44 protein-coding genes (2 of these 44 only partly in view) are annotated in these 57,671 nt (G+C 50.1%); 22 read left to right on the top strand and 22 right to left on the bottom strand.

Annotation, left to right across the window (positions count from 1 at the left end; translation table 11 throughout):
• Window positions 1-1,155 carry the beginning of a SusC/RagA family TonB-linked outer membrane protein gene (locus tag BLX24_RS15380; protein ID WP_071504039.1) on the bottom strand. Its footprint begins 2,130 nt before the window's first position, so 1,155 of the gene's 3,285 nt are visible here — the first part of the coding sequence; it begins with the start codon at window positions 1,153-1,155; the stop codon falls past the left edge of the window.
• A 338-nt stretch (window positions 1,156-1,493) separates the two neighbouring features.
• Here BLX24_RS15380 and BLX24_RS15375 point away from each other — a divergent pair, with 338 nt between their 5' ends.
• Together BLX24_RS15375 and BLX24_RS15370 are read left to right on the top strand one after the other, a co-directional pair.
• Window positions 1,494-5,165: a VCBS repeat-containing protein gene (locus tag BLX24_RS15375; protein WP_071504038.1), complete on the top strand. Its 3,672-nt coding sequence runs from the start codon at window positions 1,494-1,496 to the stop codon at window positions 5,163-5,165.
• 24 nt (window positions 5,166-5,189) lie between these two features.
• A complete protein-coding gene (locus tag BLX24_RS15370) occupies window positions 5,190-6,233 on the top strand; it encodes a glycoside hydrolase family 113 (protein ID WP_071504037.1) in 1,044 nt (347 codons plus the stop codon).
• Here BLX24_RS15370 and BLX24_RS15365 read toward each other — a convergent pair.
• Complete coding sequence (locus tag BLX24_RS15365) at window positions 6,205-7,050, bottom strand: helix-turn-helix domain-containing protein (protein ID WP_071504036.1); 846 nt, start codon at window positions 7,048-7,050, stop codon at window positions 6,205-6,207. The two genes, BLX24_RS15370 and BLX24_RS15365, sit on opposite strands and share 29 nt — an antisense overlap.
• Before the next feature lie 130 nt (window positions 7,051-7,180).
• On the opposite strand from BLX24_RS15365, the gene BLX24_RS15360 reads away from it, so the two are divergent.
• Genes BLX24_RS15360 through BLX24_RS15350 form a run of 3 tightly spaced genes read left to right on the top strand, consistent with a single transcriptional unit; the run spans window position 7,181 to window position 9,892 of the window.
• Window positions 7,181-8,380: an MFS transporter gene (locus BLX24_RS15360; protein ID WP_071504035.1), complete on the top strand. Its 1,200-nt coding sequence runs from the start codon at window positions 7,181-7,183 to the stop codon at window positions 8,378-8,380.
• A gap of 12 nt (window positions 8,381-8,392) precedes the next feature.
• The gene (locus tag BLX24_RS15355; RefSeq protein ID WP_071504034.1) at window positions 8,393-9,061 is read left to right on the top strand and encodes an HAD family hydrolase; all 669 of its coding nucleotides are present in this window, start codon (window positions 8,393-8,395) and stop codon (window positions 9,059-9,061) included.
• Window positions 9,062-9,118: 57 nt separating this feature from the next.
• On the top strand, window positions 9,119-9,892 hold the full coding sequence (locus tag BLX24_RS15350) for a hypothetical protein (RefSeq protein ID WP_071504033.1): 774 nt from the start codon (window positions 9,119-9,121) through the stop codon (window positions 9,890-9,892).
• On the opposite strand, the gene BLX24_RS15345 is transcribed toward BLX24_RS15350, so the two are convergent.
• The 3 genes from BLX24_RS15345 to BLX24_RS15335 are packed head-to-tail and all read right to left on the bottom strand — an operon-like array spanning window position 9,889 to window position 12,422.
• Complete coding sequence (locus BLX24_RS15345; protein ID WP_071504032.1) at window positions 9,889-10,371, bottom strand: MOSC domain-containing protein; 483 nt, start codon at window positions 10,369-10,371, stop codon at window positions 9,889-9,891. The genes BLX24_RS15350 and BLX24_RS15345 overlap by 4 nt on opposite strands.
• Before the next feature lie 57 nt (window positions 10,372-10,428).
• Entirely contained in the window at window positions 10,429-11,196 is a 768-nt protein-coding gene (locus BLX24_RS15340; protein ID WP_071504031.1) for an exodeoxyribonuclease III, read from the bottom strand.
• Window positions 11,197-11,198: 2 nt separating this feature from the next.
• Window positions 11,199-12,422: a nucleoside permease gene (locus BLX24_RS15335; RefSeq protein ID WP_071504030.1), complete on the bottom strand. Its 1,224-nt coding sequence runs from the start codon at window positions 12,420-12,422 to the stop codon at window positions 11,199-11,201.
• Between the two features lie 275 nt (window positions 12,423-12,697).
• Here BLX24_RS15335 and BLX24_RS15330 point away from each other — a divergent pair, with 275 nt between their 5' ends.
• The 13 genes from BLX24_RS15330 (at window position 12,698) to BLX24_RS15270 (ending at window position 31,752) form a co-directional block, all read left to right on the top strand.
• Window positions 12,698-14,674 carry an OmpA family protein gene (locus BLX24_RS15330; protein WP_229201815.1) on the top strand — a complete coding sequence of 659 codons (1,977 nt, stop codon included), beginning with the start codon at window positions 12,698-12,700 and terminating at the stop codon, window positions 14,672-14,674.
• Between the two features lie 137 nt (window positions 14,675-14,811).
• On the top strand, window positions 14,812-16,584 hold the full coding sequence (locus BLX24_RS15325) for a glycosyltransferase family 39 protein (protein WP_071504028.1): 1,773 nt from the start codon (window positions 14,812-14,814) through the stop codon (window positions 16,582-16,584).
• 63 nt (window positions 16,585-16,647) lie between these two features.
• Entirely contained in the window at window positions 16,648-17,451 is an 804-nt protein-coding gene (locus BLX24_RS15320) for a transketolase (RefSeq protein ID WP_071504027.1), read from the top strand.
• A gap of 54 nt (window positions 17,452-17,505) precedes the next feature.
• Window positions 17,506-17,892 carry a hypothetical protein gene (locus BLX24_RS32175; protein ID WP_143092694.1) on the top strand — a complete coding sequence of 129 codons (387 nt, stop codon included), beginning with the start codon at window positions 17,506-17,508 and terminating at the stop codon, window positions 17,890-17,892.
• Window positions 17,893-17,973: 81 nt separating this feature from the next.
• Window positions 17,974-19,989, top strand: a complete 2,016-nt coding sequence (locus BLX24_RS15310; protein WP_071504025.1) for an NAD-dependent epimerase/dehydratase family protein — start codon at window positions 17,974-17,976, stop codon at window positions 19,987-19,989.
• Window positions 19,990-20,039: 50 nt separating this feature from the next.
• Entirely contained in the window at window positions 20,040-20,948 is a 909-nt protein-coding gene (locus tag BLX24_RS15305; protein ID WP_071504024.1) for a transketolase family protein, read from the top strand.
• 53 nt (window positions 20,949-21,001) lie between these two features.
• Complete coding sequence (locus tag BLX24_RS15300; protein ID WP_071504023.1) at window positions 21,002-22,672, top strand: hypothetical protein; 1,671 nt, start codon at window positions 21,002-21,004, stop codon at window positions 22,670-22,672.
• A gap of 37 nt (window positions 22,673-22,709) precedes the next feature.
• The gene (locus tag BLX24_RS15295) at window positions 22,710-24,371 is read left to right on the top strand and encodes a hypothetical protein (protein WP_071504022.1); all 1,662 of its coding nucleotides are present in this window, start codon (window positions 22,710-22,712) and stop codon (window positions 24,369-24,371) included.
• A 9-nt stretch (window positions 24,372-24,380) separates the two neighbouring features.
• Window positions 24,381-25,532, top strand: coding sequence for an acyltransferase family protein (locus BLX24_RS15290; RefSeq protein WP_071504021.1), 1,152 nt, complete (start codon window positions 24,381-24,383; stop codon window positions 25,530-25,532).
• Between the two features lie 188 nt (window positions 25,533-25,720).
• Window positions 25,721-26,485 (top strand): glycosyltransferase family 2 protein, encoded by a 765-nt coding sequence (locus tag BLX24_RS15285; RefSeq protein WP_071504020.1) that lies wholly within the window; start codon window positions 25,721-25,723, stop codon window positions 26,483-26,485.
• A gap of 2 nt (window positions 26,486-26,487) precedes the next feature.
• Entirely contained in the window at window positions 26,488-27,879 is a 1,392-nt protein-coding gene (locus tag BLX24_RS15280; protein ID WP_071504019.1) for a protoporphyrinogen/coproporphyrinogen oxidase, read from the top strand.
• Window positions 27,880-28,012: 133 nt separating this feature from the next.
• Window positions 28,013-30,718 carry a hypothetical protein gene (locus BLX24_RS15275; protein ID WP_071504018.1) on the top strand — a complete coding sequence of 902 codons (2,706 nt, stop codon included), beginning with the start codon at window positions 28,013-28,015 and terminating at the stop codon, window positions 30,716-30,718.
• Complete coding sequence (locus tag BLX24_RS15270; protein ID WP_071504017.1) at window positions 30,718-31,752, top strand: alginate O-acetyltransferase AlgX-related protein; 1,035 nt, start codon at window positions 30,718-30,720, stop codon at window positions 31,750-31,752. The genes BLX24_RS15275 and BLX24_RS15270 overlap by 1 nt, the downstream gene beginning before the upstream one ends.
• Here BLX24_RS15270 and BLX24_RS15265 read toward each other — a convergent pair.
• Both BLX24_RS15265 and hisB read right to left on the bottom strand, forming a co-directional pair.
• Window positions 31,749-32,318, bottom strand: a complete 570-nt coding sequence (locus BLX24_RS15265; RefSeq protein ID WP_071504016.1) for a 1-acyl-sn-glycerol-3-phosphate acyltransferase — start codon at window positions 32,316-32,318, stop codon at window positions 31,749-31,751. The two genes, BLX24_RS15270 and BLX24_RS15265, sit on opposite strands and share 4 nt — an antisense overlap.
• Before the next feature lie 275 nt (window positions 32,319-32,593).
• Complete coding sequence (gene hisB / locus BLX24_RS15260; protein WP_071504015.1) at window positions 32,594-33,742, bottom strand: bifunctional histidinol-phosphatase/imidazoleglycerol-phosphate dehydratase HisB; 1,149 nt, start codon at window positions 33,740-33,742, stop codon at window positions 32,594-32,596.
• A 275-nt stretch (window positions 33,743-34,017) separates the two neighbouring features.
• Here hisB and BLX24_RS15255 point away from each other — a divergent pair, with 275 nt between their 5' ends.
• The gene (locus tag BLX24_RS15255; protein WP_071504014.1) at window positions 34,018-34,992 is read left to right on the top strand and encodes an NYN domain-containing protein; all 975 of its coding nucleotides are present in this window, start codon (window positions 34,018-34,020) and stop codon (window positions 34,990-34,992) included.
• Window positions 34,993-35,492: 500 nt separating this feature from the next.
• On the top strand, window positions 35,493-37,400 hold the full coding sequence (locus tag BLX24_RS15250) for a DEAD/DEAH box helicase (protein WP_083422002.1): 1,908 nt from the start codon (window positions 35,493-35,495) through the stop codon (window positions 37,398-37,400).
• A gap of 116 nt (window positions 37,401-37,516) precedes the next feature.
• Here BLX24_RS15250 and BLX24_RS15245 read toward each other — a convergent pair whose 3' ends face one another.
• Genes BLX24_RS15245 through apaG form a run of 3 tightly spaced genes read right to left on the bottom strand, consistent with a single transcriptional unit; the run spans window position 37,517 to window position 40,074 of the window.
• Window positions 37,517-38,878 (bottom strand): monooxygenase, encoded by a 1,362-nt coding sequence (locus BLX24_RS15245; protein ID WP_071504013.1) that lies wholly within the window; start codon window positions 38,876-38,878, stop codon window positions 37,517-37,519.
• Between the two features lie 12 nt (window positions 38,879-38,890).
• Window positions 38,891-39,676 (bottom strand): O-methyltransferase, encoded by a 786-nt coding sequence (locus BLX24_RS15240; protein ID WP_071504012.1) that lies wholly within the window; start codon window positions 39,674-39,676, stop codon window positions 38,891-38,893.
• Window positions 39,677-39,687: 11 nt separating this feature from the next.
• Window positions 39,688-40,074: a Co2+/Mg2+ efflux facilitator ApaG/CorD gene (gene apaG / locus BLX24_RS15235; RefSeq protein WP_071504011.1), complete on the bottom strand. Its 387-nt coding sequence runs from the start codon at window positions 40,072-40,074 to the stop codon at window positions 39,688-39,690.
• 91 nt (window positions 40,075-40,165) lie between these two features.
• Between apaG and ung the strand changes: the two genes are divergently transcribed.
• Window positions 40,166-40,831 carry a uracil-DNA glycosylase gene (gene ung / locus BLX24_RS15230; protein ID WP_071504010.1) on the top strand — a complete coding sequence of 222 codons (666 nt, stop codon included), beginning with the start codon at window positions 40,166-40,168 and terminating at the stop codon, window positions 40,829-40,831.
• 74 nt (window positions 40,832-40,905) lie between these two features.
• On the opposite strand, the gene lepB is transcribed toward ung, so the two are convergent.
• The 6 genes from lepB to BLX24_RS15200 form a co-directional block, all read right to left on the bottom strand.
• Window positions 40,906-42,072, bottom strand: coding sequence for a signal peptidase I (gene lepB, locus BLX24_RS15225; protein WP_071504009.1), 1,167 nt, complete (start codon window positions 42,070-42,072; stop codon window positions 40,906-40,908).
• Window positions 42,073-42,106: 34 nt separating this feature from the next.
• On the bottom strand, window positions 42,107-42,829 hold the full coding sequence (gene dapB, locus BLX24_RS15220; RefSeq protein ID WP_071504008.1) for a 4-hydroxy-tetrahydrodipicolinate reductase: 723 nt from the start codon (window positions 42,827-42,829) through the stop codon (window positions 42,107-42,109).
• A gap of 45 nt (window positions 42,830-42,874) precedes the next feature.
• A complete protein-coding gene (locus BLX24_RS15215; protein ID WP_143092693.1) occupies window positions 42,875-43,555 on the bottom strand; it encodes a DUF5683 domain-containing protein in 681 nt (226 codons plus the stop codon).
• Between the two features lie 22 nt (window positions 43,556-43,577).
• On the bottom strand, window positions 43,578-44,498 hold the full coding sequence (locus BLX24_RS15210) for a ParB/RepB/Spo0J family partition protein (RefSeq protein WP_071504006.1): 921 nt from the start codon (window positions 44,496-44,498) through the stop codon (window positions 43,578-43,580).
• A gap of 108 nt (window positions 44,499-44,606) precedes the next feature.
• The gene (locus BLX24_RS15205) at window positions 44,607-45,395 is read right to left on the bottom strand and encodes a ParA family protein (protein ID WP_071504005.1); all 789 of its coding nucleotides are present in this window, start codon (window positions 45,393-45,395) and stop codon (window positions 44,607-44,609) included.
• 287 nt (window positions 45,396-45,682) lie between these two features.
• Window positions 45,683-46,135, bottom strand: a complete 453-nt coding sequence (locus BLX24_RS15200; RefSeq protein WP_071504004.1) for a DoxX family protein — start codon at window positions 46,133-46,135, stop codon at window positions 45,683-45,685.
• A gap of 228 nt (window positions 46,136-46,363) precedes the next feature.
• Here BLX24_RS15200 and BLX24_RS33640 point away from each other — a divergent pair, with 228 nt between their 5' ends.
• Window positions 46,364-48,175: a fasciclin domain-containing protein gene (locus tag BLX24_RS33640; RefSeq protein ID WP_071504003.1), complete on the top strand. Its 1,812-nt coding sequence runs from the start codon at window positions 46,364-46,366 to the stop codon at window positions 48,173-48,175.
• 158 nt (window positions 48,176-48,333) lie between these two features.
• Here BLX24_RS33640 and BLX24_RS15190 read toward each other — a convergent pair whose 3' ends face one another.
• The 6 genes from BLX24_RS15190 to BLX24_RS15165 all read right to left on the bottom strand — a co-directional run.
• A complete protein-coding gene (locus BLX24_RS15190; protein ID WP_218160700.1) occupies window positions 48,334-50,793 on the bottom strand; it encodes a TonB-dependent receptor in 2,460 nt (819 codons plus the stop codon).
• 187 nt (window positions 50,794-50,980) lie between these two features.
• Window positions 50,981-51,979 carry a FecR family protein gene (locus BLX24_RS15185; protein ID WP_071504002.1) on the bottom strand — a complete coding sequence of 333 codons (999 nt, stop codon included), beginning with the start codon at window positions 51,977-51,979 and terminating at the stop codon, window positions 50,981-50,983.
• A gap of 98 nt (window positions 51,980-52,077) precedes the next feature.
• The gene (locus BLX24_RS15180) at window positions 52,078-52,671 is read right to left on the bottom strand and encodes an RNA polymerase sigma factor (RefSeq protein ID WP_177225847.1); all 594 of its coding nucleotides are present in this window, start codon (window positions 52,669-52,671) and stop codon (window positions 52,078-52,080) included.
• 350 nt (window positions 52,672-53,021) lie between these two features.
• Window positions 53,022-53,780: a hypothetical protein gene (locus tag BLX24_RS15175; protein WP_071504000.1), complete on the bottom strand. Its 759-nt coding sequence runs from the start codon at window positions 53,778-53,780 to the stop codon at window positions 53,022-53,024.
• 60 nt (window positions 53,781-53,840) lie between these two features.
• The gene (locus tag BLX24_RS15170; protein ID WP_071503999.1) at window positions 53,841-54,965 is read right to left on the bottom strand and encodes an efflux RND transporter periplasmic adaptor subunit; all 1,125 of its coding nucleotides are present in this window, start codon (window positions 54,963-54,965) and stop codon (window positions 53,841-53,843) included.
• A protein-coding gene (locus BLX24_RS15165; protein WP_071503998.1) for an efflux RND transporter permease subunit crosses the window boundary here: on the bottom strand, window positions 54,949-57,671 show its 3' portion. The gene runs 571 nt beyond the window's last position; 2,723 of the gene's 3,294 nt are visible here — the last part of the coding sequence; its start codon lies off the right edge, out of view; its stop codon occupies window positions 54,949-54,951. The genes BLX24_RS15170 and BLX24_RS15165 overlap by 17 nt, the downstream gene beginning before the upstream one ends.

Below are 57,671 nucleotides of genomic sequence, written 5' to 3'. Positions count from 1 at the left end.
ATTGTATAACAGGATACCCGACTGGCGCTGCGCACCGAAGCCGATGTAATACCGGCTGCTTTCCGTGCCACCGGAGAATCCGAGGCCATGCCGCTGAATGGGGGCAACCCGTGTTACAGCGTCATACCAGTCAGTACCCTGCTTGTTTGCTTTTACAACCTGATAAATCGGCCCTGCATTCTGATCTACGTTATATTTTGCCCGTTCGGCGGCCAGATCAATTGACCCCGTCACGCCATAACGATTACCGACAATCAGATAATCCGGAATAACAGGTGTTGCCCCGCTACCAAATTGCTGATGTGTCCACTCCGGATCACCTGGCTTATAGCCGGAATTCCGGAAAGCACGCCACGTCCAGTCGGCAAATTCGGTCGGATTCAGCATGTCCTGGCCTTTACCAGGCAGAGTAGCCCCGTATTGCCCATCGTAGGTAACCGACAATTTACGGGCGGTCTTAGACCCCTTCTTTGTGGTATAGACAATTACCCCGCTGGCAGCACGGGCACCATAAATGGATGCCGTAGCGGCATCTTTCAATACGGTTGTGGTTTCAATATCGTCCGGCGACAGGAAGTCTGTTGATGTTACCGGCACCCCGTCAACAATGTACAGAGGCTGGTTACCGCCAAAGGCACCAAAACCGCGTACACGCACCTGACTCGTTGTGCCAGGCTGCCCGTTGGTAATAACTGTTACCCCCGAAACACGGCCCTGTAACTGCTGTTCCACGTTTCCGGATGGCGTTGCCTGCAGTGCACGGGCCTTCACGGTAGAAACGGCACCGGTCGTTTCGCGTTTACTGTCCGTTGAATACCCTGTAACCACAACTTCGCTCAGTGCCGTTACATCATCGTCTAACGAAACATTGACCGTTGTCTGATTTCCGATTGCAACTTCCTTTGTTTTAAAACCGATTGCAGAGATAACCAGAGTTGCATCGCCGGTACGGACATTGAGGGAATAATTGCCTTCTGCATCGGTGGCGGTTCCTGTTGATGTACCTTTTACAACAACATTGGCACCGGGTACGGCTCCATCGGTACCGGTTATACGCCCGGTAATGCGTCGGTCCTGTGCAAGTGTATGTAAGCTGATTAGCATACATACGCAGAACATGACCCTTTGCAGCAACTTGTATACAGTTACCTTCATAGGATGTTAGGGAGATTATTTAGTTAAATTATTTTTAATTAATGTATATTATTTTGTAACAATTTTAGGAAAAATATTTATAATCAAAAATTAACAAGGAAATATACAAGGAGCCAATACGGTGCATTTTATGTACTTTTTTATCAATTCATTTACTATTAGTATCATTATTAGACTGACAATCAACATTCAGAAAATTGTATACTTTTTTTTATTTTTTGTATAAATTTATTGAGCGGTCTGAAATTGTATTTGCAGCTCTGCTTACTAAAACATCAATCATGGCACCATTCCAACTGTTTTTTGTATTTTAGCCATTCTAATTTACCTACTGAACAATGCTCCAACGCGTTCTACTTGTTGCTACCGCAGTTGCCATGGTTGGCTGGCTAAGTACGGCATGCCAACAACAGTCAGATACTTTGTTTACACTCGTTTCGGCCGATAAAACCGGGATTACCTTTTCTAACCGGATTACCGACAACGACTCCATGAACATCCTCGATTTTGAATACATCTATAATGGGGGCGGAACCGCCATCGGCGATTTCAATAATGATGGTTTACAGGATGTGTTTTTTTCGGGAAATCAGGTAGCCAATAAGCTGTATATCAACCAGGGTGAGTTAAAATTTGAGGATATTACGACGAAGGCCGGTGTTGGCGGCAACGGCAAATGGTGTTCCGGTGTAGCGCTGGTCGATATTAACAATGATGGCTGGCTGGATATTTATGTGGGTGCAACCGTTTTCAAAGACCCTGAAAAACGGCAGAATCTGCTCTATGTAAATCAGGGTGGAACAAAAGGGGGCACGCCGGTTTTCAAGGAAATGGCAAAGGAATATGGCATTGCAGATGACGGGCATACCACCAATGCTGCCTTTTTCGATTATGACAATGACGGTGACCTCGACTTGTATGTACTTACAAATACCATTGAGCAGTATCCGAACGCCTATCGCCCTAAAATCACAAACGGCACCTCCCCTACCACCGACCGGCTGTACCGCAACCTGTCGGTTGAGCGTTTAGCCAACGCATCTCTGAATGCTAAACCCCTGTTCGAAAACGTATCCAAACAGGCAGGGATACAGATTGAAGGGTATGGCCTGGGCATTAACATCTGCGACATCAACCGCGATGGCTGGAAAGACGTTTACGTGACGAATGATTACCTCTCTGATGACCTGATGTACATCAATAATCAGGATGGAACCTTTACGGATCAGCGTCAGACCTACCTGAAGCACACCAGCAACTCCGCCATGGGGAACGACGTGGCTGACATCAACAACGATGGCCTGGCCGATATTGTGGCGGTAGACATGCTTCCGCGCGACAACTACCGGAAGAAAATGCTGATGGGCCCCAGCAGCTACCAGGTTTACCTCAACAACGAAGAATATAACTTTGGTTATCAGTACGTAAGGAATACGCTGCAACTGAACATGGGCAACCGGCCCGCACAAGGCAAGTCGAAAAAAGGAGCCCCGGTTTTCAGCGAAATCAGCCTGTTTTCGGATGTAGCCGAGACCGACTGGAGCTGGTCTCCCCTGCTGATCGATTTTGACCATGACGGCAACCGCGACCTGGTCGTAACGAATGGTTTTCCGAAAGACATCACCGACCGCGACTTTATCTCCTTCCGCGCAAACAGTTCGTCGGTATCGACGAAAGAATACATGCTGTCGCAGATTCCGGTGGTGAAAATCAGTAACTATGCCTTTAAAAATAACGGCGATCTGACCTTCAGCGACGTTACTGAAAAATGGGGATTAAAACAGCCATCGTTCTCGAACGGAGCGGCTTATGGGGATCTTGACAACGACGGCGACCTCGATTACGTCGTCAACAACATTAACGATTCGGCCTTCGTATACCGCAATAATCTGGTGGAACGTAAAGCAGATAACGCCAACTACCTGCGTATGCAGTTTGCTGGTCCGGCGCAAAACCGCATGGGGCTAGGGGCTATTGTTGAGCTGTACTACCATGACCCGAAAACGAATGAAGCCCGGAAGCAGGTGTATGAACACAGCCCGTATCGGGGCTATCTGTCAACTGTTGAGCCATCGGCCCATTTTGGTTTGGGCAACGTTCAAACCATTGACGAAGTCCGGGTTATCTGGCCAACCCGTAACGGAGAAGTAAAACAAACGCTGCGCAACGTAAAGGTAAATCAAACGCTGACCGTTAACAGCAAGGATGCAACGGAGAACGTAGTTCCGGAACCTGATGCAAAACCGCTCTTTACGGAAGTCACAGATTCGCTTGGGATCAACTTTACCCATCAGGAACCGGAGTATATTGACTATAACGTCCAGAAATTATTGCCGCATAAGTTGTCGCAGTTTGCGCCGGCAGTGGCGGTTGGCGATGTCAACGGCGATGGTCTGGATGATTTCTTTGTCAGCGGTTCCCGCTTTCATCAGGGCACGTTTTTTATCCAGACGGCGAACGGTAAGTTTACCGGAAAGCCATTATTTCCGGCAACCGCCAGGGCGCAGACCGGCGCTTTGCAACCGATTACACTTTCGTCGTTGCGCGATCCTTCACCAAACCCGGAAAAGCAGTCGGAAGACATGGGCACTCTGTTGCTTGATGTCGATCAGGATGGTGATGTCGACTTGTATATTGCCAGTGGTGGCATAGAAGGGAATGCCGGTACAGAGGTATACATGGATCGTTTATACCTGAACGATGGAAAAGGAAATTTCACACTGGCAGTCAATGCACTACCCCCTGTTTTCTCTAGCAAATCCTGTGTTAAAGCCACCGATTTTGACCGTGACGGCGATCTGGATCTGTTCGTTGGCGGCCGCGTTGAGCCCGATCATTATCCGAAGCCCGTTTCCAGCCTGATCCTGCGTAATGATTCTAAAGCCGGTCAGGTGAAGTTCACCGACGTAACGGCACAGGTAGCCCCGAATCTGAAAGACATCGGCCTTGTTTGCGATGCGTTATGGACAGATGTTGATAATGATGGCTGGCAGGACCTTTTCCTGGCCGGCGAATGGATGCCATTGACGCTGTTAAAAAATCAGCAGGGGAAACTGGTCAAAGCCGAGGACAAAACTCTCAGTGCTAAAAAAGGCTGGTGGAACTCGTTGGTTTCCGGTGATTTTGACCATGATGGCGATGTCGATTACATAGCCGGTAATCTTGGGCTCAACGCACGCATGCGGGCCAGTGATGCACAGCCTGCCCGTTTATATGCGGCCGATTTTGACAACAACGGCTTTTATGATGCCATCCCGACCATTTATATCCCTGATGAATCCGGTAAAATGCAGGAATATACCTTCCATGGCCGGGAAGATCTGATTAAGCAGATGATTGCCATGCGGGCACGTTTCCCGTATTACAAAGACTTTACGACCGCAACCATCGACAAGCTTCTCAAACCCGAAGAGCGTGAAAAAGCGCTGGTACTGGAGGCTAATTATTTTCAGTCGTCTTACCTGGAAAATAAAGGGGATGGCACCTTTGCTATCCGTCCGCTGCCTGCACTGGCGCAACTGGCACCAATATTTGGTATGGTCGCCAGTGATGTCGACCGTGACGGAAATCTGGATGTTATGCTGGTCGGAAATGACTATAGCGGTGAGGTATTGATGGGCCGGTACGATGGTCTGAACGGGTTATGGCTTAAGGGCGACGGCAAAGGCGGCTTTGCTCCTCAGTCGCTGGCCGCGAGTGGTTTCTTTGTGCCCGCTAATGCCAAAGGGCTGGCACAGCTCAGCGATGCCAAAGGGCATGAGCTGCTCGTGGCGTCGCAAAATCGTGGCCGGTTGTGTGTATTTAAGGATCAGAAGCCTGCCCGCATCCTGCGCCTGCGGCCTACCGATGCTTCCGCAATCATTACGTATGCGAATGGCCGGAAAGAGAAAGTCGAGTTTCCGTACGGACAGTCCTTTTTGTCACAATCCGGCCGGATACTGACCCTTAGCCCGCAGGCTAAACGGGTTGATGTAATCGACAGTCAGGGTAAGAAGCGGCAGATCCAATAACATATCAAACCAGATTTACTCCCGATGCTAAGACTAATCCTGTTTTTAAGCTGCCTGTTCAGTTGCCAGACAGCCGCTGATGTGGTGTATACGGGCGAAAAGCTAAAGGGAGTGAATCTGGTGGCCCCGCCCCGTAAACCGGAAACCAATAGCCTGACCGAAGTTAAAAGCATCGGCGGCGAGTGGATTGCCATTGTCCCGTATGGATTTTGCCGGAAAGGCGAAGCCCGCTTTCATTATTTCGGTAACCGTAAAGAGCAGGGCCGCGGCGGTCAATGGTGGGGCGAGACGCCCGAAGGGGTTGCCGGTACCATTCAGCTGGCCCGCGAACAGGGGCTCAAGGTCATGCTGAAACCACATGTCTGGATGATGGGAGGCTCCCACCTTGATCTGTCATTCGACTCAGAACAGGACTGGCAGACTTTTGAAGCGGATTATAGCCAGTACATTCTCGATTTTGCCCGCATGGCTGACTCGCTGCACGTCGACCTCTATTGCATCACTACCGAACTGGACCGTTTTGCGACCGCCAGGCCACAATTCTGGAAGCAGCTTATCGGGCAGGTACGACAGCAGTACAAAGGAAAACTTACCTACGCGGCCAATTGGGACCGGTATGAAAAAATCCCGTTCTGGAACGACCTTGACTACGTTGGCGTTGATGCCTATTTCCCCTTATCCGACGAGGTGCAACCAACGGTTAAGCAACTCGTTAAAGGCTGGAAACGCCACTTGAGTGACCTTTCAGGATTTAGCCGCAAAACGCAGAAACCCATTCTCTTTACCGAATTCGGGTATCGGTCCTGTGCTTTTTCTGCCGAAAAACCGTGGGAGTCTGAAACAGCCTGCACACCCGACGAAACCATTCAGGCCAATGCGTATACTGCCTTTCTGGAAAGTGTCTGGCCACAACCCTGGTTTGCCGGCGGTTTCGTCTGGAAATGGTTTATGCAGGACACTCACCGCGGCCGCGAACGCGACCAGTTCAGCCCGCAAGGCAAAGCAGCCGCTCAGGTATTGCAGACAGGCTGGCAGGCGACTACACCAGTTCTTCCCGATAAGCGCTAGGCGTCTGACCGGTGACCGCCTTAAAGGTTTTATTAAAATGGGACAGGTTGTTAAACCCAACAGCATATCCGACATCGGCTACCGTGCGGGAACTATGCAATAACCGTTGTGCCTGATTAACCCGGTATTCATTCACAAATTCGGTAAAGGTCATCTGTGTTACTTTCCTGAAATAGCGGCAAAAAGCAGGCACGGTCAGATTGGCCAGTTCAGCAACTTCATCCAGATTAATCGGCTTGGCATAATTTATTTCCACGTATTTGTAAATACGGTTAATCCGCTCCTGCTCACGGGGACTCGGGTCAAATAAAATACCCTCGGCGTGTAACGGCGTAACGTCGGTTGTCGTAGCCAGATGCTGAAAAACAGCCAACAGGCTCAGCATCCGCTCGAAAGGTGACAGTGTTGGCAGTTCAATCAACGCAGGCCCCAGCTTACGGCGTGTTTCCAACCCGAAGGACAACCCCAGCCGGGCCCGCTCAAACAACCGGTGGATTGCAGCCAGCTCAGGTTTTTTGAAAAACTCGCTTCCCAGAAAATCCTCCCGCAGTTGTACAACAACCTCTTCAAACTTGTGTTCAACCCCGTAACTCAGATTCAGATGCGGAATATTGGGGCCGATAAATAACAACTGCCCGTTTTCGTAGGTCGAAATATGCTGACCGATATGCTGCTTCCCGTTTCCGAAAGGCAGATAAACAATTTCATACTCAGGATGATAATGCCAGAACACCCAGCAACTGTTTGGCTCCTTATGATGAACGGCCTTAAACGAGCTGCCAGCTTCAGGTTCTATTTTTTCGAATTGCAGGCGCATAGTACTATTCCAGGATGTAATGCAAAATTGATTATAAACTCAGGAATAACAATTTCATAATGCAAATATAGCATTATAAGAAGTAAATGCAGTAGAAGCTGAATCACTTTTGAGACAGTACCTTTGCGTCATGAATACGGTTACTTCAACCATAGGTTGGCGTGGCAATCGGTTTGTCCGCAACCTGCATACATTTACTTCTTCTGCGAAAGCACGTGCCGTTGGTCTTGTTTTTGCCACTGATAGTCTGCTTTTCGGGAGCTGGGTTAGTCATATACCATACGTTAAAGATAAGCTGCATCTTAGTGATGCAGAGCTGGGCATGACGTTGTTCGGCTTACCGGTGGGTTTATTGCTTATGAACCCCATGACCGGGTGGATCGTCGGTAAACTGGGAGAAGCCCGCTCCTGCTTCGTCGCCGTTCTGGCCCTGTGCTTCAGCATGTTGATTCCGATCAATGCGCCGAACGCCGTTGTTCTTACCGCCGGCCTGATCATGGTTGGCATGTGCAACGCACTGATTAACGTAGCCATGAATACGGCCGCAACCAACGTCGAACGCGAGGAAAAGATTTCGATCATGTCGGCCTGCCACGGCATGTGGAGCCTGGGCGGCATGACCGGGTCGGGTCTGGCAGGTCTGGCCATATCGTTTCACATTCCGCCGCCGGCCCATATGCTGGTGTCTATCCTGTTTGTGGTGCTGATCACGTTTCTGATCCGGCCAACCCTGGTCAGCATTCCGGGCCAGCTTGTCGGGAGTTCCGGTTCATCCTTTGTCAAGCCAAATCTGGCGCTGATGATTATGATTCTCATCGGGCTGGCCGTAGCAATGGGCGAAGGGGTAGCGTTCGACTGGAGTGCAGTGTATCTCCGCGACAACGCCCATGCCACGAAGCAGATGGCAGCACTCGGTTTTGCGAGTTTCTCCCTGACGATGACGCTGGGTCGTTTTCTGGGGGATGCCATTATTCCGCTTATCGGATCGAAGCGCATCCTGCTGCTTGGCGGTCTGGTTGCGGCAAGCGGCCTCTTAATGGCTATTCTTATGCCTTTCCCGGCGACGAGTCTGGCGGGGTTTGCGCTCCTCGGCGCAGGCTGCTCACTGGGTGCGCCCATCCTCTATGCTGCATCCATGCGTATTCCGGGGATTTCTCCGGCAGCCGGCCTGGCTACATTTGCCACTTACAGCTTTATCGGCTTTCTGGCAGGCCCGCCGGTTATTGGCTTTGTTTCTGAATCATACGGGCTGGTATACGGCCTTGGCCTGGTAGCGCTGATGCTGCTGGTCGCCGCCGCACTGTCCCGCAAAGTTACCCTTCACGAATAACCTCAACTGAACATGAAAGCAGTCATTTTTGATATGGACGGTGTCATTGCCGATACCAACCCTCATCACCAGATTGCGTGGCGTAAATATTATGAACGCTACGGAAAAACCTTATCCGACGACGAATTTGTCGAATACATTTCCGGAAAGCACAACAACCACATTATTGCCCATCTATTTGATGGCAAACCCCTCACCGCCGACGAATCCCGGCAGCTGGCTTATGAAAAGGAAGCTCTTTTCCGGGAATTGTACAAAGATGCGGTGCAGCCGGTAGCCGGTCTGGAGACCTTTCTGAAAAGCCTGAAAGCGGCTGGTATCAAAACAGCCGTAGCAACGTCGGCACCGGTCGAAAACCTTGATTTTGTGATCGATGCGCTTGGGTTCCGGCCTTATTTTGATGCACTCCTGAATGAAGGACTGGTAACTAACCCCAAGCCTGATCCGGAAATTTACCTGAAAGCAATGGATATGCTTGGTGTGACCCCGGCCGAAAGCATTGTTTTTGAAGACTCACTGACCGGTATTAAGGCAGGGAAATCGTCGGGAGCCCGCGTTGTCGGGGTGTCTACGACAGAACCCGAAGCGACCCTGCGTCCGCTGGTTGATGATGTTATCCGTGATTTCACCGAAATGTCGCCGGAACGGCTGCAGGCGTTATTCCCGGAAATCGTTTTTTAGTTTTTTTAACAGCCTCCTAATGCCCCGGCAACCTGATTAGCTGTAAATTCGCTCTTCATGCGGTATTTACAGATTTTGATTCTTCTGTTGCCGGGGCTTTGGGGCTCCATAGAATCGGGCTACGCTCAAGGCAAATATGTGATTGGTACAGTCATCGACCGAAACGACAGCAAAGGTGTTGATAAAGGGACGGTGACTAATAAACGGACGCGCCAGCGCGTCCGGACCAATACGGCCGGACGTTTTTTTATTACCGCACTTGCCGGTGATTCCCTGATTTTTACCCATCAGGCCTACGGCAGCGTGGGGATTAAGTGGGACGGCGCCGACAACCCGGTCATCAATGCCCGTCCGCTCCCAAAACTTCCGGACCGCGTTTATGAGCTCAAAGAGGTAACTATTACAGCCAAACGATACGAAGAAGTCAAACGCGAAATCCAGCAGGAATTGATGGCACCGGTCGCTTCACGAAAGGTAACCGGCGAACAGGCCTTTGACCGTGTGGCCGACGGAGCCGGTATCACTCTGCTGTATGAATTGTTCAGCAAACGGGCCAAAGGCGAACGCAAAGCCGCCGCGCTGATGCAGGAGTACAAACGCCATAAACTCGCCATGGAGCGCTTACGGCTGCTGATCGAACAGGCCACAAGCATTACTGCCGCCGAAACCGACGCTTTTGTTGCCTTTTGTGATCTGAACGATGATTATCTGCTGGTGGCTGAAGACTATGACCTGATTGTTACGCTCCAGAACCGTGAGCGGTTATACAGGGTCGGCTACCGGAATGTACCGTCGCGCTCGCGCATCAAAGCCGACCCCGAAAGTAATTAAAGCACTACCACCGGATCACCCACGCGGATAGTACCGTTCTGAAGCACACGCGCCGTCAGGCCTCCGTGGCCGCGCACCGCGTTATAGCCGCCCGGTCCCAGATTTTGCTCCATCCGAGAACACGGATGGCAGGCTCCCGTAATTTGCAGAATGACCGCCTCCCCGATCCGGATTTTGTGATCTTTCAATGCCAGCAGATTCATCCCCGACACCATGATGTTACGGCGCAGCAGATCGGGTGTAACGTCCTCCAGATCAATGTACGAAGCAATAACCGGCAGGTGTTCTGCCTGAATGAGCGTTATATGGCGTTTCCCGCTCGTGCCGCTGTAATGGTCTCCGATGATCCCCTTGTCGGTAGTCACCTCAATGGCTTCCATCTCGCGGATGGCACCCCGCCGCACCGGCCGGATACCGATCCAGTCAATACGCCCCGGATGGGCAAAATGCTCAAAAAGCTCTTTTAGCTGTGTTTGCATTAGTCAGAAATCAGACAATAAATACGGTTACGAAAAGTCAATAGCCTACTAACCGTATCAACTTGCTGACAGTTCCACCCATACCCCGGCATGATCAGAATGAACGGCCTCGCGGAAGTGGCCTGCTCCGATAATGCGATCCTGAATGGCATCACTAACCGAAATGTAGTCGATTCGCCAGCCTTTGTTGTTGGCCCGTGCTCCGGCCCGGTAACTCCACCAGCTGTATTCAACCGCATCCGGGTGCATCAGGCGGAAGCTGTCAGTAAACCCCGAACTAAACCACTTCGTCATCCAGGCCCGTTCTTCGGGCAGAAAGCCGGTTGTGTTTTTGTTCCGGACCGGATCATGGATGTCTTTTTCCGTATGGGCAATGTTGTAATCACCTACAATGATCAGGTTCGGACGTTCTGCTTTCAGGTCTTGCACATACTGATAGAACTCGTCCAGAAACTGCATTTTAACCCCCTGGCGCAAATCACCGCTGGTGCCCGACGGGAAATAACAGTTTAACACCGTCAGGTCGCCGAAATCCGTGCGCAGAATGCGGCCTTCGCAATCGTAATGGGGTAAGCCACAGCCCGGAACGGCCCGTTCCGGTTGCACACGCGAAAACGTCGCAACACCGGAATAGCCTTTTTTCTCGGCAGCATGCCAGTGATAGCAGTAGCCAAGGTCTTCAAACGGTTTAAGATCAACCACATCGTGAGTGGCTTTCACTTCCTGAAAACAAAGGACATCGAAATGATGGGTATCCAGCCAGTCTACGAGCCCCTTGCTCATGGCCGACCGGATACCATTCAGATTGTACGTAAGCAGTTTCATTCCTACACTTCCCGCGTTACCATTTCAGTGGCAGTCGGAACGGGTTTATTACGATCAGTAAACAAGAAGATAAACAACAACAACACAAAAACCGTAATGCCGGCCGGCACTAACCAGACGGATGTCCAGTTTTTCGTACCGTCGGCGGCTGTGTACATATCCAGTACAATCCCCGAGAGCTTTGAGCCGATGCCCATGCCAATGCCGTAGGTAGCAATGGTAATCAATCCCTGAGCCGATGATTTAATCTTATCCCCTGCTTTATTGTCGGTATAAATCTGACCGGTCACAAAAAAGAAATCGTAGCAAACACCATGGAGCAGGATGGCAATGTATAACATCCACTCACTCGTAGACGCATCGCCATACCCGAACAGGAGGAACCGCGCAATCCAGGCCACTAGCCCGACGATCAGCATTTTCTTTACGCCCAGCCGCGTAAAGGCAAACGGAATGAGCAGCATAAAAATCACCTCCGATGCCTGACCCAGCGACATTTTGTTTTCGACATTGGTCATCCCCGAATCCGTCAGCGACGGGTTAGCCATGGCATAGTAGAATGATAACGGAATACAGATCAGCACCGACGACAGGAAGAAGATAGCAAATGAGCGGTCTTTAAAGAGTTTAAACGCATCGAGGCCCAGGATTTGCGAGACAGATGCCCCTTCAGTTTGTTTCGGCGGCGTATTGGGCAGGAAGAACGAGAAAACACCCAGAACAGCCGAAGCATACATCGCCAGTTCAAAAATCTGTGCCTTATCCCCAAAACCGTAATAGCCGACAATATTTGTTACCAGAATCCAGGCAATTGTTCCCATAACACGGATGCCGGGAAACTCTTTTTCCGGACTGACCATCTGCTGCATGGCAATTGAGTTAGATAATGCCAGCAAGGGGGCAAAGGTGATACAGTAGGCCAGAATCAGATAAAAGAAGTTATCAGGGTTGGTTTCTTTCATCAGGAAATACAGAATACCCGCGCCTGCCAGACACAACACACCCATAACGCGCTGGGCCGCAAAATACCGGTCGGCAATCATGCCCATGAAGAACGGAGCAATGATCATTGCCAGCGAGAAGGCCGTGTAGGCATTACCGACCTGATCGCCGGTTGCATTCAGTTGTGTCAGGAGATATTTACTCATCTGGCCATACCAGGCCCCCCACATGAAGAACATCAGAAACATCATGAGGGAAAGTTGAACGCGGGTTACTAGTTTCATCAGGAATGTTAATTTTTTGCAATGAAAGGCGTAAATTAGACAATATTACTGATTGCCCAATGGAAGTACACCAAACCATTTATCTGGTATAAATAGAGGTTAATCCTTTCCGGGAACCGTCCAAAAAATATCGGCTTTCTCGGACCGTTGAAAAATAAAAGGCTGTATTCATAAAATGGGGTTTTGTTACTAACTTAATCCGCACAATTTTTGTGGTTGGTTTTTTCATGCGCATGAAAGGTGTTTTGGTTAGCTTAAGTCTATGGCTGTTTTGTATGGATGTCTCTGCGCAAACAGTCCAGTGGGCGAGTCGTGTTATCGGTGTTTCATCGGAAGGGAAAGGCGAAGTATATGGTCAGCAGTACAAGGCCTCACAGGCACTTGGCCGCCCCAGCAAGCTTCCACAGACAGGAGAATCGGTCTGTGCGTGGGCACCACTCTACCCCGATAGTCCGAATGAGGAGTGGATTCATGTCGGGTTTGATAAGCCCATGAATGCCAGACAGATTATCATTGCTGAAAACGTAAACCCCGGGGCGGTCATCCGCGTTATTGCCTACGATGCCAAAGGGACAGAATATCCGGTTTATCAGGCAAATGCCGCTGCCCGTGCCGAACCGGCGCTCTACGTGATGCTTAAGGATACCTCGCTGAGCATTGCCCAGGTAAAGGTTTATCTGAACACCGGTGCGCTGAAAGGTCCCAACCAGATTGACGCCATCGGGCTATCCGGCGCGGCTACCCCGCTACCTATTGACGTGAACGTCTCAAAAGGCACGCCCAAAGACTTACAAAAAGAAAATTTAGGTAAAACCATCAATACCACGGGTCAGGAGGTTGCTCCCGTCATCGCCCCCGACGGCAAAACGCTGTATTTTACCCGAAACTTCAACAAGAACAACATTGGCAGTCCCAACAAGCAGGATGTCTGGTACTCAAACCTGGAATCCGGCGGGGTCTGGAGCGAAGCTGTTAACATCGGCGGGCCGATCAATAACGACGGAGATAACGCCATCAGTGGTATGTCGACCGACGGCCGCACCATTTACCTGATTAACGTATACAAACCGGAGGGTGGTCTGGCGTTCGGTATTTCCAAATCAACGCATACAAAGGCCGGCTGGTCGTTTCCGGTTGAGTGTAAAATCACGAATAATTATAACCTGCACAAGGATAACCAGTTAGAATTCACCGTTTCGCCGGATGGCAAAACCATGATTCTGGCCGTTCAGCGAAAAGATACCGAAGGCAACCGTGACCTGTATGTGTCCTTCCTGCAAAGTAATCGTACCTGGACAGAACCCAAAACCCTCGGGGCAACGGTTAATACGGCCGATTTTGAAAGCTCTCCCTTTCTGGCTGCTGATGGCCGGACGCTGTATTTCACCTCAGGCGGCCTGCCCGGCTACGGTAAGGGCGATATTTTCGTTACCCGTCGGCAGGATGATACCTGGACTAACTGGTCGACACCGGAGAATCTTGGCCCTTCGATTAATACCCCTGAGTGGGATGGTTATTTTACCATCCCCGCGGCCGGTGACTTTGCCTACCTGAGTTCACGGGCCAATTCACTGGGCGAAGACGACATTTTCCGTTTAAAGCTGTTTCCGGCTATCAAGCCTGATCCGGTCGCCATCATTTCCGGTCAGGTACTGGATGCGCAAAGCAAAAAACCGGTCTCTTCGGAGGTTGCCACGGGCCTCTTGCAGGACAAGAACAAAGAGATCACCAAAGTGGAGTATGATCCCGAAACCGGGGAATATAAAATGATTGTCCCGACTCAGTCGGCCTACAATTTAACCGCAACCAAAGAAGGCTACTTTCCTGCCAGTGAAACGCTGGATCTTAGCAAGGATAAACGTTTCCGCGATATAAAACGCAATCTGTACCTGATTCCGATTCAGCCAGGGCAGAAAATTGTCATGCGCGAGGTGTTGTTTGAGCAAAGCAAATTTGATCTTCTCGAAGGCGCTAATGTTGAGCTGGACCGCATCGTGGATATGATGAACAAATATGCCGATATGGAGATTATGATTGAGGGGCATACCGATAATCAGGGCGAATGGGCGCCAAACATGAAGCTGGCCGAAGATCGGGTCCGTGTCGTAAAAGACTATCTGATCAGCAAGGGCATTACCGAAAAACGGATTCAGACCAAGGCATGGGGGCCCAGTAAACCCATCGCCAGTAACGAGACAGAAGAAAAACGCCGCCTGAACCGCCGTGTAGAATTTACAATTATGAAAATGTAGTACATTTGTCTGAAGCCCCGATTTTCTCCTCAGCCAACCAACCAGTGGTTGAATCTGCTTTCCGTAGCCTAAGAGATAGCCTATAGATTTGGCATCCGGCACGGTAACCAGTACTTTTACCGCCCAACATCTTTCATATGTTTACATTAACCAGGCAGAACGCGCTTATTGTTTTGAGTGGCATTGTGCTGCTCGCCTTTTTTTTACGACTTCATAATGCAGGCAAATATGGCATTTACTTCGACGAAAAATCAACCTTACTGATCAGTCAGGGGGTTTGTCTTGAAGGGGCGAATCAGAAAGACGTTTTTACCAAAAAGTATTTTACACCACAGGAGTTCTGGGCACCTAAAACCATTGCTGATTTTGTTGAGGCCAACATTCGCGGTGATATCGGCAACAGTCCGTCGTATTATGCGGTACTATGGGCCTGGATGGAAGTCTTCGGTCTGAGTGATCTGTCGATGCGTTTGCCGTCGGTGTTATTCAGCACGTTTACAGTCGTGCTCCTTTTTGTTTTTGTCCGCCGGCATTTCAAGTCCGACAGTCTGGCCTTGGTTAGTAGTGGTTTAGCCGCGATTGAGCCTTTTTTTGTGGCCTACAGCCAGATGGCGCGTAACTATTCCATGTCCTTTTTCCTGACCCTGTTGGCGACTCATGTGTTTCTTCTGATCATGGAACAGGTGAAACAGTCCCCGCACAACAAACCCGTTGGCCTATACATTAGCTATGGCCTGATCTTCGCTATATCGGTTCTCTCCCACTACCTGACCGTGACGGTATTCCTCTGTCATGGTATTTATGCTCTGTTTTATCTACGAAACCGGAGTGCCTGGTTTACCCTCGCCGGAACGGCCATCATCGGCCTGGGGCTTATTTCGCTCTGGTTTATATTCGGAGGCGGTAAATACACGTTCCAGACTCTGGCCTACCAGGCAAAATTCTACAAGAACATCGCAGAAACGAATCCGCTGGGCTCGCCTTTCGGTATGATTTTACCGGCAACGATTCCCAACATTACTAAAAGGGCAGTTCCAATTTTTACGGACCTGTTTATTTTTACAAACGGGTTAGGCAGCGCGCTGATTGGTCTGCGGAATTCGGCACTGGCGCTGTTGCTGGGTGGCGTTTTTACCTTTCTCCTGCACCGGAGTCTTACTGCCCGTACGCCGCAGCGACCGGTCTGGTTACAGGTTGCCCCAACGCTGATCCTGATAGCGGGTATGCCGGTTTATTCGGTTGTTCCGCTGCGGTTCCTGGTGTTGTCTGCCGCTGTCCCGATCATTTATCTGATTGTTTACCATGTCCTGACAAAAACGGATTCTCAACAGAAGAGGCTCGTATTGCTGATGGTATTGCTGACGTTTGTCCCTACGTTTTTCCTGTTGTTTATGGCCTGGCGGTCTGGTCACACCTTCGGCATCACCCAACGCTACTCCGGCTTTTCCTTTCCGTATGTCTGTATCCTGATTGCCATGGGCCTGAAACAGCTGGTTGCCATACCACGTGGCTTCAGTCTGCCGGTTGCGGCAGTGCTGGCGGTACAGCTTTTCTTTGTTGCAGAGCTATTGGGCCATATTTATGATGGCGAGCAGGGGAAATACACCTACTTCGAAAAGCCACGGATTGAGAATCCGTACTGGTACTCGGCCAAACAACTCGAACAACAATACGCGCAGGGTGATACCATTCTGTACCCCAACATGAAGCGAATGATTTACGATGAAAAGATCGACAAAACTTATTCGCCAGTCGCTTTGTTAGATGCCCAGCTGGTAAATGTTTATTTACCGGAAAAAGCGACCTATATCCAACGCATTGACCCTGACGAACGGGACAAAATTGTGTTGGTCAAAGGTAATACAGGCCAAAAAATCACTATTTTTGACCTGAAGAACGTCAGATATTAACCGTAAAACGGCACCTTTGTCCGGGCTGATTTTTTATTCTACCAACGGGAAACCACAACTACTTTGGTAACAGAAGCTATCGATACAAAAACGCTTTGCGGCCAGTTACGGCTCAAAGTACTCGACTTATACAATCAGGCGCATGCCGGTCATATCGGCTGCTCCCTAAGCTGCATTGACATTATCGCGGCTTCGCTTATTTTACGAAAACGCGAACAGGATACCTTTATTCTGTCAAAAGGCCATGCCGCAGCGGCTTTGTATGCCAGCCTGCATCATCTGGGTGAATTAACGGATGCCGATCTGGCTTCCTACTACCTGAATGGCACTACCCTACCTGCACACCCTGCCCCGAACAAGCACAAAGGTATTCCGTTTGCGACCGGCTCGCTGGGTCACGGCCTGCCAATTGGTACAGGCATCGCCAAAGCGAATAAACTTACCGGTGAAAACGGTAGGGTCTTTGTGCTGATGTCTGACGGCGAAACCAACGAAGGCACTACCTGGGAAGCCGCTCACTTCGCTATGCAGAACCAGCTGGATAACCTGATTATTTTAATTGATAAAAACGGGTTGCAGGGCTTTGGCTATACGCAGGATGTACTAGGTGATACGGCCGACCCAGCCAAATGGAAAGCCATCGGATTCGATGTTGTTGAAGCGGATGGCCATGATGTCCAGTCCCTGACAAGCGCGATTGATGAGGTAAGCGGACGTCCGAATGGCGTTCCCAAGGTAGTTGTTGCCCATACCATCAAAGGGAAAGGAGTTTCGTACATGGAAGACCGGTTAGAGTGGCACTATCTGCCAATGACACCGGATCAATATGCGCAAGCAGTTGACGATGTGACGTCGCGCTACTTCTGATCCACTTACGAAAAAACGCAAGGCCTTCTGTATGAAAAAAAATAAATTTGTTTTATGTATTTAGAACAACGCGTAGAACAACTGGAACAGCTTACTGTCGATCACGGACGGCAGATCGAAAGCATTGCAAAAGGCCTTGCGGAATTGACGATTGACGTTAAATCCAACCGGCAGGAAACACTCCGTGGATTTGAAGAGGTCAGGCAACAATTTAAACAGGTCGATCAGCGGTTTGATCAGGTCGATCAGCGGTTTGAACAGGTCGATCAGCGGTTTGAACAGGTTGACCGGCGATTTGAACAGGTTGATCAGCGGTTTGAACAGGTTGACCGGCGGTTTGATCAGGTTGAGGAGCAATTTAAAGCCGTTCACGCTCAGTTAGCAGATATTCGGCAAGTACAAACGCTTATTCTTACAATTCTACAGGAAAAGCTAAAATAAGAACCTCTATTAGTACCACTCCCTCTAAAGTCCAATTTTTTGGCAAAACTTACGGGCAATTCTTGTAATATTGTGCCCTGAATGACCAATTCAACTGCTGGTTTGCTACACGACGCTATCCTCAAATTAAACGGCCCTGTTTTTGTTTTCGGGGCGAGTGGCTTTATCGGAGCCAATCTGTTCGAACAACTTTTTCGCGCCCGCCAACAGGCCGGTCAGACTGATGTATATGCGCTCACACACGATGCGACCAAAGCCTGGCGCCTGAAATTGCTGGATGTCCCGGCTGAAAACATTATTCACTGTGACATTACTTCCATAAACTCTGTTAAAGAAACGTTTGACCGTTATAAACCACAAACTATATTCAATCTGGCGGCTTACGGGGCTTACTCAAAACAGAAAAACGTCTCACTTACCTACGAAACCAATGTTATCGGTACAGTAAATATTCTGGAAAACTGCTCACCGGACATGGTATATATTCATGCTGGCAGTAGTTCGGAGTACGGGTTTAACTGCACGGCCCCTAAAGAAACAGATCCTGTTCAACCAAACAGCCATTATGCCGTTTCAAAAGTATCGGGTGCCTACGTACTTGAATATTACGCCAAACTGCACAATCTGAATACCCTCAATTTACGGTTATACTCCATTTATGGTGGCTGGGAAGAACCTGACCGCCTAATCCCGCGATTGGTTGAAGAGGCTAATCAGGGCAAACTGCCTCCGCTTGTATCGCCGGATATTAGCCGCGACTTTGTCTATATCGACGACTGTGTGTATGCCTTTGTGCAGGCGGCCTTACACGTTAAATCAGGCATCTCCGGCCGGTCATACAACATCGCAACGGGCCGGAAAACAACTATGCGCGACCTGGTTGAGGTAACCCGCAAAGCATTCTCCATCAAAACGGAGCCGGTTTGGGGTAGTATGAATAACCGCAACTGGGACCTTGCCGAGTGGTACGGTGACCCGACCGCTTCGGAGCAAGACCTGAACTGGAAAGCCACAACGAGCCTAGCCGACGGTTTGCTTAAAACAGCCGCCTGGCAGAACGCCAATAGCTATGCAGACCGGGTACTTCCTGCCTTTAAAACCCCATCTCTCAATCCGGTTATTACCCCAATCATTGCCTGTTATAAAGATGCACAGGCAATTCCGTTCATGTACGAACGCCTCGTCAAGACATTTAATGACATGAAAGTCCGGTACGAGATCATCTTCGTTAACGATAATTCACCCGATAATACCGACGAGGTTTTAGAGCAGATTTGTGCCAAAGATCCGAACGTCATCGCTATTAAGCATTCACGGAATTTCGGCTCACAATCGGCGTTTTTGAGCGGCATGGAAATTTCGACCGGTGATATGGTCGTGCTGATGGACGGTGATTTGCAGGACCCGCCGGAGGTAATTCCTCAACTGTATGCAAAATGGCAGGAAGGTTACGATGTCGTATACGGCGTTCGGGTACAGCGCGAAATGAAACCGTGGCTGCACTTCTTCTACAAGACGTTTTACCGCATTTTCAAAAACCTGTCCTACATCAATATCCCAACCGACGCCGGTGATTTCTCAATCATCGACCGTAAAGTGGTACGGGAGCTGGTTAGTCTGCCCGAAACAGAACAGTTCCTGCGGGGGTTACGTGCGTGGGTGGGCTTTAAACAGATCGGCGTAAATTACGTCCGGCCGGAGCGCATGTTCGGCGTTTCGACCAATAACTGGCGGAAAAATATTGCCTGGGCCCGTAAAGCCATTTTCTCATTCAGCTTTGTACCACTCGAACTGATGGTGTATAGTGGTTTTGCCCTAACGGGTCTGTCCATTCTGGGTGTTCTGTGGCAAATTCTGGCTAAGTTTATTTTTTATCCGGAAACCCCGGCTGGCCTGTCAACAGTAATTATTCTGGTCACCTTCTTTGGTGGAATTAACCTGCTGGGTATTTCGTTCCTCGGAGAGTACATCAGTAAGATTTTTGAAGAAACGAAGAAACGGCCGAAATTTATCCGGACGCGGGTGCAGAAAGGGATAAAAGTGTACAAAACTGCTGCCGAAATCAGTACGCTGATTGATCAACGAAAATCTAAATAGCCTCAGCCTGTTGTCTCACCCGCAACAGTACGAAGCAATTGACTCGAATTATGAGAAAAGAATTTTCTGCCGCCATGGAGCGACTTGCGCGTGAAGACGAAAAGATCGTCTTCATTACAGGTGACCTTGGTTATAGTGCATTGGAGAATCTACAGACAACCATGGGGCCACGTTTTATCAACGCAGGAGTGGCCGAACAAAATATGGTTGGTGTGGCCGCTGGTATGGCCTATAAAGGATACAAAGTGTTTGTGTACAGCATTGCGCCTTTTGCCGTTTACCGGTGTCTGGAGCAATTCCGAAACGATGTGTGTTTGCACAATATGCCGGTATTCATCGTCGGTAACGGCGGTGGTTATGGCTATGGCATCATGGGGTCATCTCACCATGCCATTGAAGATTTAGCCTGCCTGAGCAGCTTACAAAACGTAAATACCTACATTCCGGCATTTGCTGACGAAGTCGAACCTATGCTCGAACAGATTGTTACCGAGGCACGGCCAGCCTATCTGCGACTCGGTGCCGGCCCTGTCACACCGGAAGGTGCCCAACGCATGGGGACCTTCAAACAAATTGTCAAAAGTGAAGTTTCGCGTGGTACGATTGTTGCACTGGGTCCGGTGGCAGCCAATGCGCTGAAGGCACTGGACAATCAGGAACTGGCCGGTCAATTTGACGTCTTTACAGCGACTAATTTACCGCTTTCACTTCCTGATGAACAGGCGAATAGCTGGACAGGAAAACCAATGCTCATTGTGGAAGAACATGTATCCATCGGTGGACTGGCACAGCAACTTTCGGTTAAACTGCTTGAAAAAGGCATTACGCCAAGCAAGTTTGTCAGCCTATCGGCACAGGGGTATCCGGATGGCTTATACGGCAGCCAGCAGTATCATCAGCAACAGTCCGGACTGGATACTGCCAACATTGCCCGACAGTTATCAAACTTTCTGAACTAATCACAGCAAGGCCCTCTGTTCCGAAGAAGTGAAGGCCTATAATCTTTGTCCTCTTGGCCCGTTTACGACCGCTAGAGCTGGTTTTAGCAGGGTTGCTAACGGCTCTCCCGATTGTTGTTTTTTGGTATGTCTGGGCGCAGTATGCCTTGAATGTTCCTAAATGGGATGATCATGCCCTGAAATCTTTTCTTTCAAAACTCGATGCAACAACCGGTTTAGCCCATAAGGTTCTACTCTTTTTCAGTCAGCATAATGAACACCGGATTGCATATGACCGGTTTATAACATGGCTGGACTTTATCGTTGCCGGTAAACTGGATTTCCGGACGCTGATGATCATCGGTAACCTGAGCCTGCTCTGTCTGGCTGGTATTTTTGCCGCCATTCTGAAAAAGCAACCGGTCGCTGCCCCCACACCATGGGTGTTATTTCTCCCTCCTGTTACTTTCCTGCTCTTTAATCTATCCCAATGGGAGAATATGTTCTGGGGCATGGCCGCACTTCAAAACTTTACGGTTGCACTCTGGCTTTTCTGGAGTATCTACGCACTTTGCTACCAAAATACCCTGTTTACAGCTGTGTTAATGGCTGTCCTTGCTACCATCACCAGCGGCAACGGCCTCTTAATCTGGCCAATCGGCGCCGTTTTGCTGGCCCAGCAAATGCGCTGGAAACAGTTCGGTTATTGGCTGGGTATCGCTGCTGCATGTATCGGCCTGTATTTTTGGGACTATGAAAAGCCGAAGGGTAATCCAACGGCTCAAGCCGGAATGAGTGCCATTTTTAAAGGCTGGCTGGCCTTCAACGGAGCGGCCGGTGAAGCTTTGCCACTCGGCGACGCCTTCCGCATATCGCTCCTGACCGGCGGCTTTCTCGTTATACTGACCTTGTTCCTCCTGGCACAACTGGCGCGGAAATCCGCAAAAACACCGTTCTCGCTGGAAAAAGCAGAGCTCTTGTTTATCGGCGCTGCCTTTTTTCTGCTGGGCACGGCGGCACTTGTTGTGCGGTCACGGGCGGGCTTTGGGCTGGAACTCCTGATAACCAGCCGATATAAGCTATATTCGCTGATGCTCATGGTGGTATTGTATGTATATGGTATTAGTAAGACAAGGGACTGGCAACAAAAAGCAGTCGGGTTGACAGGCTTTTTCTACAGTGCGGCTTTATGTGGTTTTTCTTACCCTGCATTTCTTGACGACACAATCTGGTGGCGTCAATGGATGACAACCAGCCAGTTTAACTGGACCTATACTAACAATGAACCCGTTTCGACAATAGACGCAGCCACAGCCCGCTGGATTGATAATGCCCCTGCGTTCTATGATGTCTTTCTGAACGATTTATACAAACCGGCTCAGGGAACACCCGCGCCGTTTATATCCCTGAAACAGGCCAATAACCAGATTACTATCAGCGATACATCGTTTCAGAACCAGACGGGTAAAGATGCAAATACCTATGTGCTGTTGCGCTCGCCTAAACGACTGTATCTGTATCAGACAACACCAACCCTGAATTCGGGCCGGAAAGCACGATTCGGGCTGGCACCTGTTTTCGGTAAAGGGTTTACCGCACAAATCGCCGAAGCCTATCTGGATACAGCCACCTACCAGCTGGAACGCCTGATTGTACGGATCGATGGCCGCATCGAGCGCCATCCGACAGGACAGTTCATCAAGGCACAGTTTATCGGCGAAAAGGATATTGAAAAGAACTGGTAATTCGTCTATGCTCAAAACCGATCAACTTTAAAGCCCTATGCAAAGGAATGTACCGGTCTGGCCGCAGATTATTTACGGGCTGATGATGCTTATACCGATCTGCATACTGCTCTGGATAATATTCAGATATGCCATTAATCTACCCTATTGGGACGATTATCTGGTGCAGGAACATTTACTTAATCTTAAAACGGGATCACTGCGTCAGAAAGCGGGTCATTTATTTGACCAACATTGGGAACACCGGATTGTCTGGACACGCATCATCTTTGCGGCCTATACAAAAATTACCGGATCCCTCAACTATTACAACCTCCCGTTTATTGGCTTTGCAGGGTTGCTGACCTTACTGGGCATATTAGTGGCTGTTTTCAGGCTACTGCGCTTACCGCCAGGTTATTTTCTGCCGGTGCCTTTCATGCTCTTCACGCTCCAGTCGCACGAAAACCTGATCTGGGGAATGGCCTCTATTCAGAATTTCTGGATTCTGGCATTTGCCGCCGGTGCCTTCTACCTGATTGCGCAGAACTCGCTGACAGGACGTCTTCTTGCATTAGGCATGGGCGTGATGGCTACTTTCACCAGTGGCAACGGCGCACTGGTTCTGATTGCTGGTTTACTGGTACTGGCTTATCAGAAACAATGGCGGTTTATGGGCGTCTGGGCGTTGGTCACCCTTGGTTGCCTCGCCGGGTATTTTACTAATTACCAGCGAATTACTTTCTTTCCCTCTCCTTTCAACTACCCGTTTATTGACTGGATTAAAGCTTTTTTCGTTTTCCTGGGTGCTTTTGCCGATCCTTATCCCTATTCAGGTTCAGCAGCACTAGGATATGAAAATCCACTTTGGCTGACCATGCTGTTGGGTGCCATAGTCGTAGGCTCCGCCTTTTTTTTCGTGTTACGATACCGATATACATGGCTGGCAAATGAGCAGACACCCTTGCTGACTTTCTGTCTTGGCTGCCTTTTATTTTTACTGGCTACAACCACGATAACGGTCTACTCACGGGTTGGTTTTGCCGGACCTGCCTACATGCTGCAGGGTCGGTATAAAATTTACTCCCCATTCGCTTTGAGCGTTGTGTATCTATTATGGATTCATACTGTCAGAACCCATATGCTCCGGCCAATCGGGCTGATCTCTGCATTAGTCATTGTACAAAGCCTGCTTTCCGACTACCTCTGCCTGGAAGGAATTATTAATCAGCACCGGCGCACGGTTGCCGAATATTTCAATTACATTGTCAATACACCGGCGGAGCGACAACTGGCCATACAACAGGTGTTCAGGTCAACTGAACAACCGTTTTTTATGCCTGAAGTCCCGGTTCTGTCTAACAAACATTTGCTGGAAGCCCCCGTTACCAGTCAGCTGGATACTTTCGCCGAACAGCGGTTTATGTATAACATGACCAAAGACAACGCCGTCAATCCGACGGTCGATCTGCCAACCGACGGGTCCTATCTGCTTTTTAAAAGCCCGCATCATACATACCTTTTCCCCGCCCGCCCGGTACGACCAGCTCCGGCTGCTATTTCAGGATTTGATTCCTACTTTACAAAAGATCATTTTTACGGTCAGGTTCTCAAAGAAAAACTGGCGCCGGGCCAATACCGGATCGGTATTCTGACTAACCAGAATCATCAGCTCCGGCTTGCCATGACAAACCGATCCGTTATTTTTACGTCGCTTTAACCCCTCGCTATGCAGTCAGATGCTACTCAGTCGTTAGAATCAATCCAGAAACAAAAAAATTACCTTGTTCAGCTGGACGGCCTTCGGTTCATTGCCGTTACGCTGGTGATGCTCGATCACTGGCTGGGCGAGCTGAACCATCTGCCGCTGGGTTATTTCGGCGTTAATCTGTTTTTTGTGCTGAGCGGCTTTCTGATTACCCGCATCCTGATTACCAGCAAGCAACATGACGAACGGCTTGGCCGTGGACACGGACACTCTCTAAAGGCATTCTTTATCCGCCGGAGCCTGCGCATCTTCCCGATTTATTACCTGACCATTATCGGGCTGGCCATCATCAATTTTCAGTCGGTGCGCATGGCTTTCGGGTGGTTAATGACCTATACCCAGAATATCTGGATTGTTGCCCATCAGACATGGCTGGGTGCCATTGATCACCTTTGGTCGCTGGCAGTCGAAGAACAGTTTTATATCTTTTTCCCGTTTCTGGTCCTGTTTATTCCGGGCCGGTTCCTGTTGCGCACATTGTTTGTACTGATTACAGCTTCTTTCCTGCTCCGTGTAATGCTGTTTGTTACGCAGGCCCCCTGGATGGCGCAGTTTGTACTGATGCCGACCTGCCTGGATGCATTCGGACTGGGGGGAATCCTGGCTTATCTGATGGTCAATCAGCGGGAGCGCTTTAATAAACTGGTTACCAGCAACTGGCTGCTGATCCTCAGTTTTGTACTATATGCGTTCAATATTTACCTGATGAAAATTCTGCCCGGAACCACCGGTAATGCCTCGCGGAATATGGCGACCGATATCACTGACCGGTTTGTGACGTCTCTGTTCTGTATGTTTCTGATCGGACGGGCCGTGGTTGGTTTCGGCACCCCTGTTAAAGGGCTCCTGACGAACCGGATCAGTGTTTATCTGGGCCAGATCAGCTACGGTTTGTATCTTTTCCATAACCTGGTTTTCAATTATTACCATACACAGCCAACCTATATTACTTTACGTGTCTGGAACAAAGCCGCGACTGTGCTGCCTTTCCTTGCCAGTACACCTATCTTAAAATTATGTTATTTTTATGGACTGACTGTTTTACTGGCCACCCTGTCATGGTTCCTGATCGAAAAGCCGATTAACTCATTGAAAGATAAATTTTCGTATTAAGTAAGAGGATTCCTGAAGCTGAGCGAACCGGCCGCTTGATAAAGTCCAATTTTCTTCTCCGACTTACGGCTAACAATTAGCTATATTTGCACAATCATTATCAATAGATAAAAGAGTCGCGGTTCTTAGATAGCATACACGAAACGTTTGTGTATACAAAAGCGGAACAATCGCACTCCAAAGACCAGATGAGTATTTTGCTGTCAATCGTGATGCCGGCCTATAATGAGGAAGAGTGCATCGAACTTGTTGTTGAGCAATGGACCGGCATGTTAGACCGGCAATTTCCTGCAGATAATACCCGGCTGATCGTTATCAACGACGGCTCTAAAGACCGGACAGGCGAAATCCTGGACCAGATCAAAGGCAAATACCCGAAGCTATTTGTTGTTCATCAGAAAAACGGCGGTCACGGCAATGCCGTTGTTAACGGATACCGGCAGGCTGTGGCTCTGGATTCTGAATACGTTTTCCAGACCGACAGCGACGATCAGTTTGTTACCGACGATTTCATGAAACTATGGGCCAAACGCCATGATTCCCCGTTTATTCTGGGTTACCGGCAGGTTCGTCATGACGCCGGTGCCCGTCTGATCATCACGCGGATTCTGCAATACAGCATTGCAACCATTTACGGTACCTTTATCTCTGACAGTAATATTCCTTTCCGGCTCATCAAAGGCAGTTTTCTGAAAAAACTGCTGGCTCAGTTGCCGGACCCGGAACCGTTTGCGCCGAATATCTTCCTGGCTGTTATGGCTAAAAAAGCCGGCTGTAATCTGTTTGATATTCCCATTGTGCACAAAGAGCGCCAGACAGGCACGGTCTCAATTCTTAAATGGAAGCTTCTCAAAGTATGTATGCAGAGCTTCCGGGAGCTAGCCCGGTTCCGGCTGGATCTCAACCGTAAGGTCAAGGCAATTCGCCAGCCTGAACCGGTGACTACTTTATAATCATGAAGCATAAATATGTAATCATTGGCTCCGGCCCGACCGGCTTAGGAGCCGCATATCGACTCAAAGAGCTTGGTATTACTGACTTTATCGTTCTGGAAAAAGAAGACCGCATCGGTGGCTTAGCCAAAAGCTTTGTCGATGAGAAGGGATTCCTCTGGGACGTGGGCGGCCACGTTCAGTTTTCCCACTATTCGTATTTTGATAACCTGATGCGCCAGGCTCTCGGTGAGGATGGCTGGCTGACCCATCAGCGGGAATCGTGGGTATGGATCGAGGACCGGTTTGTACCGTATCCGTTTCAGAACAACATCAAATACCTGAAGCCGGAAACCATGTGGAAATGTCTGGAAGGCATTATCCAGAACTACAAGTTTCCGAGCAACCGCAAACCGGCCAACTTCCGTGAGTGGATTCTGCAAACGTTTGGTCCCGGGCTGGCCGAGACGTTCATGTTTCCCTATAACTTTAAAGTCTGGGCTTACCCTGCCGATGAAATGAATGCCGTTTGGGTAGGTGAACGTGTTGCCGTGACTGACCTTGCCCGCGTAACGAAAAACATTATCTTTAATCAGGAAGATTACTCGTGGGGGCCAAATTCAACATTTCAGTTCCCTAAATTCGGCGGAACCGGTGGGATCTGGGAAGCCGTCGGCAATCTGGTTGGCCGTGAATACATCAAACTTAACGCTGCTGTCAACAGCGTTAATGCTCCCGCTAAAAAACTGACGCTCACCAATGGCGAAGAGATCGAATACGAACACCTGCTCAATACGATGCCGGTTGATATCTTCACCCGCCTGGTGGATGGACTGGACAGTAGCGTAGCAGAGAAAGCACAGGGGCTGAAGCATTCCTCAACCAACGTGGTAGGCATCGGTCTGAAAGGCAAGCCTAAGAAATCGCTGGAAACGATGTGCTGGATGTATTTTCCTGAAGCGAACAGCCCTTATTACCGCGTAACGGTCTTTTCGAATTATAGTCCGAACAACGTACCGGCCGATGGTGAATACTGGTCGCTCATGACCGAAACCAGCGAATCGACGGCAAAACCGGTCAACCGCGAAACCCTGATTCAGGATACCATTAAGGCCCTGATTGACGATCAGTTGATCGAGTCTGCTGACGATGTCGTATCGACGTTCCATGTGGCCTTTGAATACGGCTACCCGACCCCTTCTGTAGAGCGTGACGGTATCCTCAAAGAAGTCCTGCCTGCGCTGGAACCATTCAACATCTATTCACGCGGACGGTTTGGCGCCTGGAAATACGAAGTCAGTAACCAGGACCACTCACTCATGCAGGGGGTGGAATGGGCAACCCGGATGGTTACCAACGTACCGGAACTGACCTTATTCTTCCCTGAGACCGCCAACGCCATGTGGGGTAAATAAGCACAAAGGAGCAATCCTAAGAACGAGACGGGCCCTGCTCGTCTCGTTTTTTTGTACCTGTTCATAAATAAGCGCCCCGCTACCTACATTTTCAAGACGTTGTGTAAACGTCATTGTCGTATTTTTGCTGCTTATGAAAAAACGTATCTGGATTGGTATTGGCGCAGTTTTCGCAGCGATATTGGCATGGGCAGGCTATCAGCAGTTCATGGCTAAGCCCCGGTCCATATCGGCCCTGATACCGGCAGATGCCTTACTGATCTTCGATAGCCAGGCGCTGCAGGCCCCTGTTTCGGCGCGGGCCATCCGGACGCAGATGCCGCTCCGGAAAGTACCCGTCTTCCAGGAAGCCGTACAAAGTCTTGAGCGCTTTTTTTATACAGCCGCAGATACCGCTACCGCACGAACTTTTCTGGCGAAGAAAATTGTCCGGTATTCGCTGCATCCGATTTCAAAAACGCAGCTGGGTTTTGTCTTTTATATCCCCATCGACCAGAACAGCGACCAGGCATTCATTGAAAAAATCCGCCATCCCGACCCTGCCAAATACCGCATGCTGGCCCGCTCCTTTTCCGACGAACGGATACAGGAACTGGTCAGCCTTACAAATCAGTCCTACGGTACCTTTTTCGCAACAGAACACTTTCTGATCGGCAGTTCATCGGGCGTATTAGTGGAAAATGTAATCCGGACCCTGCATAAAACCCTGCCGCGCAGTGAGCAAAACATTCAATTCCGGATCGATGCTGACCATGTTGCCGGTTTATCCATCAGGCCGGAAGTCATGCAGGCCTTGTTTGAACAACCCGAAGCCAAGCGGTCGCTGGTAAATCTGTTTTTGCCCGAAAAACTCAGCCTCCAGTTTCGTCAGTCAGCCAGCCGGACGCATCTGATTGGCTATGCAGCCGATGACATCGGAAACCGGCAGGATATAGCCAATATTTTCGTTGATCAGACGCCGGTTCGTATGCAAAGCGGTGATGCCATTCCGCAGAATACGGCCGTACTCTACCACCTCGGCCTGAGCAACCCTACCCGGTTCGGGCAGTCGATGGCGCGTGTCCTTGGGTCTACCGCCAATGAATCAGTTCAGGAACGGATCGAAAAACTGGAAGAAGATATGCCCGGCTTTTTCAACGCACTGGGTCAGGATGTGATTCTTTGCCGCCTCGAATCGGCCAGTAACGCGAACCGGAAAATCATTATCCTGAAAGCCAAAGACGTGAAAAAACTGTCGACGGAGTTTCAGAATCTGGCCTTTCTGGCTGGTGCTAAGGGCCCGTCTACTGTCAAGACTTTTTTGCAGCACAAACTCTTACGGGTGAATGTTGCCGAACTACCCGCATCCCTGTTCAGCAATCTGTTCAGTGGTTTTCCGCAGAGCTGGATCACACAACACGGTAATTACCTCATTATTGCCAACGGTGAAGATGTAATGCAGGATTATCTGCAGCAGGTGGACCGCAAAGCCGTCTGGGCCAATGACCCTCGCCAGCTGGGCTTGCTAAACCAGATTCTGCGTCCCGCCAACTTTACGGCATTTGTCCGGATGAACCGGTCGCAGACAACCTTGCCCGTCAGCTGGCCGATTACGTGGCGGAACCTGCTCGGCTATTCGTCGGCTTCGCTCAATAACCTTGAAAATATGGTTTATCAGGCAAGCTACGGCAATGAGAAAGTACAGTCGACGCTCGTCCTGGGCCGGTCGACACGGCAGTCGGGCAGTAATGTTCTGAACAGGCTGCTGCTGCGCCGGCGCGTTGAGTTCAATGCCCCGCTGATTGCCGCTCCCGTAGTGTCCGGTAACCTTGCTGACGGTTCTGCCCAGTTCTATGCCCAGAACAATGCCGGTCAGTTTGTACTGGTGACACCGGAAGGAGATAAAATCGTGCAGGATACTACCGACGGAGCCATCCGCAGCAATGTTGTTGCGGCAGACTATCTCAGCAATGGTCACCTGCAATACCTGTTCATGACCGCCCGCAAGCTGTATATTGCCGATCCGAATCCCGACGCACGGCGGGTTAAACTAAAAGGAATTACCTTACCGGCGGGCATCGATCCTTCGCTGTTGCTGCTCCCGCGCGGGAGCCGGCAGTCTAACCTGATTGCCTTAGCCGCCCACAAAGACGGACATGTCTACGCCCTGGACCGTCAGAAGAAAGCGTTTATCCGGTTAATCAAAAACCCGCATCCGGGCCCGTTGCTGCTCCCTTTCCAGCTGATTGATGAAGGTAACGGGATGGAAATTCTGGCCCTTCAGGCCGACGGCACCCTGCACCGCTGGCATGACGATGGTGCGTATGTTAACCATTTTCCGGCTAAACTAACCTTCGACGGTGTCGATAAACCGTTTGTCAGCCCCGTTTTGCAACCAGCGGGCAGTACAATGATGCAGGCAGTAACCACCCGGGGCGAAGTACTTGATCTGCACCCTAACGGGCTGATTGCTAAACGGAGTCAGTTGTACCGCCCTATTCGCGACGGATCATTCCGGCTCTTTCCGGACGCGGCCCAGACCAACTGGCTGCTGCTTCGTACGACGGATACAGAGACCGCTATTCTGGATCAGCAAGGGAATCTGCAGCTGGACATCCGCGGACTTAAACCCGGCGAAAGCAGCGTCCGCTACCATCGTTTAGGCACCGGCATTGAACTGATCAGCATTAAATCCGGCGGTTTTACGGATATTTACACCCTGAACCAGCGAAAAATTAACGACCGGCCAATACCAAGCGACTTCCCGGTTGTGCTTCAGCTGGATGAACAAACGGGCGAGTTATATATTCTGAGCGGAATCAGCAAAGCGGTTCAGCTTTTTTCAATACGAATACGATAATGACCAGATTGCTTCGATATAGCCTCATTGGCATAGCGTTTTTACTGTGGCTCGGCGGCTGTTCAGGCAGCGTCATGCACTGGATGTATCAGACCGGATTTATTGCTGATGATTACCGGTTTGGGGACCTGTACCGGTTATCCAGCCTGCCACAATTTAAAGAGCCACAACTTCCCTGCGACGATCCCGCACTGGTGCAAACCGATTCGTCGGCACGGCCGGTGTCCCTGTACATCATCGGCGATAGCTTCAGCGAACCACAGCGCCTGAGCCAAACCGCCTTTCAGCGTGCCGGTCTGCCGGTGACCTATTACCGGCGGGTACACTGGGAAGATCAAATGCAGGTAAAGCTAGACACAAGCCAGTATAATGTTCTGATGCTGGAGAGTGTTGAGCGCCATTTCCGGGAACATTTCGCGCACCCTGTGCATTCGCTGGCTGTTGTTCAGGATACCAGTCATACCGCAACCAAAGCCGAAAGTCAGAAAACCTGGCGTCGTCAGCTATTCGATCAGATTCAGTCGAAAGGGATAGAGGAGCGGCTCGAAACCGTTTTATTCAGTCAGGATTTGTTTTTATGGCTGAAAGAACTCAAAGCCTCCTTAACGCTCCATTTATTTGACCGGTTCAGCCCGACCGTCGGGTTATCGAAAGACCGGCAGCATGTATTTGTTGATCTGGATGTAGATACGACCAAAGTACTCAATTCATCGTTTGCTCCGCTCAGCAACAAAGAGGTTAAGCTCTTGGTAGACAGTCTCAACAACGCCGCAAAACGCTACCGGAAAGCGGGCTTCGATGCCGTTTATCTGTCCATTATTCCAAACAAGGCAACGATTCTGGATCCATCACGCGGGGCCTATAACCACCTGATTGAGCGTATCCAGCAGCACCCGCGCCTACAAATTCCTGTGATAGATGTGTATTCGACGTACAAAGCCAGCCATGAGCCGGTATATGCCACCGGCGATTCACACTGGAACTGCACCGGCCGCCGGATCTGGCTGAATCAGGTTGTTAAAACCATCCGTTAGCCGGCAATTTCGCCCGTTTCGGCGTAATGTTGCAGCCAGTCTTTCCGGACACCCTGAACCTGCAGAAAGAAATCGTAAATAGCCCGCATATCCTGTTCGTAGTTCCCGGTCATATACATGGGGGCGCTCAGGATTACCAGTTTGCGGGGATAATCGAATCCGGTCAGAATCAGCGGGACATTTGCCTTTAAGCCGATGTAGTAAAAGCCGGTTTTCAGTTTAGACACATTACCGCGGGTTCCTTCCGGGGTAATACAGACGTGAAGTTGCGGATTGGTATTCAGAATGTCGACAATGGAGTCAACCAGGTTGTTGGATTTATTGCGGTAAACCGGTTTTCCGCCGAGTATCCGGAAAAACCAACCGGCATACCATGTAAACAACTGGCTTTTAGCGAGATATTGTATCCAGATCCGGAGCTCGGCCCGAACGCCGACCCCAACAAGAAAGTCCCAGTTTGTCGCATGCGGTGCGACGACCCAAATACCTTTAGGAATCTGAGGAATATTACCGGCGATCTTCCAGCCGGACAGCCCGAACAACCAGCGGGCAAGAGCACTGAACATAGGCGTAAAAACTACAGTTTATTCCAGCAAAGTAGTTAGCAAACAGGACATTTTATGCCTGTTTGCTAACCGGCTTATGCTTAGTAGTTCCGCTCTTTGCGTTGCAGCCAACGGCCTGTGATAAATGCGGCAGTTAACAAAACAGCATAGAACAGGAGCGTTAAAGGAGTTGACAAATCCATAATCTGAACCAGGTTGTTTTTTTGGCAAAGTACGGGAATGAGGAGTGGTTTTGCAACCCTCCTCCCCTGCCTTTTTTGAAAGTTTGTATCTTTTTAAAGTACGCCTTTTGTGCTGGGTAAATTATCAATCTCAGCAATATTCCGGCTGACCGCCATTTTGATCGACTTGGCAAATGCTTTGAAAATCGCTTCGATCTTATGATGTTCATTATCACCTCCGACCTTTATATTCAGATTACATAAAGCCGTATCCGAGAACGATTTAAAGAAATGGAAGAACATTTCGGTTGGCATGTCGCCGATTTTTTCGCGGCGGAATTCAGCCTCCCATACCAGCCAGGGGCGACCGGAAAAGTCAATCGCTACCTGCGCCAGCGCCTCATCCATCGGCAGCAGGAAGCCATAGCGACTGATGCCCCGCTTATCGCCGAGCGCCTTACGATAGGCCTCGCCCAGGGCCAGCGCTGTATCTTCAATAGTATGATGCTCATCAATATGCAGATCACCGTTGACCTCAATGCTTAGGTCGGCGCCGGAATGCTTGGCGACCTGATCCAGCATGTGATCAAAAAAACCAAGGCCGGTTTTCATCGATGATTTTCCGGTGCCATCCAGGTTCAGTTCAATACGGATCTGCGTTTCTTTCGTATTTCGTTCTACCGTAGCCTTGCGGGCAGGCAGCCGCAGAAACTCATAAATCTTATGCCAGTTATCAGTTTTAAGCGCAATAGTTTTTTCCATCGTTTCTGTAAAACCCGAAATGTCAGCCATTTGTGTCGTCTGCGACAAATTCGGGGGCAAAAACAGAATGGCGCTGGCCCCTAAATTAACTGCCAGCTGAACATCGGTCATGCGGTCGCCGATTACATAACTGTTTGCCAGATCGTATTCTCCGTTAAAGTATTGGGTCAGCATCCCGATACCAGGCTTGCGGGTGGTCGAATTGTCGTGCGGAAAATGCCGGTCAATATGTTCAGCTGCAAAATGAACATGTTCGCCCGCAAATGTTGCCAGCATTTTCCGGTGTGCCGGCCAGAATGTAGATTCCGGAAAAGCAGCTGTTCCAAGACCATCCTGATTCGTTACCATTACCAGTTCGTAATCAGTCTCTTCAGTGATTTTCCGCAGGGCAGTTAAAACATTGGGCATAAATTCCAGCTTTTCTAATGAGTCAATCTGGAAGTCTGATTGCGGTTCAATTATGAGTGTTCCGTCGCGGTCTATAAATAATACTTTGCGCATATTGCAGGTTATTCTTCGAGTAGGCAAAGATACCCAACCACTTTAATTAGTGCGAAAATCGTCGTACTTTTGCCCTTATTAATCTGAGAATTTGTAAAAAGTACACCGTACACTATAGTTTATACCAGTATTAAGGCCTATCTGATTGTTACAGTAGTATTCTAATCCGGTGTTTATAAATTAGCACGCCTCAATAGAAATCCATACTAACGTTCACTCCCCGAAGTGTAGAAAAGTGAAAAATTGTAAATAATAAAATAGATAAAAAAACAAACATGCCTAACACTCGTCATGGGTTAACCCGTATCGGAGTTTTTTACGATGGTAATTATTTCTTACATGTCAGCAATTACTATAATTACTCTCACGAACGTCGCAGTCGAATAAGTATTTCCGGTTTACATGAATTCATCCGCCGGCAGATTTCAGAAGAGGAAGAAACGGATGTACGACTCTGCCAGATTGTAGATGCACATTACTTCAGGGGGCGACTGAATGCCCATGAAGCCCATCAGCGTGGTAATCAGCTTTTTTACGACCGTCTGTTTGATGACATTCTGATGTCAGAAGGCGTCGTCACCCATTATCTCCCCGTTAAAACCTATCAGGGGTATCGTCAGGAAAAAGGAATAGATGTATGGCTCGCTCTGGAAGCCTTTGAACTCGCTCTCTATAAAAAATTTGACGTATTAGTACTTATCACCGCCGACGGCGATTACGTTCCGCTTATCCGCAAGCTGAACACACTTGGTACACGGGTTATGGTACTGAGCTGGGACTTCGAGTTCTTCAACGATGAAGGGGAACGACAGGTTACCCGTACTTCGCAGGATTTACTGGAAGAAGTATCCTATCCGGTTGCCATGCACGAAATGATTGATAACAGACTCCGGAAGAATGATCCGACGGTCCAGAATTTATTCGTTAAGCAGCAAGTCCGGCCTACCTTTACATTATCCGGGTCAAATGGTAACGGCTCACTCCTGACCTCAGGCTATGAGACAGAAACAACGTTTGACAACGACCTTGCTGACGCAGATCCGGAAGAACGCCGGATAAGCACCATACGGAGCCTGAAAACAGGATACGGATTTATTAACTACCCGCCCAACAATCTTTTCTTCCATTATACAAGCCTGATCGATTCAGACTTTAACGAATTGCAGATTGACGACGAAGTAGAATTCAAACTTGGTAAAAATGCGGAAGGCAAGGATATCGCTGTAGATGTTCGGCTTCTGCCCATTTAAGCCATATAAACTTTTCTCTTAGCCGGATATTCCAAATTTTTCCGGCTAAGAGAATAAAATGTCCTCACCGAAAAATAAAAATAATGCAATCATACCAAGCCAATAGTTGCTTTTTTAGTAGTTTCTTCTTAATTTTGTAAAAGTTTTACAAGCGACATCCGTCAAGCTTCTGTTTTCTTATCTCGGTCAAAGAGAAGAAAGGCGTAACGAAAAAACCATTGTTTTTTCCTGCTACTTTCACTTCTTCAATTTTATCAGACAGAACCGGTACGGATGATCCGACGGTCTCTGTGGGCTATCAATACGTAGGGGAATCACATCACTGTTGGTCTTAAAATGGTTCAGCGCGGACAATTTCGTGCAAGGGTTTAGGCTTAGGGCCTTGGGGAATCAAGTGGGGCAACTTCGTTGGGTATATTTCTGCAAAGCATAGTTCACCAGTACCGTCAACAGGCAGATCGTCTGTTGCTTGGGATGTTTTTCTTATTATTTATAACATCATGATCGAATTGGAACAAAACCAATCAGACGTATTGGAACAACCTGTTCTTACAGAACAACCTAAGGCTTTGAATACCCCGAATCAACGTACTTTCCTCGACCTCAACCTGTCGGACGACCTGCAACGTGCCATTGATGATATGGGCTTCGTTACACCGTCGCCTATCCAGTCAGAGGCGATTCCTCACATTTTAGCAGGTCGCGACGTAATTGGTCAGGCGCAAACCGGTACGGGTAAAACCGCCGCGTTTGGTATTCCTGCCCTCGAAATGATCGATATTACCGATCGTTCTGTTCAGACCCTGGTACTTTGCCCGACCCGCGAACTGGCCCTGCAGGTAGCCGACGAAATCCGTAAACTGTCGAAATATAAGCGTGGCCTCCGGGTTGAAGCCATTTACGGCGGTGACTCTATCGAACGTCAGATCCGCGCCCTGAAAGGTGGCGTGCATATCGTGATCGGTACGCCTGGCCGTGTAATGGACCACATGGAGCGCAACACGCTGAAACTGGATAACGTGAAGATGATGATTCTTGACGAAGCCGATGAAATGCTGGACATGGGCTTCCGTGAAGATATCGAAAGCATTCTGGAAGATATGCCGGACGAGCGTCAGACCATTCTGTTCTCGGCAACCATGTCGAAGCCAATCATGGCCATGACACAGCGCTTCCAGAAAGACCCTGTACTGGTGAAGGTCGTTAAGAAAGAGCTGACTAACCAGAATATTGAGCAGGTTTATTTTGAAGTAAAACCAAAAGCAAAAGGTGAGGTAATGTGCCGTCTGATCGACATGTACGACCTGAAACTGATGCTGGTTTTCTGTAATACGAAACGTAAAGTCGACGAAATCGTTGAAGATATGCAAATCCGTGGCTATATGGCCGAAGGTCTGCATGGTGACCTGCGTCAGTCGCAGCGCAATAACGTAATGGCTAAGTTCCGTGCCGGTACTACCAACATTCTGGTAGCCACCGACGTAGCTGCCCGCGGTATCGACGTTGACGATGTGGATGCCGTAATCAACTTTGATATTCCGCTCGACGAAGAATATTATGTACACCGGATTGGCCGTACGGGTCGTGCGGGCAAGTCAGGCCGTGCCTTCTCGCTGGTGAGCCGCGATGAGAAGTTCCGTTTCCGCGAAATCCAGACCTATACCAAGGTTAAGGTTGAAAAAGGAGTCATTCCTTCATTCGAAGACATCGTAGGTATCCGGAAAGCCCGCTTTATCGAGCAACTGCAGCAAACGATTGAAGCAAGCAACGATCTGTCGCTGTTCGAAGATGTACTGACGCAACTGCACCACGCCGGCCTGTCGACCGAACAAGTTGTGGCCGCTCTGGTGAAACGCAGCATGGGTATCGAGAAGAACGAATTCTCGGATCAGAACCTGGCTCTGGAAGAAGATCGCCGTGGCGACCGTAAGGACCGCAACGGCCGTTTCGGCGACCGCGATGATCGCCGGGGACGTTTCGGCGACCGTGAGGGTAGCCGTTTCGGTGGCGACGACCGCCGGGGTCGTTTCGGCGACCGCGAACGGGAAGGCAGCCGTTTTGGCGGCGATGACCGCCGGAGCCGTTTCGGTGACCGCGAACGCAGCGGTGCCGAACGCCGGCCTGCTTCTTCAGACGACCGTCGTCAGCCGCGCGAACCACGGGAACGGGAAGCGCATATGACACGCTTATTCGTGAGCATCGGCCGTAAGGACTTCGTTCGTCCCGGTGATATTGTAGGAGCCATTGCCGGTGAAGCCAATATTCCGGGCAACAGCATCGGCCATATCGACATCTACGACAAGTTTACGTACGTTGACGTACCGAATGATGCCGTAAGCCGTGTATTGGATGCGATGGAAGGCAACACGATCAAAGGACGCCGTGTGAACGTTGAAGTAGCCCGATAAAATAACGATAAAACCGGCATTTCGGATCAACAGAATTGTAGTCCGAAATGCCGGTTTGTATAAAAAGAGATGATTAGTAGTGGTGGTATGACTTCGCGTCGTGCCACCACTTTTTTTTAGTTTTCGTAGAAATAACCGAAGATAATGCCCATCTCATCTTCGCTGGTTAATCCGAAGCCAACGGCTTTATTTGTCGTATTGTTATACGTAATTTCGGACATTAACCCCTCCCCTGCCTTCAGCGTAATGGGCGTTTTAAAGGTAAGAATGTCCGGATGTTCCCAGTCTGTGGCAGTATAAACTACTTCGCCGTTCCGGGCACCGCCGTAAATTTTGATCACAAATTTTTCTCCGAGCTTATGGGTATGCGACGTCAGCGCCAGTATGGTTCTTGGTTTGCTGAACGTAAATGTTTTGGACAGCGTTACCCGCGAATTCGCCGGAATGTTCAGGCTTTGGTTTGCCAGATTCAGCGTCTGTACAACCGTCTGCACTTTTGATTTATCGATCGCGTAGAGATTCATCGACACTTCGCCGGGAATCGGGGCGGTTGTCTTGTTGACATAGTGCGAGTTCAAATCCAGCGAGGTGTTGGCGGGCAGCAGCAAGGCTGTACCTGCCGGAAACGTATAATCATAAGTCGACGACTGACTACCGGCCAGAAACACATGGTTCTGCATGGTCAGGAAGGTCGTCAGATTCAGCGATCCGTCGGCATTCCGCAGATCACGTACCTGGTCAAGCGGCGGATAGGATGCGTTGGAAAACGAATAGGCAACAAAATGGTGGCTGTTAGGCCGCATTTTGATCTGGATACGGTTAACATACATATCGCCCGTATTGCCAACCATCCGGCGCATAAACAACTCCCGTTCAAAATTCGGGGCGACGGTAAACTGTGGCAGGCTCATCTGCCGCCCTTCTGTTGCGGCCGGTACCGGTAAGGCTTCAAAAGGCGATGTTACGTAACTTGGTGTCGTATCATCCAGCAGTGTTGCATCCACGACATTGCCGTCTTTCGGCGCGCCGGCTTCAATCCAACGCCGGATAAACTCAATTTTTCCGACAGACAGCGCATTACCACCCAGCGGCATCGGGTTACCGTATTGTTTGGTGGCATGGTGTGCCGGCTCGAAATTAAGCTTGTAATACAGCAGGCTTTGCAGCGACGCAAACGCCTTCACCCGTAGATAACCGTCAGCCTTAGCATCGGTATTGGCCGGGGCCACCCCCACCAGATGTTGATAGGCCGCACCTTCTGCCAGTACCAGCCCGTGCTGTTTAAACGACGCATCTTTTTCCGAGGCATGGCAACCCGCCGTTGCGCACGAGGGCGTCAGGATTTTTTTCTGCATGAGTCCGAAACTGGACTCATCAGCAGGTTTTGCATCCGTGCCGGTTTTCTGACACGAGCCAACCAGTATAGCGATGCCAACGACACCCGCCAGGGCGATTTGATAAGATAAGAAATGCTTCATGCGAAAAGCTGATCAGAAACGCAGGGTAAAATGTTGCTTCAACTGTTCTTTACGAAAGAAAACGAGCCCTACGCCAAAGAGATCAACCGTGGCGGTTACGTCCGGATGCTCTTTAATCGTTGCCCAGGCCTGCTCCATTTCGTCTGACCAGTGAATATCATCAAAGATAAACACAGAATCGTTATGTTTTTTGGGTAAACACACATTAAAATACTGAACAGTAGGCGTGTAACGATGGTTGGCATCGAAGAAAACCAGGTCCAGCCGGTCAGCGTGGTCTACCTGCCGGGGTAGTGTTTCGGCCAGATCGCCGGTAACGACTTCAACCGCTTTACACCCAAGCCGGTTTAAATGCTGCCGTGCCTTTTCTGCCGTTGCCGGACAGCCTTCAAAGCTGGTTACAAAGCCCCCGGTTTTATCCGCGCCCTTCGCCAGATAAGCCGTTGTGAGGCCAAGCGATGTTCCTAAATCAAAGATGGTCCGCGTCTGAAAACGTTGGGTGAGGCGATACAGCAGCTGCGCATAGGCCGGTGGTTTTGCCGAGTGGCGGGCAATTGCCCCTACCGTACGCGTATTGGCGGGCGTCAGGCGGGAGCCGGCGCCTAAATCAACGACGGCCAGTTCTTCGCGGCTTTGTTTCAGTTCGCGCCGGAGCGCTTCAATCTGCGTAAAGAATGGCTCTTCAGCACTTTTCCTGCCGGGGCGGATGGTTTGCCGGTACAGATCAAACAAAAAAGGAGAATGCAGGGAGTGCTCGTTCCCTGCCCTGACTATGTACCGTAAATAAGGGATAATCAACGTAGAGGCGGTTAATTCAACTTAAACGGAGCCACCATGGTAAATTCAGGGATGGCTACGCTGACGTATTTTCCGTCAATAATGCGTTCAACAAGGTAATGGCCGACCATTTTACCCATGCTGGAGCGCAGGTTGCAGCCCGAAACGTACTCGTGTACTTCGCCGGGCTCAAGCACCGGTTGTTGCCCGACCACGCCTTCGCCTTCGACTTCGCGAACCGTTCCGTTTGAATCGTAAATCGTCCAGTGACGCCGGAGCAACTGAATGGTGTACTCGCTGGCGTTCTCAATGGTGATGCGGTAGGTAAATACGTAATGTGATTGAAGCGGGCTTGAGTACTCGGCCTGATATTCCGTCCTTACGCTAACCTTTATGCCTTCTGTAACTGCCGAAACCATAAATTTTTGCCGTTCTTGACAACCTTGAAACGAAAATTAGGTTGATTAGTTTACTTTCGCAAGCAGCAAACGTTTTTTTTCACGCATTCCCATGAAAGTTGCAATCGCCGAGTCATGGCAACAACGGCTTCAACCCGAGTTCGACAAGCCTTATTTTCGGGAGCTGGCTGAGTTTGTCCGACACGAATACAGTACCCAGCGCGTATACCCTCCCGGACGGCTTATTTTTAATGCTTTTGATAAATGCAGTTTTGATGACACACGGGTTGTGATCCTTGGCCAGGACCCTTACCACGGTGAAGGCCAGGCCAATGGTCTGTCATTTTCCGTAGCCGACGGGGTGACTAAACCGCCTTCGCTCATCAATATCTTTAAGGAAATACAGGACGATCTGGGCATTCCGGTACCGAAATCCGGTAACCTCGAACGCTGGGCCGTGCAGGGGGTACTGCTCCTGAATGCCACACTTACAGTCAGGGCCGGCCAGGCGGGTTCGCACCAGGGCAAAGGCTGGGAAAGCTTTACTGATGCCGCCATCAAAGTGCTTTCGGAGCAGAAAGAACATATCGTGTTTATGCTCTGGGGCGCTTATGCGCAGAAGAAAGGGGCTGTTATCGACGATTCGAAGCATTTAGTCCTGAAATCAAAGCACCCTTCGCCGATGGCAGCACAATGGGGTGGCTGGTTCGGCAATAAACATTTCAGCCAGGCCAACGAATACCTCCGCGGGCATGGCCTGCCGGAAATCGCCTGGTAAGCGACCGATGCCGGTTAACGAAAAGGGGCAGTGGATGATCCACCGCCCCTTTTTATGCGTAAACGCTGTTCTGCCTACTCAATAATCCGGAATAAGCGGTTCCAGCGGATTTTGTTCCAGAAGCTCTCCGGATTCGGGTCAATCGACATCCAGATAAAGACAGCTTTACCGACAATGTGATCTTCCGGTACAAAGCCCCAATACCGTGAATCGTATGAGTTGTGCCGGTTATCCCCCATCATGAAGTAATAATCCTGCTTAAAGGTATATGACGTAACCGGCTTACCATCGACGGTGATCTGTGTTGGCGTTACCTCTACCTTGCCGTTGTCTTCGTATTTCTGAATCACGGTGCCATACAGGGCAATGTTTACCGAGTCGAGTTTGATGGTTACGCCTTTCTTCGGTACCGTCAGCGGACCAAAGTTGTCGATGGTCCAGTTCATCAGCGCGCCGCCGTAGATCTGCGAGTAGGGTGATGGTTTCGCCGGACGTTCTTCGTCATACGGAACAATCTTCTTGCACCAGTCAAACTGCCTGAACTTCTCAATCGTTTCGGCGTTTGTCACGAGCTTGTAGCCCACGAGCGCATTGGCCTTGGTAGAGTCGTTGTATTGCTCAATTGGCTGCCAGTTGTAGGTTTCGCTGCCCTTCCGGTAATCGTTTACAATGTCGAACTGACGGAAGAACGTATCGTTCAGATCAGGATTTGTCGTTTCCAGAAAGTACGATAACTGCATGCGTGGCGGGTTCTGTGTTTCTTTGCCGTTTACGTATACCTGACGGTGGCGTACTTCGACCACATCGCCCGGAATACCGATGCAACGCTTGATGTAGTTTGTCCGCAGATCCGGCGGATACTGCTCTTCGGTCGGGAAGTTGAATACCACGATATCCCCGTTTTTGACATGGGTGAAGCCCGGTAAGCGAAACGATGGCAACTGAATGGCATCGCTGAACGACGGAATTTCAGTTCCCCATATTTTCTGGTGGGTAAGCGGCACCTGTAACGGCGTACGCGGTGTACGCGTACCATAATGTAACTTACTCACAAACAGGAAGTCGCCCACCATCAGGCTGCGTTCCATAGAAGGCGTCGGAATCGTGAACGCTTCCATAAACAGCCACCGGATGAGGGTGGCCGCCACAACAGCAAACAGTATCGAGTCGAACCACTCGCGGGCTGGTGATTTTTTCGGCTTATCCGATTTAATCTGCGGTTTTGTATTTACCTCTGACACAACGTTTTCTTTTTTTCGACTAATTCAATCTTTGCTACTCTCCTAACAGGTCATCCATTCCGAAAATACCCTGCTTACCAACCAGCCATTCAGCCGCCACAACAGCCCCGAGCGCAAACCCCTGGCGGCTATGGGCGATGTGCGAAATCTCGATCTGATCGACCTCCGACCCATAACGGATAATGTGCGTTCCCGGTACCGTGCCTTCACGCAGGGATTCGATCTCCAGTACACTGTCAGCTATGGCCTCAGGACCTTTTTCGGCCCAGCCGGTTTTGCCCGGCAGGTTTTCCAGAATACCTTCGGCCAGGGTAATGGCGGTTCCGCTCGGCGCGTCTTTCTTTTCTGTATGGTGAATTTCGGTCATCGACACCTGATACGACGGATAGTTCTTCATAAACTGCGCCAGTACCTTGTTCAGCCGGAAAAACAGATTCACGCCGATGCTATAGTTCGATGCGTAGAAGAAAGCACCCTTGTGCTGCCCGCACAGTGCTTCCACCTCTGCACGGTGGTTGAGCCAGCCGGTCGTTCCGCTGACAACGGGCCATCCGCGTTTGAGGCAATAGGTTATGTTTTCGTAAGCCGATTCAGGTGAGCTGAATTCAATAACCACATCCACAGCGTCACCGCTGAGGGATTCCATTTCCTGACGGTTAGCAACATCTATCCGTCCGGCAATGTGATGGCCACGATCAAGCGCGATTTTTTCGATGGTGCGCCCCATTTTGCCGTAGCCGAGCAACAGAATATTCATGTAAAATCTATTTTCGTTTCGTTCTTAAAAGACCGAAAACCCCGTTTATTTAATCGTCAGCGTTAGTTTGGCCCCTACTATTGGCGGACCACCGGCTAGGTTCGGAATCAGCATTGGCTTTACCTGCATCGACAGATCATCCGACATGTCAAACGTTTTCAGGTGAGCCGCCACGTTGGCTTCTACCGCGTTCAGTGCCCAGAACGCTGCCATCAGAATCACATTCAGGTCCCGATACCGGTGGTAGATGTCCGTAATCGTCTTCAACTGCGCGACGCCGAAGCGTACATCCTGCCATTGCCCATCCCGTTTGATACGCACTACTGCCGTTTTCGCATTTTCGCCCGTCGACTTATCTTCATAGGCGGTCCGGTAAGCGGATTCAAACTTGAGATACTTTTTATTAAAATCAATGATCAGGTACACCTCCGTGCCCAGGGCCGCATACACAAACGGCACTTTCCACGGCTGTCCGTTATAAATCTGGCCCAGGCCGGGCAAAATCGCCGAGCGGATGGTTGCCTGACGCGGAATGATCTTGCGGATTTCGGCCGTTTTTTTTTCGCTGATCCGGACAGTGTCTGCCCCGTTTACAATGGTTGAGTCGTCGGCGGTCAGCACCGAATTACCAACCCGTACGCTATCAGTAACTGCCTTTTTCTGTGCCTGAACCGCACCGGTTGTCAGCAACAGGACCACCCACATCCAAACTCCCCGATACTTCATGTCAGTTTGTAACTTCCGGCTGTTATTTTCCTTCGTGGCGCAAAACCATCAGAATCTTGTCCAGCTCTTCCTGTGATGTAAACGGAATCTTGATCTCGCCCTTGTGCTTTTCATCGGCCTTGATCGACACCTTCGTGCCAAACATCGACGACAGCTTAAACTGCAGGCTGCGCAGTTCCATTTTGGGCAAAGTCACCTTTCGGGCAACCAGTTCCGACCCGTCGGTTGACAGGTTACGAACGGCTTCCTCTACCTTCCGGACCGACCACTCTTCATCGACGATTTTGCGGAAGATGCGGATCTGCGTCTCCGGATTTTCGATGTTGATAATGGCACGGGCGTGGCCCATCGAGATTACATTATCGCGGAGGGCGGCCTGAATTACCGGCGGCAGTTTCAGTAAGCGGATGTAGTTGTTGACCGTTGTGCGGTTCTTGCCGACACGCTCGCCCAGTTCTTCCTGCTTCAGGCTGCACTCCGTAATGAGGCGCTGATAGCTCAGGGCAATTTCTATCGAATTAAGATTTTCACGCTGGATGTTTTCGATCAGCGCCATTTCCAGCATCTGCTGGTCATTGGCCGTCCGGATGTAGGCCGGGATCGTAGTCATGCCAATCAGCTTGGAGGCCTGCAGACGGCGTTCCCCCGAAATCAGCTGGTAGCGGTCTTTTTCCAGTTGCCGGACAGTAATCGGCTGGATAATTCCCTGTACGCGGATCGATTCGGCGAGTTCCTGCAAGGCTTCTTCGTCAAACCGTGTACGGGGCTGAAACGGGTTGGTCTCAATCTGGTTGATTGAGATTTCGCTCATGGTACTGATCGTCTCATAAGGCGATGGCTTGGCCTGCCGGTTGACCGCATCACTATCCTGGAGCAGCGCACCGAGTCCCCGCCCTAAACCCGTCATCCGTTTGTTTGGTGCTTTACTATTCAATGTCTCCATACATTTAGTTAATGATGTATGATTTACGGATGCGTCCTGAAACGGCACCCGTAAGCCCCTGATTAAATTGATTATTACAGGAGAACCGGTTCGCTCCCTGCCTTATGCTTATGCCGGTTGGTCGTGCGGCATCATTCCGTTTTTCGTCAGGATTTCGCGGGCCAGGTTCAGATAGCTGATAGCTCCCTTGCTTTCGGCATCCTGGGCCAGCGCCGGTACCCCGAAACTCGGCGATTCGCTCAGACGAATGTTACGCGGAATGATGGTATTGAAGACCATTTGCTGGAAGTGCGCGGTTACCTCGCCAACCACCTGATTCGACAAGCGCACGCGCAGGTCATACATGGTCAGCAGAATGCCCTCAATCGTCAGCCGGGTATTAAGCCGCGACTGAATGATCTTGATCGTATTCAGGAGTTTGCCCAGGCCTTCAAGCGCGAAATACTCGCATTGAACCGGTACAATTACTGAATCAGCGGCTGTCAGCGCGTTGATGGTAATCAGACCCAGCGACGGCGAACAGTCGATAATGACAAAATCATACTCCTGACGCACATCTTCTAAGGCGTCTTTCATCTTATCTTCCCGGTTGCCCAGGTTGATCATCTCGATTTCGGCACCGACGAGGTCAATGTGTGATGGCAGCAAATCCAGGTTCGGGAAATCCGTCTGGATAATGGCATCATGTGTATCAACGCCCTCAACCATGCATTCGTAAATGCTGGTAGTAATTTCCTTTGGATTATATCCTAAACCCGACGTAGAGTTCGCTTGTGGATCGGCATCGACGATAAGCGTCCGAAACTCCAGAGCGGCTAAGCTAGCCGCTAGATTAATCGTGGTAGTTGTTTTTCCGACTCCCCCCTTCTGGTTGGCGACAGCAATGACTTTACCCATTTGTATTAGCTCGTTGCAGTCCCAAAGATGCCGGATACTTTCGGATAATCCAAGGATGTTTCACGGAAATGTTTCACAAAAAAACTTAATGGTGTGAAAAGGGGAGAAAATATAAGAATATCATATACATGAAACCCTTGTCATTAAAAAACAGGCAACCGGATGCGTTGCTTACAGGTGCAATAAGGTATGGTATGCCTGTATGGGTCTGCACGCCTCAGGGCCTATGAGCCAGAGCCCGCCTGAACGCCGGCCAGAGACCGGCGTTCAGACTCCTCCGGTGCCCCCTACCCGCTTCTTTTCGTCAACTCGGCATCTACACTCGCTTTGCCACCACCGGCAATCAGGCTGATCAGGGTCAGGCCGAAGAGCAGAATAAAGTACTCAAGCCCTTCTTCCTTGTTGGCTTCGGCGTACCAGTTCATGAAAAAACCGGATTTCAGGTGCGACGACACAACAATACCGATGAAATTGCCCAGAATGCCAAACGCCGCCACGCGGGTAGCCGCTCCTGCGATGAGCATCAACGGCCCGAAAAATTCAATCAGGATCACCAGCAACGCCAGTATCCAGGGTAGTCCGACATCGCCGGTCAGAAAACCCATGGTTCCCTGAAAACCACCGCCACCAAACCAGCCCAACAGTTTCTGGGCACCGTGCGGGAAGACTACGATTGCGAGAGCCAGCCGGGCAATCAATGCCGGCCAGTCGGCAGCATTTGTATATAGAATTCGGTTCATGCTGCAAAGCAAGGTATTTTTCCGGAAAATCAGGCTCCGACTACCACTACCACTTTACCGCTGCCAGGCTTTCTATCGTTCCGGAAAGCACTCATTTGCCCTGCCCAAAAAAAATATCAGAATTTTCTGTGAGATAGACGATCGCTGCCACACTAACAATCAAATTGCTTTCAGGTATTCACAAGATTTAAATGAACGTATTCAACTTAACTATTTTAATCGATTGTCATGAAACAAACCTATTTCGCACTGCAACAGACCGGGCTTTTTTTGCTGCTTGGTTTACTGACACTTTCCGGCTGTAACCGGGAACTACAGCCGTCTGATTCTACTCAAACAAGCGGGGGGCGTATCCGGATCAGGCAGACAATTACAGAGATTGTCGTGGCCTCTCCTGATTTTACCCTGCTTAAAGCGGCTGTGGTTAAAGCCGGGCTTGCTGAGGCGCTGAGTACAGGGAATCTGACCGTTTTTGCCCCAACTGATAATGCATTCCGGGCAGCAGGCTTTGGAGATGTAAATGCAATCAATAATGCCGACGTGAATGTATTACGCCGTATTCTTCTGTATCACGTAATCGGCACTGAGCGCTTTTTTGAGGATCGGATTCCTGACCGGCTGACAGGTTTTAAAACCCTGCAGGGTGAGCAGGTCTATGCTACCCGCCGGGGAGGGCTTTCGGTAAATGGTGTGCCTGTTGACAGGGTAGATGTGGAAGCCAACAATGGTGTTATTCACATCATTAGCCGGGTCTTGCTGCCACCTGCCGGCAATACCATTGAAGTAGCAGTTGCAAATCCGAACCTGACTTACCTGGTAGCGGCTTTACAACGGGTCACGCAAAGTGGTACTAACCTCATACAGGTTTTAGGAACGGGAGGCCCTTTTACCGTGTTTGCGCCAACTAACGCAGCGTTTCAGGCGGCAGGTTTCTCAACTATTGAGTCAGTCAGGGCTGCCGATCCGAACGTACTAAGCCGTATTCTTCGCTATCATGTCGTACCCGGTATCACATTCTCAACGCAACTGAACGACGAGAAACTTATGACTGTAGAGGGCGGCGGGCTGACGGCAACACGAACACCAGGTATGGCCATTATTCAAGGCATCGGAAATACCTCCCCTGCCAAAGTTCAGGCCGCCGATATTGTAACCCTTAACGGCGTTGTGCATGTCATCGATCAGGTACTACTACCCACAGGTAATAGTATGACTAAATCAATTACCAATCTTGTAGTTGAAAACCCGAATTTCAGTCTGCTGAAGGCAGCTGTAGTGCGAGCCGGGTTGGCAGATGCCTTAAGTACTGGTACGCTGACTGTATTTGCCCCTACTGATGATGCGTTCCGGGCAGCGGGACTTACCGACGTCAACGCCATTAATAACATGGATATAAACGTGTTACGCAAAATATTACTGTACCACGTTATCGGCGGAGAAAGCTTTTTTGCGAACGCGCTACCAGAAAACATCCTTGGATTTAAGACATTGCAGGGAGAGCAGCTACAGATCAGCAAACGGCAAAGCATTACCGTAAATGGCGTTTATGTAATCCAGGCCGACATAAAGGCATCAAACGGTGTAGTACATGTGATCAACAAAGTTTTATTGCCCCCTGCAGGCAATCTTGTTGAAGTAGCCGTCTCAAACCCCAATCTATCGTTTTTAGTGGCCGCTGTTCAGCGGGCCGGGTTGGTACAAACACTCGGAACAGGTGGTCCTTTTACGGTGTTTGCACCAACTAATGCAGCGTTTCAGGCCGCAGGGTTTCCAAGCATACAGTCGATTCAGGCTGCTGATCCTGCAGTACTGGCTAAAATTCTGACTTATCATGTGGTGAGCGGGCGGGCGTTTTCAACTACCTTACGTAGCGACGACATAACCACTGTACAGGGCGGTACGTTGTCTGTTATGGTCACACCAAAGTCATCGGTTATGGTTAGCGGCAAAAGTAATTCAACCGCCGCAAACGTTGTTATAGCCGATCTTGTCACGCTCAATGGGATTGTGCACGTGATTGATCGGGTTTTGTTGCCTTAACCGGCTTTTTCCAATCAACAAAATCGGGTTTTCCCGAAGCAGTGTCAAACAGCAGGCGTAACGTACCGGAGCCGTTATGCCTGCTGTTTGGATATAAAACTGACTAACCGTACAGTATTGCCTGTCCGGCCGGTTAGTGAAGATGCTGCACAATGGTCTTAAAATTGTAACGTATAGCTTACGGACGGTAGAAAAGGGAAACGCGCCATTAATCTTTGTCCGAAATTCCGGGAGGTGTTCGCGGCGGAAGTATAGGCATAAGGGCTGCTGCGGACGTAGGCATCGGTAATCGTTAACTCCAGTTGGTGAGTAAAATGCGGGCCCGCGAACGTTTTCTGCAAACGCACATCCAACTGATGCATGGCTACTCCCCGAAAACCTGAGAACGAATCATGGGGCGATGAAAGCCCGCCTGGCGGAGTAGGTGCAGGTGGATTGTTTTTCGTTAAGCTGCCGAAGCCTGACACCCCTAAAACAGACGTTGTTTGCGGGCTCCCCGATCCGTACTTGCATGATGCCGATAACTTTAAGCCAGAGTTTAGTTCATAAATGCCGATCCAGGAGAATGTATGCCGGCGATCATGTGCCGGAAAAAACGGCTGCCCATTATTCAGTGCCGGAAAACGCCATAACGTAATTGCCCAGGTATAGGTAAACCAGCCTGAAAACCGGCCCGTTTTTCGTTGTACCATACATTCCAGCCCTGATGCTTCAGCAGTGCCGGTAACGATATTACGCTCCCATCGGATATGTTCAGCACGTTGGGCATTTGTAAGGCCAATAAAGCCCGCATCCGGGTGGTAACCAATGATATGACTCATCCATTTCCGGTACATTTCAATACTTAATTGCCATTTTGAGGTTAATTCGTGGATACAGCCCAGTACAATCTGCCGCGAGCGCTGTGGCTTCACCTCCGGTAACGCAGGAACCCACAAATCCGTTGGCAGGCCCTGCCCGGTGTTGGTCAGCTGATGCACAAACTGGTTCATTTCCGAATAGGAACCAAGAAGTGCCGTTCTGCCGGTTAGCTTTAGTAAAACCGCCAGTCGCGGCTCGATACGAAAAAAAGTTTTCTCGTTAACCTGATACAATGTTGCCCGGCCGCCAGGGGCCAGTTTCAGGTTCTTACTGACATTCCAGTTATCTTCTGCATAAACGGAGCTTTCTATTGACCGGATAGGTTCTATATGACTATAACTGGCAACGGTGTCACTAACATCAAAGCCATTTAGCCGAAAAAAACGCTGTGTTGAGGTTATACCTGTCTGTATCTGATGAGACTGTTTCGGGAAATATTCTAAATCATACTTAAGTGTGTAATCGGTCAGGCGATTAAAATATCGCCACATAGTTACGGATGAATTCGGGATTGATGCATCGATGGGAACGTATTTGGTATGTGTCGTAAAATCATACTGGCTGAATATGAAGGATAGATTGGCAAACAGCCGTTCGCTAAACAGATGGTTCCACCGCAGCGTAGACGTGGTATTGCCCCATCGCAGCACATTTTCCCAACGGCGGCTAGCATCCAGACTATCCCCGCCGCCAAAAAAATCGCGTCCGAAATAACCACTCAGATAAAGCCGGTTACGGCGGTTCAGGTCGACGTTTAGCTTGGCATTGAGGTCGTGAAAATCGGACTTCCAGTTGGTACCTGAATAGCTTTCGGCAACTTTGGCTACAAAATTGCCAAGCAATGAGCTGAAATTAGTTCGTCTGGCAGTGAGTAAAAAGGAGGCTTTTTCGCGAATGACCGGCCCTTCCAGAATCAGCCGGGAGGTGATAAGGCCTGTACCGACTTCGCCCTTCAGGTGTTTGTTGTTGCCTTCCCGCATGCTCATCTCGACTACTGAGGATAAACGCCCCCCATATCGGGCCGGGAAACCTCCTTTTTGCAGACGTATACTTTTCAGGGCATCGACATTAAAGACCGAAAAGAAACCAAACAAATGATTGGCATTATAGACCGGTGCGTCATCGAGGATAAGCAGGTTTTGGTCTGATCCGCCCCCGCGAATATGCAGCCCTACCTGACCGTTAAAATCTTTGTGCACGCCCGGCAGGAACTGAAGTGTCTTCAGTACGTCTTTTTCGCCAGCAACAGCCGGTATGGTTTCCGCTGCTCTCAATGGAATGGTATGCTGGCTCGTCTGTGCAACAGACCATGCATTTTCAGTGGCGTCTGCCCGTAGCACCACCTCGTCCAGACTGTCATTATTAGCTAGTTCAACATTGAGCAATGTGTTCTCAATAAGTCGGATACGCTGGTACACACGCTGATAACCAACCAGCGAGACAATTAGCTCGACCTCTTCATTTTCAGGAAGCGAAAGCGCATAATAACCGTAATTATTTGTGATGGTTCCCGCCTTCCCTGCTACGAAAACGGTCGCCCCTACCAGATTTTCACCGCTATTCTGCTCTTTTACGTAACCACTGATCATCAGTTTCCGGGACAAACCAGGAGTAACCGGCAATCTGGTATCGGGCTGCCTGCGGGGCTCGATCAGGTAACACGCACGGACCTTGCGAAACGATAAGTTTGTCCCTTCCAGAAGCCGGGCAAGTACTTGTTCCGTATCCGCTTGCCAATCGATTAATGGTGGTACCATATAACCGGCTACAACTTTAGGGTTATACAAAAAGTAGATACCTCGCTTTTGGTTAAGTGTTTTCAACCCATCCTGCAGAGACACAGGCGCCTGACCTGAAGTAATGGTACTGTTTATCAGCAGGAGCAGCAAAAAAAACACAAACATACGTGGCCGTGCAAGCCGAAATCGTTTCATACGGTGGTGGTTATTTTTTACTCAGTACGTAGCCATCTTTCGTTTTACGCAGTGTTAACTGATTCAGCTCTGCAACGGCTTGCAGAACTGTTTCCGGGCGATCCGATGGTAAAATACCCGTGAATGTCAAATCAGGATCTGCCCCTTCGAGTTGCACAGATACGCCGAATTGTTCCTCTACGATTTGAACAACTTCCGCTAGTCTCGTCTGATTAAATACAAGTTGATGACGCATCCATGCTGTGTATTGACCGGAAGTCACCGTTTGTGGGCGCAGACTTGAGCGGCTGGTCCCAACCTCTATCATTTGCCCCGGCCTCAGGGTTACAGGCGTCTGTTTGTCATGGAACTGCACCTCTACTTTACCGGAATTCAGGACAACGCGATGTAGCCGGTGCCGGTTATAAACGGAGAACTCAGTCCCAAGTACCTTTACATCAAAAGCGCCGTTGGTTTTGACCCGAAACGGGGCATGGGTCGTCAGATGGCGGATCCTGAAATAGCCTTCTCCCTGGAGTTCTACCTGCCGTTCATTTTCCGAAAAAGCGGAGCGCTGGTAGCGGAGCTCCGAATGGCTGTTCAGTACAACGGATGAACCATCAGGCAATTGAACAGTCCGTTGTTGGTTGTAAGCAGTTTCATAAATAACATACTGATTATCCCACCACTGATAGCCAACCAGACCTACTATGGATAACAGGATCACTGCGGCCGCAGCTAACCACCATTGCTTCGTCGAAGTTCGTGACGAAAGCGGTCTGATGATAGCCGGCTGAGTTTGTCGCTGTATCAGTGATTCCAGCTCCAGTAAGGAATGATCCAGGCGTGGTTTATTGGCCGTCAGTATCCGGCAAAGTCGCTCAGCTTCATAAAATGCATGGATATTTGCCGGCTCATCTTCCTGCCATTGTTCCCAGAACGCAACGGCTAATTGGTCACTTCCGGTACAATAAGCCAGAAAACGGTCATCCAGCAGGAAATCATCAACAGTATATATTTCGTAATTCATCGGCACATTATTAGTTTTCCGGAGCGCTTTGTAAAGTGTATATCGTGTTATTGCTTAGTGCACAACAACGCATAAATCTCATAAAACAAGCCTGTTTTTCAGATCAGTTCTGTTCCGGTTAAAAGCGGCAGCAGCAAAGGCCACCAGCTCAACAGATTATAATAATCTTCGTGGCCTAATAATTGCCGCAGTAGTTTAAGTGCGGATGAGATGGTGTTATACACTGTATTTATGTGCATACCGGTTTCCTGGCTGATTGTCTCATTTGACAAACCATCAAAGAATCGCATCCTGATTAATTGTTTTTGTCGGGGTGTAAGCTGTTCTATTGCCGTCCGGAGCTTCTGTCTGATGTGCTCTTCCTGCTGGTTCCTGACCAGTAAATCCTCGTATGGTCCTTCAAAAACCGTTTCATTACTGCTGAGCTGTTTTAACCGGCTTACCCGCTCATATTCCCGAAGCAGCATACGGCGCAGGTACGTTATCAGATAGGACCTTACATTCTCAACGGGTGGTAAGGAATCGGCCCGCTCCCAGATTTCCAGAAAAATCTGGTTAATGGCATCTTTCGTTTCTAGTCCACTATGGCCGAATAACATACCAAAGTTTAACAGGTCATTATACGACAACCGGTATAGATCGGTTAAGCTCTGATAGTTACGTTGCCGAATACCTCCCCATAGGACTGGCATTTGTTCTGTCGTGTGTGATTTTTTTATAATTGGTGTAATCATATATAGTACAGTTAGCAGGTACAACTACATAAATTTATAGTTTAATACTATCATTTATAGTATAACTGCTAAGCAGGCAAGATGTTTACAGTAGCCCGTTGATTAGCAATCAATCAGACAACAGAACGTTCGGTGCAGGGCATTAATGAGTTGCTGCCGACGTATCGGCAACCCGGCAAATGGTGTATCAGCTACCAGTACCAGATCCACCAGGACTTTGAGGAGGACAGTATGTCAATGGATAGCAATTGTCCGTCTGATCGAAAGGTTCTGATGAATAATTCATCTGTATGTTTGCCCCCGACCGGTCATTTCCCCGCCGCAGCCTGCGTTTTCAGACCAAAACCAATCTGAATACCGGCATACCACCCCGAAAAATTTGCCCACGCACCGTCCCGCACACCCGTCAGCGAGGCCGTACGGCTGCTCAGGCGATAACCGGCGTCAAACCCGATCACCACCGATTTTTTCATGCGCAGACATTCGATGTCGCTCTGCGCATAGGTATAGCGGTAGTGCCCGCGCAGCCCAAACAATAATGCTCCCGCCGATGTCCGCAGGGTAGCCTGCTGCATCGCTCCGGGATTGGTCAGTACTGCGTTCAGGGTCGGGTTCTGTTGCGACAGGTCCTGATAAATACGAAGCTGGTAGTTGAGCAGTTCGCCGTTTATGTGCGGCATAAGGTTCCACTGACTGGTCCGGATAAGCTGATAGCCTGCTCCCAGATTCAGGACGTAGGAGAAGCTGTTGAGGCGATTGCTGCGGCTATCTTCGGTGGATGTACCGGCGCCCGGTAAGGCAACACCAATTGATGTCAGGAGCCGGAAGCGGCTTTTTTCGGGGCCAGTCTCCTGCGAAAAACGGAGCACGCGGGCATTGGGTGCCAGGGAGCCATAACCCGCTTTTGCCAATGCCTGATTGATAGAGGACAGCTGCACAGGCTCTATGCCCAGCTGAATAGTGACGATTTGCTCGCTCGTTCCCCGTGAAAGACGGCGTATGTCCTGCCCAAAGGCCAGGTGAGCGGTAACCAGAAGAAGCGTAAACGTAAATGGTAGTGTTTTCATGGATAAGGTATGTTCTTTATCCATGAACGCACTACCATCGGGATTAGTACGGCGCAATCATTATTTTACATTCACGGCACTGCCGTCCCGGATTTCTTCGGTGGCAGCCATGACAAGCTGGTCATTTTCGCGCAGTTCGCCGAACACTTCGGCCTTATCGCTGGCTTCCAGGCCTTTCCGGATGGGCACCCATTCTGCTTTTTTGTTCACCACCCGGATCACAAACTGCCCCGTCGTTGAGTTGATCACCGCCGTTTTAGGCACAATAAACGTACTGCCCCGCGTCGGTAGCGGCAACGTCACCTCGGCAATCATACCCGGTAACAGCTTTTTATCGGGGTTCATCACGTCGACTTCGACCCGCTCCGACCGCAGCCGTTTATCAAGAGCCCCGGCCTGGCGCTTCACCTGACCCGAAAATTTCTTGTCAGGAAACGCCTTCACCGTAAACGAAACCCCGTCGTTCGGCTCTACGTAACCGGTATAGGCTTCCGGCACCGAAATCACCAGACGAAGCTTTTGCTGCTCGGTCAGGACAAAAAGCGGGAACTCCGATCCTTTACCGGCGGGCCCGATATAGGCGCCGGTGCTGGCGTTCCGTGCGCTGATGACGCCGCTGAACGGGGCACGGATTTCCAGGTACTTCCGCAGGTCGGCCACTTCCCGATACGACGAACGGGCCGCTTCGAGCTGGGCCAGATCGGCGTTCCGCTTCGCCAGCGCCTGATCAACATCGTTTTTCGATACGGCTCCCGACATCTTGCTGGCCTCCAGAATCCGCTCATAATTGGCTTTGCTGGCAATCGAAACGGCCTCCTGCGCCTTCAGCCGCGACTCGGCCGAAGCAACCTGCGCGTTTAGTTCCGGCGCTTCGGCCAGGGCCAGTAACTGTCCCTGCCGCACCTCGCTGCCAATGTCGGCATACAGCGCCTTGATGTAACCCGTCACACGGGCATAGATATCAACATCCCGGAACGCCACCAGCTCGCCCGGCACATGCAGTTCGGTAGTCAGCCGGCCTTTTTTCAGGGCAAATACCTCGGTGGTAGCCGGTGCTTCGACCGTTTCGGTTGTTTCTGCTTTGGTTTCTGAGGTATGGCAACCAGACAATACAGTCGTACCGATTACTAAACAGCTTCCCACAGCCATCAGGCCATAAAACGATCGATCAATTAGCCGAGTCATACGATGAAGGAATATAAAACTTACTTTCTTTGTCTTCCGGATCCAGTGAAACCGACTGGGTGGTTGTTTTGGCCTGTACCCACGCAAAGGCCAGCGGTAAAATATACAGGGCCGCAAACGTAGAAGCAATCAGCCCCCCGATAACTGCCCGACCCAGCGGAGCGGTTTGTGAACCACCCTCACCCAGGCCACTCGCCATCGGAATCATCCCGACAATCATCGCCACGCTGGTCATGATAATCGGCCGCAGACGGACCGATGCCGCTTCTTTGGCCGACAGCAGGGCATTGCCGTTCCGCATCCGCAGCTCCTCCGCGTTGGTAATCATCAGAACGGCGTTGGAAATGGATACCCCGACCGACATAATCATGCCCATGTACGATTGCAGGTTCAGCGTTGAGCCAGTCAGCAGCAGCAGCGACAGTGACCCAACCAATACGGCCGGAACGGTGCAAAGCACCACCAGCGACACTTTAAACGACTGGAAGTTAGCCGCCAGCATCAGAAAAATCACGATAATGGCCGTGATCAGACCCGTTTGCAGGCTGTCGAGCGTCTCGGTCAGTACCTGACTCAATCCCTGTATCTTGATGGTCAGTCCGCGCGGCAGTTCACCGAGCGTATCAATGGCTTTCTGGACATCGCGGGCCGCCGTGCCGAGGTCGATTTCGTGCAGGTTAGCCGTCACCGATAAGACCGGAATGGCGCCCACGTTGTCGTTTTCGCCGTAGGTCGTTCCTGTGCGCAGCGTGGCCACATCACTCAGCACCGGCCGGTTCGTATTCGGCAGCACCGGAATTTCGCCCAGATCGCTCACACTAGCCATTTTGCTCTCCGGAATCTGCACCTGAACGCTGTAGCTCTGGCCGGTTTTCGGGTCGATCCACACGCTTTTTTCCGTAAAACGCGACGATGATGTCGACGCAATCAGCGAACGTGAGATGGTCGAAATATCGGTTCCCAGCTGCGCGGCCCGTTCACGATCAATCGTTACGTCGATGGTCGGGTATTTAGTCGACTGACCGATCTGCACGTCCCGCAGGTACGGGATTTTCTGCAATTTAGCAATGACCTTGTTGGCATACTCTTCATTCTGCTGTTTGTTTTTACCCAGCAGCCGCACCTCAATCGGCGTTGGCGACCCCTGGCTCAGGATCTTATCCGTCAGTTCGATGGGTTCAAACGACATCTTAACATCCGGCAGAATCTGCTTCATTTTCCCCCTGAACTGGTCTTTCAGTGCGTCCATGTCGCCTTCATATCCTTCTTTCAGACTGACCTGCAAAACCCCCTCCTGCGGCCCTGCCATGAACAGGTAAATCGGGCTGGTCGAGAACTGCGAACCGTGCATCCCCACCATGGCCGACGAAATCTCGATATTTTCCTTACCCGCCAGCTGCTGTAACACGCCGATGGCGCTGAGCATGGTTTTCTCGGTTTTTTCCAGCCGTGTTCCATCCGGTGACCGGAGGCGTACCTGGAACTGCGGCGATTCTACTTTCGGCAATACATCCTGCCCGATGATGGATAACAAAAAACCAGCCAGTCCGAGTGCCCCGACAATGTATATTAATACGATAGCCCGCCGGTAGGGCAGCATGCGCTCCATAAACCGCATAAACCGGTCACGGAAACGCTCAAACAGGCTGATTTTGCCGTCACCGTCCATATCAAGCCGGTTAGCCAGTAATTCTTTCTGATCCAGCAGCTCATCGTGAGCCGACCGGCCGTCTTTCAGCCCGGCATGCATCAGATTGCCGGGTGCCCCGCCCTGCTTTTTATCGGTTTTCGGGCCATGGTCGTGCCCTTTCATCATCCAGTTGGCCAGCACCGGCACCAGCGTCTGTGACATCAGGTACGAGGTAATCATCGAAAAGCCGATGGCCAGGGCAAGCGGCAGAAACAGCGCCCCCGGAATCCCTTTCATGGTAAACGCCGGCGCAAATACAGCCAGGATACAGAACAGAATCAACAGCTTCGAAAAAGCAATTTCCTGACAGGCATCCCAGATCGCCAGCGCCTTGGGTTTTCCCATCGCCAGATGCTGGTGTATGTTTTCAATCGTCACCGTCGATTCATCGACCAGAATCCCGATGGCGAGCGACAGGCCGCTGAGGGTCATGATATTGATCGTTTGTCCGAACAGCGACAGGAACAAAACACCCGAAATGATACAGGTCGGAATGGTAATAATGACGATCAGCGCCCCCCGTGCATCGCCGAGGAAGAGTAAGACCATCAACCCGGTCAGGATAGCCCCAATGGCTCCTTCCGTCATCAGGCTTTCTACGGCGTTGATGACATAGACCGACTGGTCGAACGTATAGGTCAGGGTTACGTCTTCGGGCAGCAGCGCCTGAAATTTCGGGATGGCGGCTTTCAGATTCTGCACCACCTCCCAGGTCGAGGCATCGGCCGATTTGGTAATAGGCAGATACACCGAACGCTTGCCGTTGACGAGCACGTAGCCCTGGGTAATGTCGGCGCCGTCTTCAATCGTAGCCACATCTTTCAGGTACAGGTTCTGTACGGTTCCGGTATAGAGCGGGATATTGCCGAAATCCTCTATGTTTTTAACCGTCGTATTAGCCGGCGTAAAGTAATTCAGGTCACCGACCCGGACATTACCGGCCGGGGTTGCGGTGTTGTTGATCCGAAGCGCCGCCACCAGCTGATCGGGGGTCAGGTTGTGTGAACGCAGGAGTT

It is taken from the genome of Arsenicibacter rosenii (assembly GCF_001870735.1).
Taxonomy (GTDB): domain Bacteria; phylum Bacteroidota; class Bacteroidia; order Cytophagales; family Spirosomataceae; genus Arsenicibacter; species Arsenicibacter rosenii.
This window is presented reverse-complemented; position numbering and strand designations above follow the sequence as displayed.

Excerpts from the sequence above, each read along its gene's own strand:
- BLX24_RS15250 (WP_083422002.1), top strand. The coding sequence starts at position 35,493 with ATGATCGAATTGGAACAAAACCAATCAGACGTATTGGAACAACCTGTT.
- BLX24_RS15265 (WP_071504016.1), bottom strand. The coding sequence starts at position 32,318 with ATGTTCAGTGCTCTTGCCCGCTGGTTGTTCGGGCTGTCCGGCTGGAAG.
- ung (WP_071504010.1), top strand. The coding sequence starts at position 40,166 with ATGAAAGTTGCAATCGCCGAGTCATGGCAACAACGGCTTCAACCCGAG.
- BLX24_RS15190 (WP_218160700.1), bottom strand. The coding sequence starts at position 50,793 with ATGGTACCACCATTAATCGATTGGCAAGCGGATACGGAACAAGTACTT.
- BLX24_RS32175 (WP_143092694.1), top strand. The coding sequence starts at position 17,506 with ATGTATTTAGAACAACGCGTAGAACAACTGGAACAGCTTACTGTCGAT.
- BLX24_RS15360 (WP_071504035.1), top strand. The coding sequence starts at position 7,181 with ATGAATACGGTTACTTCAACCATAGGTTGGCGTGGCAATCGGTTTGTC.
- BLX24_RS15215 (WP_143092693.1), bottom strand. The coding sequence starts at position 43,555 with ATGAAGTATCGGGGAGTTTGGATGTGGGTGGTCCTGTTGCTGACAACC.
- dapB (WP_071504008.1), bottom strand. The coding sequence starts at position 42,829 with ATGAATATTCTGTTGCTCGGCTACGGCAAAATGGGGCGCACCATCGAA.
- BLX24_RS15175 (WP_071504000.1), bottom strand. The coding sequence starts at position 53,780 with ATGAAAACACTACCATTTACGTTTACGCTTCTTCTGGTTACCGCTCAC.
- BLX24_RS15340 (WP_071504031.1), bottom strand. The coding sequence starts at position 11,196 with ATGAAACTGCTTACGTACAATCTGAATGGTATCCGGTCGGCCATGAGC.
- BLX24_RS15205 (WP_071504005.1), bottom strand. The coding sequence starts at position 45,395 with ATGGGTAAAGTCATTGCTGTCGCCAACCAGAAGGGGGGAGTCGGAAAA.
- BLX24_RS33640 (WP_071504003.1), top strand. The coding sequence starts at position 46,364 with ATGAAACAAACCTATTTCGCACTGCAACAGACCGGGCTTTTTTTGCTG.
- BLX24_RS15295 (WP_071504022.1), top strand. The coding sequence starts at position 22,710 with ATGCAAAGGAATGTACCGGTCTGGCCGCAGATTATTTACGGGCTGATG.
- BLX24_RS15350 (WP_071504033.1), top strand. The coding sequence starts at position 9,119 with ATGCGGTATTTACAGATTTTGATTCTTCTGTTGCCGGGGCTTTGGGGC.
- BLX24_RS15305 (WP_071504024.1), top strand. The coding sequence starts at position 20,040 with ATGAGAAAAGAATTTTCTGCCGCCATGGAGCGACTTGCGCGTGAAGAC.
- BLX24_RS15375 (WP_071504038.1), top strand. The coding sequence starts at position 1,494 with ATGCTCCAACGCGTTCTACTTGTTGCTACCGCAGTTGCCATGGTTGGC.
- BLX24_RS15325 (WP_071504028.1), top strand. The coding sequence starts at position 14,812 with ATGTTTACATTAACCAGGCAGAACGCGCTTATTGTTTTGAGTGGCATT.
- BLX24_RS15285 (WP_071504020.1), top strand. The coding sequence starts at position 25,721 with ATGAGTATTTTGCTGTCAATCGTGATGCCGGCCTATAATGAGGAAGAG.
- hisB (WP_071504015.1), bottom strand. The coding sequence starts at position 33,742 with ATGCGCAAAGTATTATTTATAGACCGCGACGGAACACTCATAATTGAA.
- BLX24_RS15330 (WP_229201815.1), top strand. The coding sequence starts at position 12,698 with ATGGATGTCTCTGCGCAAACAGTCCAGTGGGCGAGTCGTGTTATCGGT.
- BLX24_RS15275 (WP_071504018.1), top strand. The coding sequence starts at position 28,013 with ATGAAAAAACGTATCTGGATTGGTATTGGCGCAGTTTTCGCAGCGATA.
- BLX24_RS15310 (WP_071504025.1), top strand. The coding sequence starts at position 17,974 with ATGACCAATTCAACTGCTGGTTTGCTACACGACGCTATCCTCAAATTA.
- BLX24_RS15335 (WP_071504030.1), bottom strand. The coding sequence starts at position 12,422 with ATGAAACTAGTAACCCGCGTTCAACTTTCCCTCATGATGTTTCTGATG.
- BLX24_RS15180 (WP_177225847.1), bottom strand. The coding sequence starts at position 52,671 with ATGCCAGTCCTATGGGGAGGTATTCGGCAACGTAACTATCAGAGCTTA.
- BLX24_RS15365 (WP_071504036.1), bottom strand. The coding sequence starts at position 7,050 with ATGCGCCTGCAATTCGAAAAAATAGAACCTGAAGCTGGCAGCTCGTTT.
- BLX24_RS15245 (WP_071504013.1), bottom strand. The coding sequence starts at position 38,878 with ATGAAGCATTTCTTATCTTATCAAATCGCCCTGGCGGGTGTCGTTGGC.
- BLX24_RS15270 (WP_071504017.1), top strand. The coding sequence starts at position 30,718 with ATGACCAGATTGCTTCGATATAGCCTCATTGGCATAGCGTTTTTACTG.
- BLX24_RS15185 (WP_071504002.1), bottom strand. The coding sequence starts at position 51,979 with ATGAATTACGAAATATATACTGTTGATGATTTCCTGCTGGATGACCGT.
- BLX24_RS15255 (WP_071504014.1), top strand. The coding sequence starts at position 34,018 with ATGCCTAACACTCGTCATGGGTTAACCCGTATCGGAGTTTTTTACGAT.
- BLX24_RS15210 (WP_071504006.1), bottom strand. The coding sequence starts at position 44,498 with ATGGAGACATTGAATAGTAAAGCACCAAACAAACGGATGACGGGTTTA.
- BLX24_RS15355 (WP_071504034.1), top strand. The coding sequence starts at position 8,393 with ATGAAAGCAGTCATTTTTGATATGGACGGTGTCATTGCCGATACCAAC.
- BLX24_RS15345 (WP_071504032.1), bottom strand. The coding sequence starts at position 10,371 with ATGCAAACACAGCTAAAAGAGCTTTTTGAGCATTTTGCCCATCCGGGG.
- BLX24_RS15280 (WP_071504019.1), top strand. The coding sequence starts at position 26,488 with ATGAAGCATAAATATGTAATCATTGGCTCCGGCCCGACCGGCTTAGGA.
- BLX24_RS15290 (WP_071504021.1), top strand. The coding sequence starts at position 24,381 with ATGCAGTCAGATGCTACTCAGTCGTTAGAATCAATCCAGAAACAAAAA.
- apaG (WP_071504011.1), bottom strand. The coding sequence starts at position 40,074 with ATGGTTTCGGCAGTTACAGAAGGCATAAAGGTTAGCGTAAGGACGGAA.
- BLX24_RS15200 (WP_071504004.1), bottom strand. The coding sequence starts at position 46,135 with ATGAACCGAATTCTATATACAAATGCTGCCGACTGGCCGGCATTGATT.
- BLX24_RS15370 (WP_071504037.1), top strand. The coding sequence starts at position 5,190 with ATGCTAAGACTAATCCTGTTTTTAAGCTGCCTGTTCAGTTGCCAGACA.
- BLX24_RS15170 (WP_071503999.1), bottom strand. The coding sequence starts at position 54,965 with ATGACTCGGCTAATTGATCGATCGTTTTATGGCCTGATGGCTGTGGGA.